We start from the raw sequence: 42,907 nt of genomic DNA on the forward strand, positions 1-42,907 counted from the left end.
CTGGCTCGCCGCGCTCGCGGGCTGGGCGCTGCCGGCCGCGGTGGCCGCGCTCGCGTGGCCGCTGGCCGGTCGCGGCGGCGATGCGCTCGCCGCCGGGCCGGCTGCGGCATCGACCGCGCAGCCGTCGCGTTCGCCGCGTGCATGGCGGCTCGCGCTGTTCTTCGGGATCGCGACGGGCGCGTACACGCTGGTGCTCGCGTGGCTGCCGCCGTACTACATGCGGCTCGGCTGGTCGCCGACGGCGGCCGGCAGCCTGCTCGGCGGCGTGACGCTCGCGGAAGTCGTCGCGGGGCTGACGATCTCGGCGACGATCGACCGCCTGCCCGATCGCCGGCCCGCGCTGCATGCGGCGATCGCGTCGCTGTTCGTCGGGTTGCTGGCGATGCTGGCCGCGCCCGAAGCGCTCGCCTTGCCGGCCGCGCTGCTGCTCGGCGCGGGGATCGGCGCGCTGTTTCCGCTGTCGCTGATCGTCACGGTCGACCATGCGGCGACGCCGGCGGAAGCCGCATCGCTGACGGGGTTCGTGCAGGGTGTCGGCTACCTGATCGCCGGGTTGTTCCCATTCGCGGCCGGCGTCGTGCGCCAGCATCTCGCGGACCTGACGCCTGCGTGGGTGGCGATGGCGTGCCTGTGCGTCGTACTGTTCGCGCTGGCGGCGGGTTTTGCGCCGCGGCTCGCGCGGCAGGTTGCGCGGGCCTAGCGCGGAGGGCCGCGCATCAGCTGCCCGCTTCCCGCTCCGACGGCAACCGTCGATAGGCACGCATCGCCGCAAGCCGCACGCGTCTTCGTCGCGCGGCCGGCACACCCGGATCGCGTGCCGCACGTCGTCGGCCAGTGCGCTGATCAGTTGCTCGCAGATCGGCATGAGGCCTGGGTTGCGAACACGGCTCGACCGTCACCGTGCGCGCGATGTCCGCGATCGCCGATCCGCGTGCACCGCGCCGCATTCCGACCGGTACGCGCGTGATCAACCCACGCTCGCGTACAGCGTCGAATCCGCGAACCCTTCGGCGTCGAGCACGCGCCCGATCAGGATCAGCGCGGTGCGCTCGATCTGCGTGCCCTGCACCTTGCCGACGATGTCGGCCAGCGTGCCGGTCACGCGTTCCTCGTCGGGCCAGCTCGCGCGATAGATCACCGCGACCGGGCAATCGGCGCCGTAATGCGGCAGCACTTCGTCGACGATGCGCGCGAGATGGCGCACGCCGAGATGGATCGCGAGCGTCGCGCGGTGCGCGGCGAGCGAGCCGAGCGTCTCGCCTTCCGGCATCGCCGTCTTGCCCGCGAAGCGCGTGAGGATCACCGTCTGCGCGACGCCGGGCAGCGTCAGCTCGACGCCGAGCGTCGCCGCGCACGCGGCCGTGGCCGTCACGCCCGGCACGATTTCATACGGAATCCCGAGCGTCTTCAGCCGGCGGATCTGCTCGCCGATCGCGCCGTACAGCGACGGATCGCCCGAATGCACGCGCGCGACGTCCTGCCCTTTCGCATGCGCGGCGGCGAGCAGCGCGACGATCGCGTCGAGGTCGAGTTCGGCCGTATTGACGACCTGCTCCGCGCGATGGCCTTCGAGCACAGCCGCCGGCACCAGCGAGCCCGCATACAGGATCACCGGGCAGGTGCGCACGAGGCGCTGGCCCTTCACCGTGATCAGCTCCGGGTCGCCGGGGCCCGCGCCGATGAAATACACCGTCATCGAAAAATCTCCGTCAATTCGTTGGATGATCGGCCGCGCGGCGTCACGCGCGCGCGGCCGGATCGAGCGCGTCGAGCAGCGCGGCGGCCGAGTCGAACGTGCGGTCTGCGTCGGGCAGCGGCGGCCGGCGCAGCATCACGACCGGCAGCCGGCGTTCGCGCGCGACGTCGAGCTTGGCCTCGGTGGCCGCGCCGCCGCTGTTCTTGCTGACGACGACGTCGATCCCCGTCAGCGCGAACAGCGCGCGCTCGCCGTCGAGCGTGAACGGCCCGCGCGCGGCGACGATCTGCGCGCGCGCGTTGCCGGGATGCGCGTCGAGGCAGCGCACGAGCCAGAACTGGTGCGGCGGGATCGCGTCGAGATGCGCGAGCGGCTCGCGGCCGAGCGTGAACAGCGGCCGCTTGAACGGCGCGAGCGCGGCCTCGATGCCGGCCCAGTCGTCGACCATCCGCCAGTCGTCGCCGGGTCGCGGCGCCCAGGGCGCGCGGCGCAGCGCCCACAGCGGCACGCCCGCGTCGCGCGTCGCGGCGGCCGCATTCGCGCTGATTCGTGCGGCATACGGATGTGTCGCGTCGATCACGAGGCCGATGCCGGCGCTGCGCAGATACGCGGCCAATCCGGCAGCGCCGCCGAAACCGCCGACGCGCACGTCGCAGCGCAGGTCGTCGGGCACCTTGCCGAGGCCGGCCAGGCTATACACGTGATGCGGGCCGAGTGCGCGCGCGATTTTCAGCGCATCGCCGGTGCCGCCGAGCAGCAGGAGGCGCGCGCTCATCGCGCCTGCCCGACGAAGCGGCCCTGCCGGTCGATCGCGAACATCTCGACGGCGACCGAAGGCGGCACGATGTCGCGCGCGACGCGCAGCGCCTGCGCGCAGACGAGATCGCCGAGCGGCACGCCGGCGGCCAGCGCGAGCTTCAGCGCTTCCTGGCTCGTGTTCGCGGCACGCATCGCGGCCTGCAGCGCATCGCTCGCGCCGGCCTCGGCCGCCCACTGCGCGAGTAGCGGCAGGTCGATGCTCGAATGGCGGCTATGCAGGTCGAGGTGGCCGGCCGCGAGCTTGCTGAGCTTGCCGAAGCCGCCGCACATCGACAGCCGCGCGACCGGTGCGCGCCGCAGATGCTTGAGCACCGCGCCCGCGAAATCGCCCATCTCGACCAGCGCCATGTCGGGCAGGTGGTAGTGCGCGCGCATCGCGTCCTCGCTCGTATTGCCCGTGCACGCGGCGATATGCTGGATGCCGTTCGCGCGCGCGACGTCGATGCCCTGGTGGATCGACGCGATATAGGCCGAGCACGAGAACGGCCGCACGATGCCGGTCGTGCCGAGGATCGACAGCCCGCCGACGATACCGAGGCGCGGGTTCATCGTCTTCAGCGCGAGCGCCTCGCCGCCTTCGACGCCGATCGTCACGTCGAAGCCGCCCGCGTAGCCATACTCGGCTGCCAGCGCGTCGAGGTGCGTCGTCATCATCCGGCGCGGCACCGGGTTGATCGCCGGTTCGCCGACCGGCAGCGTCAGCCCCGCACGCGTGACCGTGCCGACGCCCGGCCCCGCGTGGAAACGCACGCCGGGCGCCGCCGCGAGCGCGACGCGCGCGAAGATCAGCGCGCCGTGCGTGACATCCGGATCGTCGCCGGCATCCTTGATCGTGCCGGCTTCGGCGCCGTCGGCCGTGATCCGGCAGAACTCGAGCCGCATCATCACGCGCTGCCCCTTGGGCAGCACGATCGCGACCGCATCGTCCGCCTGGCCCGCGAGCAGCAGGCGCGCGGCGGCGAGCGACGTCGCGGTCGCGCAGCTGCCGGTCGTATAGCCGAAACGCAGCGGAGCGTGCTGTTCGGGGGTTTCGTCGCGCATCACGCGTCCATCGGGTTCGTCGGGTTCGACGGTCCGGCCGTGGTGGCCGCGTCGGGCTTGCGCACGTCGTACAGCGTGACCGGCAACGGCTGCCGCCACGTATCGAAGCGGCCGAGCGGCTCCGCGTGCGCGAGCGACACGCGCGTGAGCGTGCCGCCGTGCCCATCGCGCCATGCGGCGAGCGCCATCTCGCCTTGCAGCGTGACCGCGTTCGCGACCAGCCGGCCGCCGGGCTTCAGCGACGACCAGCACGCGTCGAGCACGCCGGGCGCCGTCGCACCGCCGCCGATGAAGATCGCGTCCGGCGCGGCGAGCCCGGCGAGCGCATCGGGCGCGCGCCCCGCCACGAGCTGCAGGCCCGGCACGCCGAGCGCGTCGCGGTTGTGTTCGATGAAGCGCTGCCGCTCCGCATGCGCTTCGATCGCGATCGCCTGGCATGACGGATGCGCGCGCATCCATTCGATGCCGATCGAGCCGCTGCCGGCGCCGACGTCCCACAGCAGCTCGCCGGGCGCGGGCGCGAGGCGCCCGAGCGTCATCGCGCGCAGGTCGCGCTTGGTGAGCTGGCCGTCGTGGCGGTATGCATCGTCGGGCAGGCCGGGCGTGAGCGCGCGGCGCGGCGCGTCGGGGCCGGCCTGGCAGTCGAGCGCGACGAGATTGAGCGCGGCCGTTTCGTCGACGTTCCAGTCCTGCGCGAGGCCGTCGACACGCCGCTCGAGCGGGCCGCCCAGATGTTCGAACACGCTGATGCGCGTCGGCCCGAAGCCGCGCGCGGTAAGTTCGGCCGCGACGGCGGCCGGCGTGCGGCCGTCGGCGCTCAGCACGAACAGGCGCCGGCCCGGCAGCAGGTGGCGCGCGAGCGTCGCGAGCGGACGGCCGACGAGCGATACCGCGCCGATATCCTGCAGCGCCCAGCCGAGGCGCGCGGCCGCGAGCGACAGCGACGACGGCGCGGGCAGCACGCGCCATTCGTCGGGGGAAAGCCGGCGCGCGAGCGTGGCGCCAACGCCGAACAGCATCGGGTCGCCGCTCGCGAGCACGCAAACGGGCGACGGGCGGCGCGCGAGCACGCCCGCGACGTCGAACGGCGACGGCCACGTTTCGCGCGCGGCCGGCAGCCGTGCGGGCAGCATGTCGAGATGCCGCTGCGCGCCGACGACGAGCGTCGCGTCGAGCAGCGCGCGCCGCGCGCTGCGTCCGAGCCCCGCGTAACCGTCGTCGCCGATGCCCACTACCGTCAGCCACGCCGTCATGCACCCTTCCCCATCGTTCGATTCCATCGTGTCGCCGCGCGGCCGTAAAAGGGCCGGCGCAGCCGTCCGCATTGCGAAAGACGGCATGGTACCGTGTTCCATCCCGCGTTTCACCTGCCGGCCCGCCGGCGCCGGGCCGTCCCCCGCTTCGTCCGCCGAGAACGGCTTTCCGGTCGCGAATCGCGGTCGAAATCAGGTATCCTACGGCCGTTCGTTCGCCGGTGCCCCTCGGGGCCGAAGAGGGAACACAGGGCGCGCCGCGCGCCGCTGTGGCTGCCCCCGCAACTGTAGACAGCGAGCCGATCTCCCCCCTCACGCCACTGGTTCGACCGGGAAGGCCGGGAGCCGGCGCCGACCTGTCAGCCAGGAGACCTGCCGGCCAGAAAGTGCGTGCGTGCCAGTCGGCGTCGGGCGGGGTGTACCGATGCGTTGGCCCGCGGCGCGACACTGCCCCGATACCCCATTGAGTTCCGCCCCCGATTCGATTCCTGCGTCGCCCGTCGTGCGCCCGTCGGCCTGCCCGGGGCTCGTGCGCGTCGTCGCGGCCGCCGACGGCGGGCTGTGCCGGATCAAGCTGCCGGGCGGCCGGCTCGATGCGCGCCAGGCGCGCGCGATCGCCGCCGCCGCGCGCGCATACGGCTCCGGCGCGATCGACGCGACCAATCGTGCGAATCTCCAGCTACGCGGCATTCGCGACGGCGCGGCCGACGCGCTGACGCGCGCATTGCTCGACGCGGGGCTCGGCCCGCGCGCCGATGCCACCGCAAAATCGACCGCAGACGCAACCGCCGATGCGGTCGCGCTCGCCGCGAGCGACGACGTCCGCAACGTGATGCTCGGCCCGCTCGCCGGGCATGACCCCGCCGCGCTCGTCGACAGCCGCGCGCTCGTCGCTCCGCTGCTCGACATGCTGGCGAGCGAACCGCGCCGCGGCGAGCTGTCGCCGAAATTCTCGATCCAGCTCGACGGCGGCGAATCGGTCGCGGCGCTCGATCATCCGCACGACATCTGGCTCGCCGCATGGCGTCGCGGCGACGGCGCGGTGCGCATCGCAGCCGGGCTGGCCGGCTGCCCGCCGGTCGCATTCGATGACGCGCCTGCTTCGGTCGATGTGTCGCCCGACCAGAGCGTCGCGCTCGTCCGCGCGCTGCTGCTCGCGTTCCTCGATCTCGCGCCAGCCCACGTCACGCGGATGCGTGCGCTGCTCGCGACGTGCGGCGAACGCGCGTTGCTCGAACGCGCGCGGCACTACCTGCCCTTCCCGCTCGCGGCCGATCCCGCGCTCGCCGGCTGGCGGCGCATGCGTTCCGATTCCGCACTGCGTTTCGGCGCGCGTCCGTCGCTTGACGCGGCGCGCTGCAGCGTCGGCGCGCAATTCGTGCTCGGGCGGCTCGACGCGACGCAGCTGGAACGGCTCGCCGCACTGGCCGAAGCGGACGGCGACGGCACGCTGTCGATGACGCCGTGGCAAGGCGTGTTCATCCACGGCGTGTCGCACGCACGCGCACCGGCCACGCTCGATGCGCTCGCGGCGCTCGGCCTCGTCTGCGCATCGTCCGACCCGCTCGCGACGCTCGTCGCGTGCACCGGCAACGCGGGCTGCGCGAAAGCGCACGCCGACACGAAACGCGACGCGCTCGCGCTCGCCGCACGCATCGGCCATCCGGTCGACGTGCACCTGACCGGCTGCGAGCGCCACTGCGCGCTGCCGCATCCCGCTGCGCACACGCTGGTCGCGGTCGCGCCCGCGCACTACGACCTTTACCGGCGCGACGCCGCCACGGGCCTCGGCGCCCCGCTCGCGCGCCATCTGACGATTGACCAGGCCGCGGCCCGACTGACGGGCGCACGGCATAGCCAGGACACCACCACCGATGCTTGACTACATTCGCGACGGACAGGAAATCTACCGCCAGTCGTTCGCGACGATCCGCGCCGAGGCCGACCTGTCGCAGGTTCCGCACGATCTCGAGAAACTCGCGGTGCGCGTGATCCACGCGTGCGGGATGGTCGACGTCGTCTACGACCTGCGCTTCTCGGCCGGCGCCGGCACCGCGGGCCGCACGGCGCTCGCGGCCGGCGCGCCGATCCTGTGCGACGCGAAGATGGTCGCCGAAGGCATCACGCGCGCGCGGCTGCCGGCCGGCAACCCCGTGATCTGCACGCTCGGCGAGCCGGAGGTGCCCGACCTCGCGCGGCACCTGGGCAACACGCGCTCGGCCGCGGCGCTCGAACTGTGGCGCCCGCATCTGGCGGGCAGCGTCGTCGTGATCGGCAACGCACCGACCGCGCTGTTCCACCTGCTCGACATGATCGACGCCGGCGCGCCGCGCCCCGCGCTGATCCTCGGGTTCCCGGTCGGTTTCATCGGCGCGGCCGAATCGAAGGCGATGCTCGACGCCGACAGCCGCGGCGTGCCGTACGTCGCGCTGCTCGGCCGGCGCGGCGGCAGCGCGATGGCGGCCGCCGCGGTCAACGCGCTCGCGACGGAGGTCGAATGACGACCGCGCGCGGACGCCTGTTCGGGGTCGGTGTCGGCCCCGGCGACCCCGAACTGATGACGATCAAGGCGCTGCGCGTGCTGCAGGCGGCGCCCGTGGTCGCGTATTTCGTCGCGAAGGGCAAGAAAGGCAATGCGTACGGCATCGTCGAAGCGCACCTGCTCGACACGCAGACGCAGCTGCCGCTCGTCTATCCGGTGACGACCGAAGCGCTGCCGCCGCCGCTCTGCTACGAGACGGTGATCGCCGACTTCTACGATACGGCCGCCGAAATCGTCGCGGCGCACCTCGACGCGGGCCGCGACGTTGCGGTGATCTGCGAAGGCGATCCGTTCTTCTACGGCTCGTACATGTACCTGCACGACCGCCTCGCGCCGCGCTACGACACCGAGGTCATCCCGGGCGTGTGCGCGATGCTCGGCGGCACGGCCGTGCTCGGCCAGCCGCTCGTCTATCGCAACCAGAGCCTGTCGGTGCTGTCGGGCGTGCTGCCCGAACACGAGCTGCGCGCGCGGCTCGCGCAGGCCGACGCGGCCGTCGTGATGAAGCTCGGCCGCAATTTCGACAAGGTGCGGCGTGTGCTCGACGAACTGGGGCTCGCGAAGCGCGCGCTGTATGTCGAACGCGCGACGATGGCGAGCCAGCGCATCGTGCCGCTCGACGAAGTCGACCCGATGGCGTCGCCGTATTTCTCGCTGCTCGTCGTGCCGGGGGAAAAATGGCAAGGATGACGACTCCGCCCGCGATCGTGATTCTCGGCACCGGCGCGCTCGACACCGCGCGGCGCATCCAGGCGCGCTACCCGGACGCCCGCGTACACGGGCTCGCGGCGCGCGTCGATGCCGACGAGCCGTTCGACGAACTCGGCGCACACCTGCGCGAACTCTATGCGCGCGGCCTGCCGATCGTCGCGCTGTGCTCAGCCGGCATCGTGATTCGCTGCCTCGCGCCCGCGCTGGCCGACAAGGGCATCGAGCCGCCGGTGCTCGCGGTCGCGGAGGACGGCTCGGCCGTCGTGCCGCTGCTCGGCGGGCTGACGGGCGTCAACGTGATCGCGCGCGAACTGGCCGAATGGCTCGGCGTCGCGCCGTCGATCACGACGAGCGGCGAGCTGCGCTTCGGCGCATGCGTGCTCAATCCGCCCGAAGGTTATGCGCTCGCCGATGTCGCGCAGGGCAAGCGTTTCGTGTCCGACCTGCTCGCGGGCGCGTCGACGCGCATCGACGGCGCGGCGCCGTGGCTCGACGATGTCGCGCTGCCGCGCGACGACGCGGCCGCGCATGCGATCCGCGTGACGCCCGATGCATGGCGCGGCACGCAACACGAACTCGTGATCCATCCGCGCAGCGTGGTGATCGGCATCGATGCGCAAGCCATGCACGCGGATGAAGCGCTCGCCGCGCGCATCGAAGCCGCGCTCGACGCACAAGGCCTCGCGCGATTGGCGCTCGCGGCCATCGTCGCGCCGGCGTCGGAGATCGGCGACGCCGCACTGGAGGAAGCAGCGCAAACGCTCGGCGTACCGCTGCGCTTCGTCGATGTCGACAGCGAAGCGCAAACCGACGCGGCCACGCTGCTCGGCCGCGCATTGCGTGTCGCGCATACGCTGCGCGCAGCGTCGAACGGCCTCGCGTGCGCGGTCGCGTCGCATCCGGTCGATCCCGCCACGCTCGGCCGTGCGCGCGGCCGCCTGACGGTGCTCGGCCTCGGCCCGGGCGGCGCCGCGTGGCTCACGCCGGCCGCGCGCGCCGCGCTCGCGCAAGCGACCGACATCCTCGGCTACACGACCTACGTGAACATGGCCGGCCCGTTCCGCGCGGACCAGCGCGTGCACGGCACCGACAATCGCGAGGAAATGCAGCGCGCGCGCCACGCCTTCGAACTCGCGGCCGAAGGCCGGCGCGTCGCGGTCGTGTCGTCGGGCGACCCCGGCGTGTTCGCGATGGCCGCGGCCGTGCTCGAAGCGCTCGACGAATCTCGCGACCCGCAATGGGCCACGGTCGACCTGCGCGTGGAACCCGGCATATCGGCGTCGCTCGCGACCGCCGCACAGGCCGGCGCGCCGCTCGGCCATGACTTCTGCGCGATCTCGCTGTCGGACAACCTGAAGCCGTGGGACGTGATCGAGACGCGCCTGCGGCATGCGGCGCAAGCCGATCTCGTGATGGCGTTCTACAACCCGATTTCGCGTGCGCGGCCGTGGCAGCTCGACCGTGCGCTCGATGTCGTGCGCGCGCATCGCGCGGCCGATACGGTGGTCGTGCTCGGGCGCGACATCGGCCGGCCGGGCGCGACGCTCGCGACGACGACGCTCGGCGCGCTGCGCAGCGACCAGGTCGACATGCGCACGATGGTGATCGTCGGCTCGTCGACCACACGGCGTTTCGCGATCGACGGCGGACGCGAGTGGGTCTATACGCCGCGCTGGTATCGCTGAATGCGGTCAGCCAGCGCGTGAACCTCGCGCCGCGCGCGCCGGCATGCCCGGCGCCGGACGGCAATCCGTTCGCGGGCCGTGCGGGCGTCGATGTGGCGGAACTCGCGGACGAAACCTTCGTGACCTTTCCGCCCGGTTACGGTTCGGCACTGACCGCAGCGCTGGACGACCGATGCGCGCAAGCCGGATTCGCACCGCGGATCACGACGCTCGTGTCGCTGGTCGCCGCAGAACGCGGCATCGCGATCGTGCCGGGTTTCACCGCGACGCTGCAGCGCCCCGGCGTCGTCCATGTACCGCACGCCGGTGCGCGTTCGGTCGAGCAGATCGTGTCGTGGAGCGAGTCGTGTGGGTCGGCATGCGTCGAACGCTTCGTCGCGCTGGCCCGCTCGCCGGCGCAGCCTGTAACGGCGTAACGCTACGTGAGCGATGTAAGCGACGCGCATCGGGCTTTATGCGATTGCCACGATCGATCGGGAAAATCGTCCGCGCGATGCATTGCAGAACGGTGTCGAATCGGCAAGATCGTTACGTATCGGAAATCAAATAACAAAAAGAACTCCTGACGATTCACTATTCGGCGCGAATCCTCCAAGATGGGCACGCCGCCGGCCGGGCATGCCCGGTCGTCCGTCCGGCGGCGATACGCGGGCCAGCGTATCCCTCTTCCACTTGGAGAACAGAATGAACAACAACGTGTTGCAGCGTTTCATTCCGCGTGCGCTTGCCGCGGGCTGTCTGCTCGCCGCCGCGAGCGTGTCCCAGGGCGCCGGCGTCTACGCGCCGTTTGTCGACGTGACGCTCTATCCGACGCCGCTCGTCGACCAGATCGGCGTCCGGCAAGGCATCCAGCAGTTCACGCTCGCGTTCGTGGTCGCGGGCAGCGGCTGCGCGCCGTCGTGGGGCGGCGTGCAGCCGATCGGCAACGGCGCGAGCGGCGGCCTGCTCACCGCGCTGTCGACGTCGATCGCGAGCTACCGCGCGAAAGGCGGCGAAGTCGCCGTGTCGTTCGGTGGCGCGAACGGCACGCCGCTGATGCAGGCCTGCTCGACGGTCCCCGCGCTGAAGACCGCCTACCAGACGGTGATCGACACGTATGGCCTCACGCATGTCGACTTCGACATCGAAGGCGCATCGCAGCAGGACACGGCCGCGGTCGCGCGCAACTTCCAGGCCGTTGCGCAACTGCAAGCCGACTATGCGGCGAAGGGCAAGCCGCTGCACGTCACGCTGACGCTGCCGACGATGCCGACCGGGCTCACGCAGGACGGCGTGAACGTCGTCAACGCGGCGATCGCGAACAAGTCGACGTTCGACGCGGTGAACCTGATGACGATGGACTACGGCCCCGCGAACATCGACATGGGCGCGGCCGCGATCAGCGCCGCGCAGGCGCTGTATTCGCAGCTCGACACTGCGTTCAAGTCCGCCGGCCAGCCGAAGACCGGTGCGCAACTGTGGCAGATGGTGGGTGTCACGCCGATGATCGGCGTGAACGACGTACAGGGCGAGACCTTCACGCTCGCGAACGCGCAAAGCGTGCTGAACGCGGCGGTCAACAACGGCTACGGGTTCTTCGGCAACTGGTCGGTTGGCCGCGACCAGCCGTGCCCGAACAACGGCGCGTATGCGTCGCCGACCTGCTCGGGCGTCGCGCAACAGCCGTACGCATTCGCGGCAATCTTCAAGGCACTCGACGGCAAGTGGGGCACGGGCGTCACGCAGGACCCGAACTACGGCGGCGGCTCGGGCGGCGGCACGCCTCAGCCGGGCGCGCCCTGGGCGGCCGGCCAGGTCTATACGGCCGGCGCGACGGTCACCTACCAGGGCACCACGTATCAGGCGCAATGGTGGACGCAGGGCGACGTGCCCGGCCAGGCGGCGGTGTGGAAGCCGGTCGGCGGGGGCTCGCCGGTATGGTCGGCCACAACCGCCTACCAGGGCGGCACGTGCGTGATGTACCAGGGCGCGAAGTACTGCGCGAAATGGTGGACCCAGGGCGACAACCCGAGTGCCGGCGGCGTGTGGGTGAAGTCATGATGGCGCAACGCGCCGGCGCATGATGCGCGGCGAGCCGTTTCCGGCGCGGCAGGATCGAATGCCGGAACGGCTCGTCATGCTTCGCCTTCGGCCTACGGCCGAAGGCTCGTGAAAGGCCGAGCACTAACACTCGGCACTGTCCAAGAAATCCAGGCGGTGCATGAAAAACACCGCAAAGCCTGGATCGGTGCCCGACTTTTGCGGTGTAGTCCAGACGCCGGCCCGCTACTGGCCCTCGCGTGCCGCTACCCTACCCGCGCGCGTTTTCGGCCAGCAGCCGCGCCTTCGCGTCGACGAGCAGCGCCGCATGCGTGTCGCGATGCTGGCGGATCCGCTCGGTCGGCCCGACGACCGACAGCCCGTACCAGTCGCCGTCCAGCGTCAGCGCGACCGCGATCGCCGACAGCTCGGGCGCGCTTTCGCCGAAGTTCTCGGCCCAGCCGAGTTCGCGAAACCGCGCGGTTTGCGCGACGAGCGCCGACAGGTCCGCCACCGTCGCGTCGGTGAAGCGCTCGAACGGCAACTGCGCGCCGAGCGCCTGCTGCGCATCGCCGGCGAGTTCCGCGAAGATCGCCTTGCCGATCGAGTTCGCGTGCAGCGGGCGCAGCTCGCCCGGCTGGCGCGTATAACGGATCGCCTGCTCCGATTCGACGACGTCGAGGTACGTGACCGACAGGCCCTGGATCTTGCCGAGCACGGCGGTCTCGCGGCTCGCGTCGCGCAGCGCGACGAGATGCGGATGCACGATGTCGACGACGGGATCGGTCGCGTCGATCGCGGCGGCGATCGTCTGCAGGCGCCGCGTCGGGTAGTAGCCGCCGCGCTTGCGCACTTCGTACAGGTAGCCGCGGCTCACGAGCGTGCGCGCCATCGCGAGGCAGCTCGACGCCGGCACATTGAGCAGGCGCGCGAGTTCGGTCAGCGGCAGCGGCCGCCGTTCGGCGGCGAACAGCTCGAACAGGTCGAGCGTGCGGGCAACGAGTTTGACGTCCATGACGAGCGCTTGATTCGGAACGGGAAACCGCGCGCCGGGCGGGCCGCCGCGCGTCAGTAAGACTTCGGCAGCCCGAGCACCTTCTCCGCGATGTAGCACAGGATCAGTTGCGGACTCACGGGCGCGAGCCTCGGAATCATACACTCGCGCAGGTAGCGCTCGACATGGTATTCCTTCGCGTACCCCATCCCGCCGTGCGTCGCGATCGCCGTCTGGCAGGCCTGGAACGCGGCTTCCGCGCCGAGGTATTTCGCCGCGTTCGCCTCCGCGCCGCACGACTGCCCCGCGTCGTAGCGCGTCGCGGCCTTCATCACCATCAGCCACGCGGCCTCGAGCTGCATCCACGCCAGCGCGAGCGGATGCTGGATCGACTGGTTCTGCCCGATCGGCCGGCCGAACACGACGCGCTCGCACGCATACTGCGTCGCGCGGCGCAGCGCGGCCTGCCCGAGCCCGATCGCCTCCGCGGCGATCAGGATCCGTTCGGGATTCAGCCCGTGCAGCAGATAGCGGAAACCGTCGCCTTCGTTGCCGATCAGGTCGTCGCGCGACACGCGCAGGTTGTCGATGAACAGCATGTTCGAATCGACGGCCTTGCGGCCCATCTTCTCGATCTCGCGCACCTCGACGCGCGAGCGGTCGAGATCGGTATAGAACAGGCTCAGCCCGTCGGTCGGCTTCGCGACCTGGTCGAGCGGCGTCGTGCGCGCGATGATCAGCATCTTGTTCGCGACCTGCGCGGTCGAGATCCAGATCTTGCGCCCGCTCAGCACGTAGTGATCGCCGTCGCGGCGCGCCTGCGTAGTCAGGTGCGTGGTGTCGAGGCCCGCGTCGGGTTCCGTCACCGCGAAGCACGCCTTGTCGCGCCCGGCGATCAGCGGCGGCAGGAAGCGCGCCTTCTGCGCGTCGTTGCCGAACACCTGCACCGGGTTCAGCCCGAAGATGTTCATGTGGACGGCCGACGCACCGGACAGGCCGGCGCCCGACGCGCTGATCGTGCGCATCATCAGCGCGGCCTCGGTCATCCCGAGCCCGGCGCCGCCGTGGGCCGGGTCCATCGCGATGCCGAGCCAGCCGGCCTCGGCGAGCGCCGCGTGGAAATCGGCCGGAAACCCGCCCGCGCGATCGCGTTCGAGCCAGTAGTCGTCGCCGAAGCGCGCGCAGATTTTTTCGATCGCGCTTTCGATCGCGCGCTGGTCGTCGGTCAGGTCGAACTGCATGGATTGCTCTCCAGGGAAACGCGAACGGCCGCGCCGTCCGCGAGAAAACGCCGGGCCGCCGCAGGATTTCGGTCCAGAAGGAAGTCCCCTCGGGGGGCCTGGCGCGAAACGACAGGTCCGGGCGCGCTCATAACGGAAACACGCCCGTCGCGACCGCGGCGAAGACCATCAGCACGGTGGCGGCGAACAGGAACGGAATCGTGAATTTCTGGTGCTCGGCAAGCTCGACGCCGGTCAGGCCGACGATCAGGAACGTTGCGGGCGTAAGCGGGCTCACCGGAAAGCCCGTCGTCATCTGGCCGAGCAGCGCGGCCTGCGCCATCTGGATCGGCGGCACGCCGAGCAGCTTGCCGCTTTCCGCGAGCACCGGCAGCACGCCGAAGTAGAACGAATCGGGGTCGAACAACAGGCTGAGCGGCATCGACAGCAGCCCGAGCACGAACGGCATGTGGCGCGCATGCTCGACCGGCACGTGCGCGACGACGACTTCCGCCAACGCCTTCAGCATCCCGGTGCCGGACATGATGCCGGTGAACGCGCCGGCCGCGAGCAGCACGCTCGCCATCATCAGCGCGGCCTTCGCATGCGCGTCGATCCGCTCGCGCTGGGCCTGCACGTCCGGGTAGTTGATCACGAGCGCGGCGACCGTGCCGAGCATGAACATCACCATCGGGTCGACGATGCCCGACACCAGCGTGCCGAGCACGACGAGCGTCAGCGCGAGGTTGATGCGGAAACGGCCCGGCCGGCGCAGCGCGCGTTCGGCGTCGGTCAGCTCGCGCGGTGCGATCGCAAGCGACGCCGCGCCGGCGCGATCGAGCCCGAGCCGTTTCGCCTCGCGCGCACCGAGTACGTACGCGGTGCCGAACACGAACGCGAGCCCGACGATCTGCACCGGAATCATCGGCATGAAGATCGCCGAGCCGGGAATGTGCAGCGCCGCCGACGCGCGCAGCATCGGCCCGACCCACGGCAGGAAGTTGACGCCGGCCGCCATCGACGCGACACACGCGAGGATGCGGCGATCCATCCCGAGCCGCGTATAGAGCGGCATCATCGCGGGCAGCGTGACGAGAAACGTGACGGCGCCCGAGCCGTCGAGATGGATCAGCAGCGCGAGCAGCGCGGAGCCCATCACGATGCGCGGCGGATGGCAGCCGATCACGCGCAGCACGCCCGCGATGATCGGGTCGAGCATCCCCGCATCGGTGAGGATTCCGAAAAATAGAATCGCAAAAACGAACATCCCGGCGATCGGGCCGATGTTCTGTACGCCGTGCACGATGAACTTGCCGGTCGTCAGCCCAAAACCGGCCGCGAGCGACGCGGCCACCGGCACGACGATCAGCGCCACGAGCGGCGACAGCCGCTTCGTGATGATCAGGCCGAACAGCGCGACGATGGCGATCGCGCCGATCCATGCGAGCATGATGCGTCTCCTCTTCAGCCGGTGCGTCCGTGCGCGGGCCGGCGTGGTGTCCGAACGGGGTATGCGACCCGCACGGCCGTGCGCCGCCGTCGGGGGTGCGGCACGGCCGGCGGCCGCGATGCCGGTCAGTCCCGGCGGGTGCCGTTATCGTTATCGGCTTCGGCGAAGACCTGCGCCGCGTGTTCGTTCAGCGCGGGCGGCGGCCGCCGGTACGTGGCCGGCGTGCGGCCGAGCTTGATCGGCGACGCGATGCCGCGATGGCGGCCCAGCTCGACCTTCATCTCCCGGTGCGCGACATGCGGATGGTCGAGCGCCGCATCGAGCCCGAGCACGGGCGCGCACGGCACGCCGCGGCGCATCAGTTGCTCGGCGAGCACCGCGCCGTCGTGTCCGGCCAACGCCGTTTCGAGCAGCGCGCGCAGTGCGGCACGGTTCGCGCTGCGCGCGCGGTTATCCGTGAAACGCGGATCGCAGGGCCAGTCGCGCGTGCCGAGCACGTCGCACAGCGCCGCGAACTGCCCGTTGTTGCCGACCGCGAGAAAGATGTCGACGGTGGCCGTCGGAAAGCTGTCGTACGGCGTGATGTTCGGATGCGCATTGCCGGTGCGCACGGGCGCGTTGCCCGAATGGAAGAAGTTCGGCGTATGCGGATGCAGGATCGACAGTGCGCAGTCGAACAGCGTCGATTCGACGAACTGGCCGCGGCCGCTCGCGTCGCGCTCGCGCAGCGCCATCAGCACGCCGAGCGCCGCGTTCAGCCCGGTGACGAGATCGACGATCGGCACACCGACGCGCAGCGGCGCGCCGCCTGCTTCGCCATTGACGCTCATCAGCCCCGCAAGCGCCTGCACGGCCGCGTCGTAGCCGGGCAGCCCGCCGAGCGGGCCGTCCGCGCCGAAGCCCGATACGCGGCAATAGACGAGGCGCGGAAACCGCGCATGCAGCGCGTCGAAACCGAGCCCCCAGCGCTCCATCGTGCCGATCTTGAAGTTCTCGACGACTGCATCGGCATGTTCAAGCAAGCCGAGCAGCCGCTCGCGGTCGTCCGGCTGCGTCAGGTCGAGCGCGACGCCGAGCTTGTTGCGGTTCACGCCGAGGAAATACGACGCGGTGTCGCCGTCGAACGGCGGGCCCCACGTGCGCGTCTCGTCGCCGGACGGCGGTTCGACCTTGATCACTTCCGCGCCGTGGTCGGCGAGGATCTGCGTCGCGTACGGGCCGCCCAGCACCCGTGACAGATCGACGATGCGCAATCCCGCCAGCGCGCCCTGCTGCTCCCGTTCCGCCATGCGTCCCGCTCCTGGTTCCGGTTGATCGGACTGCCGGTTCCGGCGGCCGGCGCCTGCGGCGCGACTTTCCGGATTCGGCGAATAATTCTTGTATGTGAATTTATATTCACACTCAAGAATTATGTTGTCAAGCCCGGATGCACCCGGCGCGAGGCGCGGATAACGTCGCCGGGCGCGACTGGAGACGACACCGAACCCGGCCGGTTGCGGCACCACCCCGCCCTTCGTTAAGCTGGCGGGCAACCTTCATCTCGAAAAAAGCAAGGCGGAATATTCATGAAACGGATCCTGCTGGCGGCCTTCATGCTGGCATCGACGCTGGGCGTCGGACACGCGCAAACCCGGACTTTCCATTTCGGCGAAGGACAGACGCAGACGCAGATGCCGGCCGAGGCACCGCAGGCCGCCGCGCCGACCGCACGGCCAGCGCCCGCGCGCCGGCACGTGACGGTGCCGCCCCATCACCGGCGCGCCGTTCACCAGCGCCGCCATTCGCGCCACGCGAAGCCGACGCGCAGCGGGACCTACACGCACGCATGACACGGCCCACGCGGCGCGGCGCCATGCACGGAACTGTCACGAACGGCCGGTAAGATCGCTGCGGCTGCCTGCATGCCGTCGCGGCCCGCGGCCGGACCACGAACCGCCGACGCGCATTTTCTCCACGATTCAGCACCTGTTTTGCCGAACATGAGTACCGGGCCGGACATTCTCGCCGTCATCAAGGAACGAGCCACGATCGTGTGCCGCCAGCGCAGCAGCGTGCTGCTGGTCGCCCGCACCGCGTCGCGCTGGTCGCTGCCGGGCGGCACGATCCGGCGCGGCGAGACGCCGCTCGAGGCCGCGCAGCGGGAGCTCGCCGAGGAAACGCGGCTGGAGGGGCTGGTGCTCGACTACGCGGTGCAGTTCGGCGGGCTGGCGAAACTGCATCACGTGTTCGTGGCCGACGTGCCGGCGCACCTGACCCCGCGCGCGAGCAACGAGATCGCCCGCTGCAAGTGGTTCACCGTCGACCGGCTCGACACGCTCCGTGCGAGCGTGCCGACGCGCAAGATCATCGAGCTGCTGCGCCTCGACTGCTTTTCGGCGATCGCGGACGGCCCGCAGCGCTGATATCGATGCCGCCTGCGCCGGTCACGTTCGCAGGAACGGGCCGGCCTTGCGTTCAAGCAGCGCGACGAGTTCGGGCTGCATGAACGCGTAGCGGTCGGGAATATCGAGGCAGACGATTTTCTTGCGCTTTGGCCGGGTGCCGAACTGCGCCGACAGCCTCGCCTTGTGCGCGCGCTCCATCACGAAGACGATGTCGGCCCATTCGAGCTGCTCGGCGGACAGGCGCGTGTCCGCATCCGGCGCGAGGCCCGCTGAGTCGGTCTCGACACCCGGCCACGCGGCGAATACCGCTTCGGCCGTCGGGCTGCGCAGCCGGTTGCGGCTGCAGATGAACAGTGCCCGCGTCATGTCGCTTCGCGGCTTGCTTGCCCGCTCGCCACTTAACCGTGCGGAATCGTGCCGGGCCGCACGTACGCGAGCATGTGCGCCACGTAGTCGGCCTTGCCGAGCTCGACGCCGTGATGGCGCAGGATCGAGTACGCGGCGATCGCGTGGAAGTAGAACTGCGGCAGCGCCCAGTCGCGCGCGTATTGTTCGCCCGTCAGGTCGAACGCGATGCCGTTCGGCAGTTCGAGCGCGATCGGCAGCGCGGCGCCGCCATCGAGCGCATCCGGCGCGAGTTCGCCGAGAAACGCGAGCGTGCCCGCGATGATCGCCTGCGCGTCGCTCAGCGAGCCGGGCTGCGCATCCGCATTCCATCCGGCTTCGCGCAATGCCAGCAGCGCGGCCGGCAGCGGCTCGCCGCGCAGCCGGTAGACCGGCTCCATCGCCTGGAAGCACGAGAAGCGCACCTGTGCGGCGAGCGGATACATGTCGGCCGCCAGCTTCAGCGTCATCGCCGCATCGGGCTCGCCGCCCGCGGCCTGCCCGTGCGCGACAGCCTTGTCGAGCCACGCGGACTGCGCGCGCAGCATCTGGGTGAAAGTCGGAACGAGAAGTTGGGTCGGTGACACGCGTGCGCTCCTGTGTAAGGGTTCGCGCCACGATATCAGCGCCGGCGAAAACCTGCATCCGGCCCTGAGCGAAGCACACGTTCCGATGCGGATTCTGCGCATTGCCGTGTGGCGCGTGCGAGCGCTTCCGTATGTGGAACGATCGATTACGACTGGCCGCCGAAACGCGGCCTTACGACTTGCCGTATCGCGCCAGGAACCGGTCGAGCTGCGATGCAAACGTCTTGCCGTCGCGCGCGCTGAATGGCGCCGGCCCGCCCGTGTCGATGCCCGCGCTGCGCAACTGCTCCATCATCGCGCGCGTCGACAGGCGCTCCTCGATATTCTCGCGGCTGAACCAGTTGCCGCGCGGGTCGAGCGCGTGCGCGCCCTTGTCGAGCACGGCGGCGGCCAGCGGGATGTCGGCGGTGATCACGAGGTCGCCGGCCTCGGCCAGCTCGACGATGCGTGCGTCAGCCACGTCGAAGCCGGCCGGTACCTGCACGGCCTTGATGAACGGCGACGGCGGCGTGCGCAGAAACTGGTTCGCGACCAGCGTTACGCGGATTTCGGCACGACGCGCGGCGCGAAACAGCATGTCCTTGATGACGGCGGGACACGCGTCGGCATCGACCAATACTTGCATGGCAGGTTTTCCAATGGGGTGAAGCAGAAGCGGCGATCATATCGCACCGCCGGCCCTGGCCTTGCGGCCGTCACTCGGCCCGCGAGATCAGCTAGATCAGCTAGATCAGCTAGGTCCGTGAGGCCCGCTCAGCCCGCGAGGTCCGTACAAAGCGCATCGGCCGTCACCCACTGCGCGCCCCACCCAGCAGCGAGCCGCACGCCCTGCCCGATCCGCACGGCCGCGTCGTCGAAGTCGACGAACACGACATGATCGGCCGCCGCGGGTTTCGCCGGCGCTTCGCGCGTGCGGCCGTCGGACAGCACCCACAGCCAGCGCTGCTTGCCGGGCTCGCGCCGCGCTTCGCGCGCGAGCAGGTTCGCGGCGGCCGCGATGCCGTCCGCGAGCGGCGTGCCGCCGCCGCCGTCGACCGGTTCGAGCCAGCGCGCGTTCCACCAGCGCGGCACGGCCGGCCCGAAGCGCCGCGCGGCGCCATTGCCGCCGAAGCAGACCAGCGCGGTTTCGACGCGCTCGCGCGCCGCGCGATCGAAATACGCGACGATCAGCCCCTTCGCCAGCGCGAGCCGGTCGTGCGACAGCATCGACGCCGAACAGTCGAGCACGAAGCAATGCAGCGCGTGCGGCGTGCCGGCCCGCTGCCGGAAGCGCAGATGGCCGTGGTGCAGCGAATCGCCGCGTTTCGCGGCGAGCGTCGCCGGCCACGCAACGGAAGTGCCGGCGCGCGCCGTGCCCGGCACGCGCGCGGCTGCGCCTGATTGCCATCGAGGACCGCGAACGGCGTTCGCGGCGGCGCCGGCTCGATGGCTCAGCGTTTTTTTAGCGGCAGCGGCACGACGCTTTTCACGTCGCGCAGCCCGGCGGGTTCGGGCGGCAGGTAGCCCCAGTCGCCCTGCGATGCGGCGATGTCGTTCTTCGTCGTTCCCGGTTGGTCTTCCGGCCGCTGGCGCGCATCCGGCGGCGAGCGGTCGTCACGTTCGTCACGTTGGCGGTCCGGCTGCGACGCGCCGGAAGACGGCGGCGTACCCGCATGGCGCCGGTGCCGCAGCACCGCTTCGGCCACGCGCTCCACATGCGACACCGTCACCGCATCGGCCCGTTCCAGCGCGGCGAGTGCGCGCGCGGCGCGCAGCATCACGAGATCGGCGCGCAGCCCGTCGACGGCCGCGTCGATGCACAGCGCGCTGACGCGCGCATGCACCGCGTCGTCGAAATCGAGCATCGCCAGCCGCGCTCGCGCCGCATGAATCCGGTCGCCGAGTTCGCGCTGCGCGGCTGCATGACGGACGCGGAACGCATCCGGATCGAGATCGAATGCAAGCCTCGCCTTCACGATCCGCTCGCGCTGCGCGGCATCGAAGCAGTTCTCAAGCTCGACCATCAGCCCGAAGCGGTCGAGCAACTGCGGACGCAGCTCGCCTTCCTCGGGATTCATCGTGCCGACCAGCACGAAGCGGGCATCGTGCGCGTGCGATACGCCATCGCGCTCGACGATGTTCACGCCGCTCGCGGCGACGTCGAGCAGCGTATCGACGAGCCCGTCGGCAAGCAGGTTCACTTCGTCGACATACAGCACGCCGAGATGCGCGCGCGCCAGCAGGCCCGGCCGGAAGCGCACGCCGTTTTCGGCCAGCGCATGCGCGAGATCGAGCGTGCCGGTCACCTGTTCGTCGCTCGCCGACAGCGGCAGCGTGACGAACTGCCCTTCGGGCAGCAGCTCCGCGAGGCCGCGCGCGGCGGTCGATTTCGCGGTGCCGCGCGGCCCGCTCACCAGCACGCCGCCGAGCGACGGATCGATCGCGGCGAGCAGCAGCGCCTGCTGCAATGCGTCCTGCGCGACGAGCGCCGCAAACGGAAAGACCGCGCGCGCGCGGTGCAGCGTCGGATCGGTCATCGCCGTCCTCCTTCCTGGAGTTGTTCGCTTTCGAGCCAGACCGCTTCGATCCGCTCGCGATAGTCGCCCGGCTGCTGCCACAGGCCACGCTGCATCGCCTCGACGAAGCGTTCGCAGATGCCGTGCAGCGCCTTCGGGTTGTGCCGTTCGAGGAACGCGCGCGTGTCGTCGTCGAACAGGTACGCGTCGGCGACGAGCGCGTACTGGTGGTCGGACAGCACGCGCGCGGTCGCGTCATAGCCGTACAGGTAGTCGACGGTCGCCGCCATCTCGGCCGCGCCCTTGTAGCCGTGGCGCTTCACGCCGTCGAGCCATTTCGGGTTGACGACGCGCGAGCGGATCACGCGCGCGATCTCCTCGCGCAGCGTGCGCATCTTCGGCGCGACCGGGTTCGCATGGTCGCCGTGGTAGATACTCGGCTGCTGCCCGGACAGGTGCCGCACGGCCGCCGTCATCCCGCCCTGGAACTGGTAGTAGTCGTTCGAATCGAGGATGTCGTGCTCGCGGCTGTCCTGGTTCTGCACGACGACGTCGATCGTCGCCAGCCGCTCGCCGAACACGTCGGCCGCGGCGTCGCCCGCGCTGTTCTGCGCATACGCATGCCCGCCCCACTGGCGGTAGGCATCGGCGAGATCGGCGTCGGTCTGCCAGCGGCGCTGGTCGATCAGGTCCTGCAGGCCCGCGCCATAGCTGCCCGGCCGCGCGCCGAACACGCGCCAGCCGGCGCGGCGCCGCGCTTCGTCGGGCGCCACGCCCTGCGCGATCCATTTCGCGCGTTCGCGCTCGATGCGCGCGCGGACCGGGTTCAGCTCTTCGGGTTCGTCGAGTTCGGCGACGGCCTGCACGGCCGCGTCGAACAGGTGCATCAGGTTCGGGAACGCGTCGCGGAAGAAGCCCGATACGCGCAGCGTCACGTCGATGCGCGGCCGGTCGAAGATCTCGATCGGCAGAATCTCGAAATCGGTCACGCGATGGCTGCCGTGCGCCCATTTCGGCCGCACGCCGAGCAGCGCGAACGCCTGTGCGATGTCGTCGCCGCCCGTGCGCATCGTCGCCGTGCCCCATACGGACAAGCCGATCGCGCGCGGATAGTCGCCGTGATCCTGCAGATGGCGCTCGATCAGTTGCTGCGCGGATTTCAGGCCGAGCGACCACGCGGCCTGCGTCGGCACCGCGCGCGTGTCGACCGAGTAGAAGTTGCGCCCGGTCGGCAGCACGTCGGGGCGGCCGCGCGACGGCGAGCCGCTCGGCCCCGGCGGCACGAAGCGGCCGTCGAGCCCGCGCATCAGCTGGCGCATTTCCTCGCCGCCGCATGCATCGAGCGCGGGCATCAGCGTCGAACGGACGCGTTCGATCACCGCGAGCGTATGCGGCCATTCGCCCGGCGGCGTCGCATCGGTGCCGGGGTTGCCGCCTGCGGCTGCACACAGCCCGTCGAGCCATTGCTGCGCGAGCCGTTCGAGCCGCTCGCGCGTATCGCCCGCATGGCGCCACGGCGATGCATCGAGCGCCTGCAGGATCGCCGGTCGCGGGCCGGCCCACGGTGCGGCCCAGTCGGCCGACAGCGGATCGAAATCGTCGCCGAGCATCAGGTCGCGCGCGAGCGCGCCGATCAGCCCCGCGCGCGCGCCCTTGCCGTCGCCGACCGGAAAGCGCGCGAGCGCGAGCAGCGTGTCGCGCCGCTGGCGATCGGCCGGCGACAAGCCGAACACATGCAGCCCGTCGCGAATCTGCGCTTCCTTCAATTCGCACAGCCATGCGTCGACGCGCGTCAGCAGCGCATCCTCGTCGCCCGCGCCGCGCGGCGGCGATACGCTCAGTTCGTCGTGCAGCCGGTGTTCGGCGATCGTCGCGAGGATCGTCTTCCTCAGCAGCTTCGCGCGCCGCGCATCGACCATCAACGCTTCGTAGTATTCGTCGACCTGCCGCTCGAGATCCTGCAGCGGGCCGTAGTTTTCCGCGCGCGTGAGCGGCGGCATCAGGTGATCGACGATCACCGCCTGCGCGCGGCGCTTCGCCTGGCTGCCCTCGCCCGGATCGTTGACGATGAACGGATACAGGTGCGGCAGCGGCCCGAGCGTCAGGTCGGGCCAGCATGCGTCGGACAGCGCGACGCTCTTGCCCGGCAGCCATTCGAGGTTGCCGTGCTTGCCGAGATGGATGACCGCGTCGATGCGATACGCATCGCGCAGCCAGAAATAGAACGCGAGATACGCATGCGGCGGCACGAGATCCGCGTCGTGGTAGCTCGCGTAGTCGTTCTCTCCGCGCGAGCGCGACGGCTGGATGCCGACGAACACGTTGCCCGCGCGCCAGCCCGCGATCGTGAAACGCCCGTGGCGCAGCGTCGGGTCGGCTTCGGGCGGACCCCAGCGTTCGTTCAGCGCGTCGCGCACGGCCGCCGGCAGCCGCGCGAAATGCGCGACGTAGTCGGCCAGCGCGAAACTCTGGAACGCCGGGCGCAACGCATGCACAGCCGCGTCATTGGTCACGCCTTCGGTGAGCCGCGCGATCAGCGCGTCGCCGTCGGGCGGCAGGTCGGCCACCGCGTAGCCCGCATCGCGCAGCGCCGCGAGCACGCGCAGCGCGGACGCCGGCGTGTCGAGCCCGACGCCGTTGCCGATCCGCCCTTCGCTTTGCGGATAGTTCGCGAGGATCAGCGCGATGCGCTTGCTCGCGTTGTCGAGCGTGCGCAGCCGGCACCAGCCGCGCGCGAGCGCCGCGACGAACGCGATCCGTTCGGCGTCCGGCTGGTAGCGCACGACGTCGACCTCGGTGTGCGGACAGCGATACGCGAGCCCCTTGAAACTGACCGCGCGCGTGACGATGCGCCCGTCGACCTCGGGCAATGCGATATGCATCGCGATGTCGCGCGCATGCAGGCCCTGGTTGTCGGCCACCCACGCGTCGCGATTGCCGCCGGACAGGATCACCTGCAGCACCGGCGCGTCGCCCGCGAGCACGTCCGGCTCGGCGGCATCGATCGCGCCGGCCGCGAACGCGGTCGTGTTCAGCACGAGCGCGACGCCGTGCGTGTCGCAGAGCTGCGTGATGACCTCGCGGCTCACCGCGTCCTTCAGCGACGTCACCGCGATCGGCAGCGGATTCAGCCCTTCCTGGACGAGCGCGTCGGCCAGCGCGTCGAACACGGCCGTGTTCGCGGCTTGCCAGTGCGCGCGATAGAACAGGATCGCGACGACCGGCGCGCCGGGCGTCCAGCGCGGCCGCCAGTCGTCGACGCTCGCGCGGTCGCGCGCCGGGTGATACAGCGCGGCGGCCGGCAGCGGGCGCGGCAGCTCGGGTTCGTCGCCGAAGCCGAGCGTATGGAATGCGATGCTGCGCAGCAGCGCTTCGGCGTTGTGCACGCCGCCTTCGCGCAGGTAGCGCCACCACAGCCGGCACAGGTCGGGCGCGACCGTGCTTTTCGCGACGAGGTTCGGGTCTTCCTGCAGGTCGCCCGAGAACATCGCGAGCTGCTGGGCGCGCTTCGACGCGAGCGACACGGCCTGCTCGATCCCGTACGGCCAGTACGCTTCGCCGCCGAGATGATCGATCACGACCGTCTTCGCGTGGCGCAGCACGTCGTCGACATAGAAATCGACGGACGCCGGCTGCCGCAGGAACGTCACGTTCGCGAGCCGCACGCTCGGGAAGCCGGCCGGCAAGTGCGGCACGACGCTCGCGAGCAGCGACAGCGTCGTGTCGGCCGAGCTCAGGATCACGATGTCGGCCGGTTGCTGGTCGATCCGGACGACGCCCTGCGTATCGTCGACGAACCCGCCCGGCGTGGTGCGCAGCAGATGCATCGCGCGTTACGCCTGTTGCGGTTCGGCCGCGCACGCGGCGTCGAACGCGCGTTGCAGTTCGGCCGCGTCGAGATCCTCGCCGATCAGCACGAAGCGGCTCGCGCGCGTTTCGCCGTCCTGCCAGCGACGGTCGAAGTAGCTGTCGAAGCGGCGGCCGACGCCCTGGATCACGAGCCGCATCGGCGCGCCGGGCAGCGCGGCGAAGCCCTTCGCGCGGTAGATCGTGTGCGCTTCGACGACATGCTGCAGCGCGGCGATCGTCGCTTCGCGCGTGCCTGCGTCGCCCGACACGACCACCGAGTCGAAATCGTCGTGATGGTGATCGTGATCGCCGTCGTCGGCCGAGCCGTGATGATCGTGGCGCAGGTGGATCGTTTCTTCCGACGCCGATTCGAGGCCGAGCAGCATCGCGAGGTCGAGCTCGCCGCGCGTCGCGCGCACGATCTTCACCAGCGGCGGGATCTCGTCGCGGATCGCGGTTTCGATCTGCGCGAACTGCGCGTCGCCGACGAGATCGGCCTTGTTCACGATCACGAGATCGGCGGACGACAACTGGTCGGCGAACAGCTCGTGCAGCGGCGATTCGTGGTCGAGGTTCGGGTCGGCGCGGCGCTGCGCGTCGACGGCCTGCGGGTTTTCCGCGAACTGGCCGCTCGCGGCGGCCGGCCCGTCGACGACGGTCACGACCGCGTCCACCGTGAAGCTGTTGCGGATCGTCGGCCAGTTGAACGCCTGCACGAGCGGCTTCGGCAGCGCGAGCCCCGACGTCTCGATCAGCACGTGGTCGATGTCCGCGCGGCGCTCGACGAGCGCTTCCATCACCGGATAGAACTCTTCCTGCACGGTGCAGCACAGGCAGCCGTTCGCGAGCTCGTAAAGCTGGCCCGACGCTTCGTCCTGCGCGTCGTCGCAGCCGATGCCGCAGCCCTTGAGGATTTCGCCGTCGATGCCGAGTTCGCCGAATTCGTTGACGATCACCGCGATGCGGCGGCCTTCGGCGTGCTGCAGGATGTGGCGCATCAGCGTCGTCTTGCCGCTGCCGAGAAAGCCCGTGACGATCGTGACGGGCAGCTTGCGTAGGGTCATGGAATATCCAGGGTCGTAAGGGAGGTCAGGTCGAGATCGTCACGTCGATCTCGTCGTAGCGCTTTAACCGGTAGATCAGGGCCGACACGAGCCAGCATGCGAGGAACAGGCCGATCACGACGTAGCCGAGCATGCCGAAGTGCGACGCCACCATCGACGCGAAGCCCCACACCGGGCCCTGCAGCGACAGCTTGTCCGCGAGCAGCGCGAGCACCTCGATGCCGCCGATCAACGCGGCGACCAGCACCGACACGAAGGTGATCGTCATGTTGTAGTAGATTTTGCGGATCGGCCGCACGTACGCCCAGCGATACGCGCCCATCATCAGGATGCCGTCGGTCGTGTCGACCAGCGTCATGCCGGCGGTGAACAGCATCGGCAGCGCCATCACCGACCAGAACGACAGGCCGCCCTGCACCTGCGCCGCCGAGATGCCGAACAGTGCGATCTCGGTCGCCGTATCGAAGCCGAAGCCGAACAGGAACCCGACCGGATACAGGTGCCAGCTGCGCGACACGAGCCGGAACAGCGGACGGAACAGGCGCGCGAGCACGCCGCGCTGATTCAGCAGCAGGTCGAGATCGGCGTCGACGATCGGCTCGCCGCGCCGTGCGGCGCGAAACGTCCGGTAGACGGAAATCAGGATCAGCAGGTTCGCGATCGCGAGCACCAGCAGGAAGAACGCCGACACGCTCGTGCTGATCACGCCGCCCCACGCTTTCATGCTCTCGAAGCGCGCGAGCGACGCGGCCGTGAGCGCGACCACGACCGACATCACGATCACGACCGTCGAATGGCCGAGCGAGAAGAACAGGCCCGCGCCGAGCGGGCTGCGGCCCTCCTGCATCAGCTTGCGCGTGACGTTGTCGATGGCCGCGATGTGGTCGGCGTCGACCGCATGGCGCAGCCCGAACACGTATGCGAGCAGCGCGGTGCCGAGCAGCACGGGCTGGCCGTGGAAGGCGACGAACGCCCAGATCCACGCACCGGCGTTGAAGGCGATCAGCAGCGCATAGATCGCGACGATCTTGCCGCGCAGCCCGGACGGGCTATCGTTGAACAGGCGAAACAGAGAATCGAGCATGGTGCTCCTTTGCGAACGGTCGACATGAAGAATGCCAACACGGCCGTCGCTGCTCGCCCCGTGCGGTCCGGCCCTTCATCGGGCCGGATCGTGCGCACTCGCGCAGGCGGTCGGACGACGGGAATCGGGAAACGCTCGGGTGTCGGGCATGCTGCGGCCGTGGACGATGCGCCGCCTCCCCGCGGCGCTGAACCCCAACGTTTAGGCCGGTATCCGGGCTGACGAACACGCCGCTTCGCCTTCCCGGATGCGCAGGGCATCCAGTGGCGGTCGTCCGCATGCGCGCGGCATGCGGCGAAGCGGCGCTGCATCGCGGCGGGCACGATGCGTTCGCTTACCGTTGCGGGGGCAGCACAGGTTGGCCCGACTGCGACGCAGGCAGGCTCCCTGTTTCCCGTTTAACTGCGTGCGCCGGAGGGCGCGCGCGAGCACCAAAACGCGTGCGAGTGTAGGCGTCGGGGGCGGGAGCGTCAAGGCGGCGCGGCCCGCCGAACGGCGGCTTGCATGGCTGCCGCGCCATGCCGGAGGCCGCTTCCGGCATCGGCGAAGCGGGTTCGCGCGGGCGGATCGCTGTGCTATCGTAGCGCCGCGTTCGGTGCTCGCATGCGCATTCCGCGCATGCAGTTAAACGGGAAACAGGAGGCGGACGTCCGCCCGGCCTGTGCTGTCCCCGCAACGGTACGCCGCCCGCGCGACGCGCTTCCCCGCGCTCGCGCCCATGCCGCCCACGATGCCACTGCCCTTCAGCCGGGCGGGAAGGCCGCGGCCTGGCAAGCGGCCAGCCCGGATACCGGCCGACGCAAGGGGTGAGCCCGACGCTCGCCGAACGCCCGATCCGCGGGGGACGGATGGGGTGCGCATTCCACCCGCGTTCGCGCGGGCTTCGCCCGATCCGCCATGCCTTGCCTGTCCGCCGGCCGCCGATGTGCCGCCCGCCTTCCCCTTTCCACTGTTTCGACACGGTGCGCGCCGTGCCGCGCGCGATGAGCCGCGCCTGGCTCATCGGCGCCGGCCCCGGCGACGCCGACCTGCTGACGCTCAAGGCCGTGCGCGCGATCGGCGCGGCGGACGTGCTGCTCGTCGACGATCTCGTGAACCCCGACGTGCTGCGCCATGCGCGCGCCGACGCGCACATCGAGCATGTCGGCAAGCGCGGCGGCCATGCGTCGACGCCGCAGGAAGCAATCGTCGCCGCGATGCTCGCGCACCTGCGCGCCGGCCGCAGCGTCGCGCGGCTCAAGGGCGGCGATCCGTTCGTGTTCGGCCGCGGCGGCGAGGAACTGGCCGCGCTCGGTGCGGCCGGTTTTCCGGTCGAGGTCGTGAACGGCATCACCGCGGGCATCGCCGCGCCGGCCGCGCTCGGCATTCCGGTCACGCAGCGCGGCGACGCGCAGGGCGTGATCTTCGTCACGGGCCACGGCGCGGGCGCCGACGAGCCCGACTGGCGCGCGCTGGCGGCCACGCGCATGACGATCGTGATCTACATGGGCATCCGCCGGCTCGAAACGATTGCTGCGGCGCTGCGCGACGGCGGCCTGCCCGGCGATACGCCGTGCGCGGCGATCGAGAACGCGACACGCCCCGAACAGCGGCACGTGCTCGCGACGCTCGACACCGTTGTCGAACGCGTCGGCGCGACCGGCATCGGTTCGCCCGCGATCGTCGTGATCGGCCGCGTCGCGGCACTTGCCGACGATCCCGCGGTGCGTGCGGCGCTCGGCGGCGGCGCATGATGCGGGTCGCGCTCGGCGTCGGGTTCCGCGCGGGCGTGACGGCCGCGCAACTCGATGCCGCGATCCGCGCGGCGCTGGCGCTCTACCCCGCCGCCGAACCGGCGCTCGTCGCAACGCTCGCCGACAAGGCGCGTGCCCGCGCGCTGCGCACGCTGTGCGCGCGACGCGGCTGGCCGCTCGTCGCGTTCGACGCGGCGCAACTCTCGAGCCGTCCCGAACTGGCCGCGAGCGGCCCGTCGGACGCCGCGCTCGCGCGCTTCGGCGTCGCGGGCGTGGCCGAACCGTGCGCGCAACTCGCGGCGCCGCACGGCCGGCTGCTGGGCCCCAAATCCATCCGGGACGGCGTGACGGTCGCATTCGCCGGCCCGCTCTGAACCCTTTGTTTCGCTTTCGACAGGACGATTCCCGATGAAGACCGATTCCGAATCCCATCAGCGGATGGCCGAACGCCGCCGTGCCGGCCACGAGAAGAAGCAGGCCGCCGCCACCCATGAAAAAGGCCTGCTGATCGTCCACACCGGCAACGGCAAGGGCAAGAGCACGGCCGCGTTCGGCATGGCCGTGCGCGTGCTCGGCCACGGCATGCGGCTCGGCGTCGTGCAGTTCATCAAGGGGGCGCTGCACACGTCCGAGCGCGACTTCCTCGGCGCGGTCGCGGAATGCGACTTCGTGACGATGGGCGACGGCTATACGTGGAACACGCAGAACCGCGACGCCGACATCGCGACCGCGCGCAAGGGCTGGGATGAGGCGCGCCGGATGATCGAAAGCGGCGACTACCGGATGGTGATCCTCGACGAGCTGAACACCGTGCTGAAGTACGAATACCTGCCGCTCGACGAAGTGCTCGCGACACTCGTCGCGCGTCCGGAGTCGGTGCATGTCGTCGTCACCGGGCGGCACGCGCCCGATGCGCTGATCGACGCGGCCGATCTCGTCACCGAAATGCGGCTCGTCAAGCATCCGTACAAGGAGCAAGGCGTGAAGGCGCAGCGCGGCGTGGAGTTCTGAGCGTGCCGGCCTGTCCCGCGCTGTTCGTCAGCGCGCCCGCGTCCGGCCAGGGCAAGACGTCGGTGACGGCCGGCCTCGCGCGGCTGCACCACCGGCTCGGCCGCCGCGTGCGCGTATTCAAGACCGGGCCCGATTTTCTCGATCCGATGCTGCTCGAACGCGCGAGCGGCGCGAGCGTGCATGCGCTCGACCTCGGGATGGTCGGCGAGGCCGGCTGCCGCGCGCTGCTGGCCGAGGCCGCGCGCGACGCGGACCTGATCCTGATCGAGGGCGTGATGGGGCTGTTCGACGGCACGCCGAGCAGTGCCGACCTCGCGGCCGCGTTCGGCGTGCCGGTCGTCGCGGTGATTTCCGCGAAGGCGATGGCGCAGACCTTCGCGGCAATCGCGTTCGGGCTCGCGCGGTTCCGGCCGGGGCTGCCGTTTCACGGCGTGCTGGCGAACCGTGTCGGCTCGGTCCGGCATGCGGAATTGCTGCAACAGGCGCTGCCTGCCGACCTACGCTGGCTCGGCCACGTGCCGGCCGATGCGGGTATCGCGCTGCCGGAGCGGCATCTCGGCCTGCACCAGCCGGCCGACATCGACGACCTCGATGCGCGGCTCGAACGCGCGGCCGACGCGCTCGCGCAGACGGCGCTCGCCGAATTGCCGCCTGCCGTCGCGTTCGCGGAACCGGACTGCGCGGTGCCGCTGCCGCGTGCGCTCGCCGGCAAGCGGATCGCGGTTGCGCGCGATGCGGCGTTCTCGTTCATCTATCCGGCGAATCTCGCGCTGCTCGATGCGCTCGGTGCACAGTTGCGGTTCTTCTCGCCGCTCGCCGACGAACCGGTGCCGGACGATTGCGACGCACTATTCCTGCCGGGTGGTTATCCGGAACTGCATGCGGCGACGCTCACGGCGAATGCAGAAACCGCGCGGACGATTCGTGCGCATGCGGCCGCGGATCGGCCGATCGTCGCGGAATGCGGCGGGATGGTGTATCTGTGCGAATCGCTGACCGACGTGGACGGCGCAACGACGCCAATGCTGGGCCTGTTGCCGGGCCAGGCGACGATGCAGCGCCGGTTCGCGGCGCTCGGCATGCAGCGGCTCGATACGCGCACCGGGCCGATGCGCGGGCATACGTTTCATTATTCGCGGCTCGCGACGCCGCTGGAACCGGTCGCGAACTCGGTGCGCTCCGACGGCGCGCCGGGCAGCGGCGAAGCCGTCTATCGCAGCGGCGCGATCGTCGCGACGTACATGCACATGTACTGGCCGTCGAATCCGGAGATGACGGCAGCGCTGTTCGACGGCACGGCGTTCTGACGGAAAAACGGTGAAGCGCCGCGACACCGCAAGGTCAGGGTTTTTCGCGGCCCGGCGCTTCCGAACGCGAAGTCCGGATCACGGTGCCGTCGGGCGAGAAATGCGCGTTGAACATCGCATCGCCCGATACACCGCCCTCGGCCCAGTGCCAGCTCCACACCTCTTCATGGCTCAACGCGTATTGCGCGACCTCGGTCGGCTTGCCGAGCAGTTGCCGCACGTCGTCCTTCGACATCCCGGGCACGACCTTCGCGATGTTCGCCGCCGTCAGCGCCTGCGTGATCGACACGAGCCGGCCGTCGGGCCCGAAATCGAGCATGTAGGTGCTCGTGCCGTACGGGCCGCGCGGATACTCGAACCGTTGCGAACCGTCGTCACCCTGCCTGACCATCTCGGGCTTGCCGGCCTGACGGAGCACGTCCTCGGTCGTCGAGACGCCCGGCTGCAGCTTGCCGAACGCCATCGGATCGGGCTTGATCGCGTTCACCGCATCGGCCACCTTCTGGTCGTCGCACCCGGCCGCCAGAACGCCGACCGCGCAGGCCGCCAGCACGGTCAGAAGCTGTTTTCGCATTTCGTCCACACCTGTATTCATCGAGCCGATCCGGCGTCGCGCGCAGCGTAGCACGCGACTTGTCCCGTCGATGTCAAGGAGCGTCAAATCAACGTGTGCGGTCCGCGCGCGTCCGATTTCGCGGACGCGCAGCGCACACCGGGAGGCGGCAGAAACGCCGCCGAGCCTCTGCTTTAAACCAGGAACGCCTCGGCCAGCTTCACCCAGTACGACGCGCCGGTCGGTAGCGCAGCGTCGTTGAAGTCGTAGCCCGGGTTGTGCACCATGCAGCCGCCCTCCCCGTCGCCGTTGCCGTTGCCGATGATCAGGTAGCAGCCCGGCCGCTTCTCGAGCAGGAACGCGAAATCCTCGCTGCCGGTAAGCGGCACCATCCCGTCGATCAGGTTCGCATCGCCCACCCACTCGCGCGCGACGTTGCGCGCGAACGCGGTCATCTCCGCATCGTTGACGAGCACCGGGTAGCGGCGCTGGTAGTCGATCGTCGCGGTCGCGCCGAACACGGCCGCCTGCGCATGCACGACTTCCTTGATGCGCGTCTCGAGCAGGTCGCGCACCTCCGGTTTCAGCGCGCGCACCGACAGGCGCATCTGCGCGCGGTCGGGAATCACGTTCGGCGCCTCGCCCGCGTGGATCGCGCCGACCGTGACGATCGCCATGTCGAGCGGCGACACGTTGCGCGACACGATCGTCTGCAGTGCCAGCACGATCTGCGCACAGACGACGACGGGATCGATCGCCTTGTGCGGCACCGCGCCGTGGCCGCCGCGGCCCTGCACGTCGATGGTCACGGTATCCGACGACGCCATGAACGGCCCCGGCAGGAAACCGAACTTGCCCGTCGGGAAGCCCGGCATGTTGTGCATCGCGAAGATCGCGTCGCACGGGAACTGCTCGAACAAGCCTTCGTCGAGCATCTTCTTCGCGCCGCCGAGCCCTTCCTCGGCCGGCTGGAAAATCAGGTTCAGCGTGCCCGAGAAGCGGCGCTCGCGGGCGAGATGCTTCGCGGCGGCGAGCAGCATCGCCGTGTGGCCGTCGTGGCCGCATGCGTGCATCTTGCCGGCGATCGTGCTCTGGTACGGCAGGCCCGTCGCCTCGTGGATCGGCAGCGCGTCCATGTCGGCGCGCAGGCCGAGGCGCTGCATGCCGTCGCCGACCTTCAACTGCGCGACGACGCCCGTGCCGCCGAGCCCACGATGCACCGTGTAGCCCCACGACTGCAGTTGCTCCGCGACGAGGTCGCTCGTCGCGAATTCCTCGAAGCCCAGTTCGGGGTGAGCATGGATGCGGTGCCGGATCTCGATCATTTCGTCGGCGAGGCCTGCGGGAATCACGCTGTGCGTCACGGTGTCGTCTCCTGTGTGCGGTGGGGAATGTGCAGGCAAGGATAGACGGTTCGCCGACAACCGGGCAGGCGGAAAGTCGTTACGGTAGCAACCGATGGTTGCCGTATCGGGCACGGCGCGCAATAAGCGCAAGCCGGCTATCCGGACGACTGCCGCGCATGATCCGGACACGTGAAACTGTGCGCTCCGCATCGATTTTCCGGGTATGAGGCTCTAGTGGTGGCTGCTCCGACATCTGAAATACTTCCTACGCATCAAGGACTTGCGGATATCCGTTCACTTTTTTGACGTTTGTACATTTTTTGTGTACGCTGACAAAGAAGTGAACAAGCGATCGCCTCTGATGCCCGAGAACGCCACCCTCCCGATGTCGGAACAGCATGTGCTCGACGAAGCCTGCGCCGCGTTCGAACGCGCGACCCGGCGCTTCAGCGCGCGGCCCGTGCGGGTGCCGGCCGAGTACACCGCGCGTGCCGATGCGATGATCTGCTTCGACATTGCCGGAAAGGCATTCGAAATGCCGGCTGCCGTGAGCCTGCGCGCCGAATCGCTGCCGGGCGCAGTCGCGCAATTGCACCGCCGCGGCGGCGCTACCGCGAAGCCCGGCGAACGGCCGCTGATGCTGATCGCGCCGTATCTTTCGGCCGAACTGGCCGCCGGCCTGACCGACCAGGGCATCCCGTTTCTCGACACCGCCGGCAACGCATGCCTGATTCAACCGGAGGCGACCGTGATGATCGCGGGCCGGCCGAAGCCCGCACGCACCCCGCGCCGGCAGGCCTCGCGCGCGACGACACCGAAGGGACTGGCCGTGATGTTCGCACTCGCGACGCAGCCGGGCCTCGTTGCGCAGCCGTATCGGGGGATTGCCGCCGCGTCGGGCGTCGCGCTCGGCACGGTCAATCTCGCGATGGACGATCTGATCGCGCGCGGCCTCGTCGGGCAGCGCCGCAACGGCGAGCGCCTGATTCCCGACTGGCCGCGCTTCGTGCAGGAATGGGTCGCGCTGTACCCGAGCCGCTTGCGCGCGAAACTGTCGAGCCGCCGGTTTGCCGGCCTCGCGCCCGACTGGTGGCGCGGCTTCGATTTCGCGTCGTTCGATGCGCGGCTCGGCGGCGAGCCGGCGGCCGACCTGCTGACGCATGACCTGAAGCCGGCCGCGATCACCGTTTATACGCACGGCGCGGTGTCGCCCCGCCTGCTGCTCCAGGCCCGCCTGCGTCCGGACGAGCGCGGCGACGTCGAAATCCTCGAAGCATTCTGGCCGCGCACGCCTGCGCTCGACTGGCGCGAGCAGGATGTGCCGCTCGTGCCGCCGCTCCTGATCTATGCGGATCTCGTCTCGTCCGGGGACAGCCGCAATCTTGCCGCCGCCGAACGGATCCATGACCGATACCTCGCCCATCCGCCCGCTTGAAGTCGATGCGCGCCGGCCGCTCGAGCCGGCGGCAGTCGCGCTGCTGCAAGCGGTCGGCAGCACCTGCGCGCGTCTCGACGCGGCGTTCGTCGTCGCCGGCGCAACCGCGCGCGACATCCTGATGTGGCATGTACACGGCATCCGGCCGATGCGCGCGACGCGGGACGTCGACGTCGCGGTGTGCGCGGTGAGCTGGCCGTTCCACGAGCAGCTCGTCGATGCGCTCGTCGCGACCGGGCAATTCACGCGCGCGCCGAAGCAGCAGCAAAAACTGCTGTTCGATAGCGGAACGCACGGTTTTCGCACGGAGCTCGATCTCGTGCCGTTCGGGCCGCTCGAAACGCCGCCGGGCGAGATCGTATGGCCGCCGGGCGGCGAATTCGTGCTGAACGTGCTGGGGTTCCAGGAAGCGGTCGACACGGCGCAGCCGGTGTCGATCGACGCGCGCACCATGGTGCCGGTGGCCAGCCTGCCGGCGCTCGCGCTGCTGAAGTTGCTCGCATGGAAGGACCGGCGCGCGCGCCAGAACAGCGACGCGTACGACCTGCTGTTCCTGCTGCGCAATTTTCACGACGCCGGCAATCGCGAGCGCATCTGGGAAGCCGCGCCGGATTTGCTCGAGGCGCATGCGTTCCAGCCGGGCCTCGCCGCCGCCGCGCTGCTCGCGCGGGATGCGAAGCGGATTGCCTCGCCGCACACGCGCGACGCCATCCGCGCGCTGTTGTCCGACGCAGCGACTTACGCGGCGCTCGGCCAGGATCTGCTGGCACGCGCGTTCGCGCAGTTGCCGGGTGAATTCATCGATGATGCCGACCGGTATCTCGACGCGTTCCGCAACGCGTTCCTCGTTGATCCGCCCGCGCCGCACGCGTGACGCGCCGCTGCGAAACAGCAACGTCATCGCGCTTTCGCCGCACTGCGCTCAGGCCGCCCAGTCTTCGAGCGACAACCCGGCGACACGACCGAATTCGCGGCCGTTGTTCGTGACGAGCACCGCGCCGGCCGCGATCGCGTGCCCTGCGATCGACGCGTCGTTCGCGCCGATCGGCGTGCCGCGCGCGGCGAGATCCGCGCGAATCGCGGCCGTTGCGTCGACGGCCGCCGTATCCCACGACAGCACGCCATCCAGCCGCGAAACAAAGGCCGTCACGAGTTCCGCATGCTTCGGCGACGCTTTCCTGCCCACGGCCCCGAACCGCATTTCGGCATAGGTAATCGCCGACACGACGATCCGGTGCTGAGCGTTGACGCACGACTGCAACCGCGACAGCACCACGGGCGGCCGCTCGCGCATGATGAACGAACAGATGTTCGTATCGAGCATGTAGAGCGTGGTCACCGGCCGGACTCCGTCGGCGCGCCGGCGTCGCCGGACAGGTCGAAGCGGCCGGATTCGATGACGGCCGGGCGTTCGGCGAGGAACTCGGCGTCGGCCAGCGGTTCGTTCGCGAACGAGAGCCACGTGGGGCGCACAGGGCGCAGCAGCAGCGTGTCACCCTCGCGGCGAATCTCGAGTTCCGTCACCCCCTCGAACTCCATGTCCTTCGGGATGCGGATTGCCTGGTTACGAGCGTTCTTGAAAATGGAAACGGTGCGCATGAGCCACTCCATGGGAGTACGATGCGCCCATTTTAGACATATGCTGGCATATGTCAATTTGAAGGCATGCGAATCGGAGGTTGCGCCCCACGCTGCCACGGGTGTTTTTGTCATGCTGTCGGCCTGTCGTCGATAAGAAGAGCGATCCATTCTTCACGACGCAGGCCGCGCGGTCCATATCCCGGACGGCCGATGCAGGCGCGATGCCCGGCCGCGCGCAACGTCGCGCCGACGCCGCGCGCCCGCCCCGTCACGGCAACCGGAAAGTGTCGAAGAATGTATCGCGCTCGATCACGGTGAGCGCCGCGCGCTTGTGCGGGAAGTCGAATTCCTTCAGCGTGTAGAACCCGAGCCGGTGCATGTACGCGATGTGCCGCACGTGATCGACGCGCGGCTCGCCGACGAGCCGCTGCGTGCGCGGTTCGTCGACGAACATGTAGTGCAGCACCCCGCTCCACCACGCATGCAGCTTGCCCGCGCTCTGGAAGCGCGAGTCGCCGATCAGCAGGTGCAGCCCGCGATCGTAGTCGTGCGCGTCGTAGAAGGGCGCGAGGCGGTCCTCCTTCGCCCAGTAGAACTCGAAATAACCGAACGGCGTATCGTCGAAATAGCCGATCATCGGATGCATGTGCGGATCGGCGAGCCGCTCGGCGAGATACGCCGCATGCTCGTCGCGCGTGCCGCGCTGGTCCCAGAACTGCGCGACGCGATCGAGGTTCATCCAGCCGCTGAACAGGTCCGCGTGCGCGTCGATATCGACGGTGCGCAGGCTGAACGTCATCCCGACCTGCGGCATGGTGCGCGCATAGATCTCGCCGGCCGGCGACGGCGGCCGCACCGGGTGCCGGTGGCCGTTCGTGATCGCGTAGCGCAGCGGCATCCCGCCCGACGCGGGCGCCCTCAGCCACGGCCGCGGGTTCTGCCAGAACGTGGTGCGCGACACGTTCAGGCGCAGCATGTCGCCGGCGACCTGCGCGCCGTCGATCACGCCCTCGCGCACCGCGCGCGCCACGTACGACGCGACGGCCGCCGCACTGGCGCCGCCGAGCGGCACCGAGATCGTTGCCGCGTCGTGCCGCGTGTCGGTGTTGAACAACGGGACGAACGCCGCGAGCAGACAGTCCGGCGAGTCGTCGGGATGCCATGCGTCGAGTGTGTGCTCGGCGACCTGCGTCGCCTGGCCATGCGCGGCGCCGTCGAGCGCGGCGGCTACCTCGCCTTCGACGGCATCCGCGGCGCCGGCCGGTTTCGTCAGCGTGTCTTCCATCACAGTGCTCCCGCGTCGTGGCGGTCGGCGAGCACGTGAAGCCCCCGTTCGAGCGCCGGAAACAGGCTGCGCTGGAAGTTGTTCCAGCGCAGTTCGAGAATCGTGTCGTCCGGCGCGATCGGCGTGTCGAGCACGTCGCAGATCACCTCGCCGGAATCGATGCCGTTGTCGACGTAGTGGAACGACGCGCCCGTCATCGTCACGGGCTCGACGGACGACGTCGCGCCGCTCGCCCAGTCGACCCGTTCGCCGCGCGCGCCGTGCAGCGCGTCGAGCGTCGCCCACGCGCCGCGCCGCTGGTATGGCGAATCGTCAGCCGTGATGCCTGGGTGGATGTTCGCGATGCGCCGGTGAAAGCGCGCGCCGGGCCGTACGAGTTCGTCGAGGATCACCAGCAGCCCGTCGAGCACGACGACGTCGGCGTCGAGTTCGAGCAGGCGCTCGAGCAGGCGGTGCTCGAACGCCTGTTTGCCTGCCACGCGTTCGCGCGCGTCGCGCGGCAGCCGCCGGTACGTCGACGGAATCGAGCAGAACAGTTCGTCGACCGCCCGGCCCTGCACCGTCAACCCTTCCGGCAGGATCCACGGCCGGCCGGGCGTGCGCGCGAAGCCGTAGTCGGCCACCTTCGCGCGGTCGGCCGGCGAACCGTCGTCGTCGTCGACGATCACGCCCTTGAGCGTGTAGCGCTCGCCGAGCGGCGAGTCGTTCAGGCGCTCGACGAGGAATTCGAGCGGCGCCTTCATGTAGCGCGTGCCACCCTGATAAGCGACCGGCTGGCCGGCGCGATCGGCCGCGCCGTTGCGCAGCGACTGGATGTAGACGAGATTTTTCTTCGGCATGGATGCGTCGTGGAAAAGCGGACGAAGGCGCCGCGGCCGGCCCGCGCCGGCCACGAAGGCCGACCGGCGGGCCGCGGCGCGCAACGTCACCAGTTGTATTTCGCGGTCGCGATCACCGTGCGGTCGGTGCCGAAAACGCAGACGTTCATCGACTGGCAACCGCTGATGTAATGGCGGTTGGCCAGGTTGGTCCCGTTCACGGCAAAGCGCCAGTTGCGCGTGTCGTAATGCACGCCCGCGTCGAACAGCGTGACGCTCGACACCGTCAGCGAGTTGTCGGCCGCACCGGCCGACGCGCTCTGGTAGCGAACGCCGCCGCCGAGGCCGAAGCCCGCGAGCGGCCCGGTGTGCCACGTCCAGTCGGCCCACAGCGACGCCATCTGGCGCGGCCGCGGAATGTCGACCGGCCAGTTGTTCAGCGACACGTCGTTCGCCTGCACGTTCTTCACGTCCTGGTACACGTACGACGCGATCAGCGACAGGTTCCGCGTGACCTTGCCGGTCGCGCTCAGCTCGATCCCGCGCGAACGCACCTCGCCGGTCTGCACCGACTTCGTGCCGGTTTCGTCCTGACTCGGCAGCGCCGGCGTGATCCCGTTGGTCTGGTTGATCTGGTAGATCGCCGCGTTCAGCATCAGGTTCTTGCCGGGCGGCTGCCAGCGCAGGCCGGCCTCGATCTGCTTGCCGCGGGTCGGCTGCGGCAGCCCGCCGCCGAGCAGGTTCACGCCGATCAGCGGATTGAACGACGTCGCGTAGCTGACGTACGGCGACAGCCCGTAGTCGCCCTGGTACGTGAGGCCGACGCGGCCGGTGAACGCCGTCACGTCCGCCTTCGTCGACGTACCGCCCGCGCGGTCGTCCATCCGCATGTTGACCCAGTCCTCGCGGCCGCCAAGCGTAAGCGTCCAGCGGTTCCACTTGATCTGGTCCTGCGCGTACAGGCCGAACGTGTTCAGCGTCGTGTACGTGTTGGTGCGGAACGTCGACGCCGGATCGAACACCGCCGTCGTGACCGGCAGGTATACCGGGTTGTAGATGTTCAGCGGCGGTGCGGCGGCGAGCCATTCGCTGTCGGTCGCGGTCTGGCGGTTGTACTGGAAGCCGAGCAGCAGTGTGTGCTGGAGCGGGCCCGTCGCGAAGCGGCCTTCCACGTTGTTGTCGATGTCGAAGCGGCTGTAGTTCATCTGGAACACGCCGGCCCAGCGCGACACGTCGGTCGTGCTGCCGTCGACGAAGCCGTTGCCGAACACCGAGCCGTTGTCGAGCGACAGGTGCATCAGGCGCACGTTCTGCCGGAACTTCCACGCCGGGGTCAGGTTCTGCTCGAACTGGTAACCGACCGACCACTGCTTCTTGCGGTAATAGTTGAAGTTCCCGTCGCCTTCATAGACGTCCTTGTTGATCTGCCCGTTCGGGTTCGGCAGCACCGTGCCCTGCGCGGGCAGGAAGTTCGACGAGATGTCGCCCCAGTCCTGCAGGTACGTCGCGGACAGCGTCAGCGACGTATCCGCGTTCGGGCGCCAGCGGAACGACGGCGCGAGCGCGACGCGCTGGTCGTTGTTCGGGCCGGTCAGCGCATTGCCGTCGCGCGCGACGCCGACGAACCGGTACGCGTACTTGCCGTCGGCATCGAGCTTGTCGCCGACGTCGATCATGAACTGCTTGCGCGCGTAGTTGCCGATCTGCACCCCGGCTTCGCGCACGCGCTCGCCGTCGGCGAGCTTGGTCTGCACGTCGATGATCGCGCCGGGGTCGCCCGCGCCGTACAGCACCGAGGTCGGCCCGCGCAGCACGGTGATGCTGTCGATCATGTACGGATCGACGCGCCAGCTCGCGAGGTTGATCGTGTTCGGCACCTGCAGCCCGTTCACGTAGGCGGTCGGCGTGAAGCCGCGCAGCGCCGCGTACCAGTCGGAACGGTTGTCCGAACCGTACGACGAGAAGCCCGGCACATAGCGCAGCGCCGCGTTCACGTCGGTCGCGCCGGTCATCTCGATCTGCTGCGCGGTGACGACGTTGACCGTCTGCGGGATCTCGTTGAGCGGCGTGTCGGTCTTCGTGCCGGTCCTGCTGCGCTTCGCGACGAGCCCGACCGTGCCGTCGCCTTCCGAGGCCGCGTTGACGGTGATCGCCGGCAGCGTGCCATTCGGCGAACCGTTCGGCGTGCCATTCGCCGCACCGTTCTGCTCACTGCTGGCCGACGCTGCGGCGCCTGCGTTCACGGCCGGCGCCGTCTGGGCCCATGCCTGCCCCGCCGCCGCACCGAACGCCACGCTCGCCGCGGCTGCGATCGCACGCAAACGCGTGCCTGTTGCCCACTCCATCTTTCTCTGCTCCACTTTTTTCATGCGGTCTCCGACCGCGCCTTTGTCAAAGAGCGAAAGCCATCCGGCCCGCGCTCACCCCGTTTTCCTGTCGTTTTTCGTGCGGCGCCCGTGCCGCGCCATCGTCATGGGCGGGTGCGATCCCGTCTTCGAGCGACGCGCAGATTTCGTCCGCGCGGCGCGCCAGTACCGACAGCAGCGTGTCGGACAATCCGTGGCTGTCTTCGCAGCAGCCTTGCAGGTAGATGCGCGGCGCGAAGTGCTCGGGTGTCGCGAGCAGGTAGTCGCGCGTCACGTCGCCGCGCGTGAGCGCATCGCCCAGGTGCGGCGCGAGCCCTTCGAGCAGCGCCGAATGCGTGTCGCGGCGATAGCCGGTCGCGAGCACGAGCGCGTCGAAGCGTTCGACGCGCGTGGCGCCGCTCATCCGGTCGCGCAGCGTCAGCTCGATGCGGTCGTCGGCGGTGCGCACCGCGGCCTCGATCGCGCTGTTCGCGAGCAGCGCATGACGCGGCGCGCCGTCGATGCGCTGCAGGTACAGCATTTCGTAGATCTGCTCGATCAGCGGCCGGTCGACCACCGCGTAGTTGGTGTCGCGATAGCGCTCGAGCAGCGCGCGGCGCGCGTCGTGCGGCTGCGCATAAACGACGTCGGTGAACTCGGGGCTGAAGATCTCGTTGACGAACGGGCTGTCGTCGGCCGGCTTCAGCGCGCCAGCGCGCATCACGAGGCTCGCGTCGACGTGCGGGAAGCGGCGCGCGAGATCGATGAACACCTCGGCCGCGCTCTGCCCGGCGCCGATCACCGCGACGCGGCGGCGCTCGCCGTCCGGCGATGCGACGAGCCGGTCGATATCGGTCAGATAGGATGACGAATGGATCACGCGGTCGCGGCCGAGCGCGGCGAACGCATCCGGGATCGCGGGCGTGCCGCCGACGCCGACCGACAGCGCGCGCGTGACACGCTGGCGCTCGTGGCCCGCGGCATCGCGCGACAGCACGCGCAGCGCGTCGATCCGCGCACCGTCGCCGCGCACCGGCTCGATCGCCAGCACGGTCTCGCTGTAATGGACGCGATCGTCGAACGCATCGGCGACCCAGCTCAGGTAGTCGTGGAATTCGACGCGGGTCGGATAGAAGTTCTTCAGGTTGACGAATTCGTTCAGCCGGCCGCGTTCGAACAGGTAGTTGATGAACGTGTAGCGGCTTTTCGGATCGCGCATCGTGACGAGATCCTTCAGAAACGAGATCTGCATCCGGCAATCGTCGAGCAGCATCCCGCGATGCCAGCCGAATTCCGGCTGGCGCTCGACGAAGCAATGGGCGAACGTGCGCGCACCGCTGCGCTCCGCGAGGCGAATGGCCAGCGCCAGATTCGACGGCCCGAAGCCGACGCCGATCAGGTCGAATACGGTTTCTCTCTGCATGTCTCAGCTCCCTTGTCGGTGATTCCGGCCCGTCAGACGTGACGGCCGGAGAAGAACGTCTCGCGCAGCGTGCGCATCCACAGCGGCTGCGCGTCGGCCAGCGCGAGACGGCGCTGCCGCGCGAAGCCATGCCGCGCGAGATGGTCGGCAACCCGCGCGTGGCCGGCCGGAACGGCACAGCCGACCGCTTCGGTACGCGGGTCGTCGAGAAACAGGTAATGAACGACGGACGGCAGCCAGCCCGCGACGCAATGCGGGCCGCGCCAGCGCGATTCGCCGACCAGCATCCGCAGCCCGCGGTCGTAGTCGCACGCCGCGACGTGCGGCGCGAGCGCGTCTTCCTTCAGCCAGACCGCCTCGAAGTACGCGAACGGCTCGCCGTCGAAGCAGCCGACCAGCGGCGTCACGTGCGGATCGGCGTCGGGTGCGGCACCTTGCGTACCGTCCGCGCCGGGCTGCGCGCCCGGCCAGCCGTCGCGCACGCGCGGCTCGTCGAACCAGCGCGCGAGCCGCCCGGCGTCCTCCGCCGGCTGCCAGCCGCGCAGCGTGAAGCGCACGCCGAGCGCCGGCAGGTCGCGCGCATAGACTTCTCCGCGCGGCGCCGGCGGCCGGCGCGGATGACGCCGGCCGTCGGTAAGCATCGGCAGCGTCGCGCACCGCAGATGCGTGCCGACGAGCCACAGATCGGCCTGCTGCGCCCAGCCGTCGCGCATGCAGCGGCCGCCGTCGGCGAGCACGCCGCTCGCGCGCAGCGCATCGAGCGCGACCGCCGGCCACGCGGCCGGGTCGAGCC

General features: G+C 70.0%; 40 protein-coding genes and 3 riboswitches. Of the genes, 15 read left to right on the forward strand and 25 right to left on the reverse strand.

Features of this window, described 5'->3' with window-relative positions:
- Positions 1-700: MFS transporter (locus OEJ37_RS33220; RefSeq protein WP_263349227.1), on the forward strand; the 700-nt coding region annotated here is incomplete at its 5' end.
- A 267-nt stretch (positions 701-967) separates the two neighbouring features.
- On the opposite strand, the gene cobM is transcribed toward OEJ37_RS33220, so the two are convergent.
- The 4 genes from cobM to cbiE are packed head-to-tail and all read right to left on the reverse strand — an operon-like array spanning position 968 to position 4,809.
- Positions 968-1,696 carry a precorrin-4 C(11)-methyltransferase gene (gene cobM, locus OEJ37_RS33225; RefSeq protein WP_263349229.1) on the reverse strand — a complete coding sequence of 243 codons (729 nt, stop codon included), beginning with the start codon at positions 1,694-1,696 and terminating at the stop codon, positions 968-970.
- 43 nt (positions 1,697-1,739) lie between these two features.
- Positions 1,740-2,471, reverse strand: coding sequence for a cobalt-precorrin-6A reductase (locus tag OEJ37_RS33230; protein WP_263349231.1), 732 nt, complete (start codon positions 2,469-2,471; stop codon positions 1,740-1,742).
- On the reverse strand, positions 2,468-3,556 hold the full coding sequence (locus OEJ37_RS33235; RefSeq protein ID WP_175944497.1) for a cobalt-precorrin-5B (C(1))-methyltransferase: 1,089 nt from the start codon (positions 3,554-3,556) through the stop codon (positions 2,468-2,470). Before OEJ37_RS33235 ends, OEJ37_RS33230 begins: the two co-directional genes overlap by 4 nt.
- Positions 3,556-4,809 (reverse strand): precorrin-6y C5,15-methyltransferase (decarboxylating) subunit CbiE, encoded by a 1,254-nt coding sequence (gene cbiE / locus OEJ37_RS33240; protein ID WP_174418787.1) that lies wholly within the window; start codon positions 4,807-4,809, stop codon positions 3,556-3,558. The genes OEJ37_RS33235 and cbiE overlap by 1 nt, the downstream gene beginning before the upstream one ends.
- Positions 4,810-5,011: 202 nt before the next feature.
- Positions 5,012-5,204: riboswitch (cobalamin riboswitch) on the forward strand.
- Between the two features lie 107 nt (positions 5,205-5,311).
- Between cbiE and cobG the strand changes: the two genes are divergently transcribed.
- From cobG to OEJ37_RS33270, 6 genes are all read left to right on the forward strand, one after another.
- Entirely contained in the window at positions 5,312-6,691 is a 1,380-nt protein-coding gene (cobG, locus tag OEJ37_RS33245; RefSeq protein ID WP_263349270.1) for a precorrin-3B synthase, read from the forward strand.
- Complete coding sequence (locus tag OEJ37_RS33250) at positions 6,684-7,310, forward strand: precorrin-8X methylmutase (RefSeq protein WP_175920469.1); 627 nt, start codon at positions 6,684-6,686, stop codon at positions 7,308-7,310. Before cobG ends, OEJ37_RS33250 begins: the two co-directional genes overlap by 8 nt.
- Complete coding sequence (locus OEJ37_RS33255) at positions 7,307-8,041, forward strand: precorrin-2 C(20)-methyltransferase (RefSeq protein ID WP_034184173.1); 735 nt, start codon at positions 7,307-7,309, stop codon at positions 8,039-8,041. Before OEJ37_RS33250 ends, OEJ37_RS33255 begins: the two co-directional genes overlap by 4 nt.
- On the forward strand, positions 8,038-9,747 hold the full coding sequence (gene cobJ / locus OEJ37_RS33260; RefSeq protein ID WP_263349236.1) for a precorrin-3B C(17)-methyltransferase: 1,710 nt from the start codon (positions 8,038-8,040) through the stop codon (positions 9,745-9,747). The genes OEJ37_RS33255 and cobJ overlap by 4 nt, the downstream gene beginning before the upstream one ends.
- A complete protein-coding gene (locus OEJ37_RS33265) occupies positions 9,717-10,163 on the forward strand; it encodes a LysR family substrate-binding domain-containing protein (RefSeq protein WP_411859306.1) in 447 nt (148 codons plus the stop codon). Before cobJ ends, OEJ37_RS33265 begins: the two co-directional genes overlap by 31 nt.
- 268 nt (positions 10,164-10,431) lie before the next feature.
- Complete coding sequence (locus OEJ37_RS33270; protein ID WP_175920467.1) at positions 10,432-11,787, forward strand: chitinase; 1,356 nt, start codon at positions 10,432-10,434, stop codon at positions 11,785-11,787.
- A gap of 250 nt (positions 11,788-12,037) precedes the next feature.
- Here OEJ37_RS33270 and OEJ37_RS33275 read toward each other — a convergent pair whose 3' ends face one another.
- The 4 genes from OEJ37_RS33275 to OEJ37_RS33290 form a co-directional block, all read right to left on the reverse strand.
- On the reverse strand, positions 12,038-12,781 hold the full coding sequence (locus tag OEJ37_RS33275; protein WP_175920466.1) for an IclR family transcriptional regulator: 744 nt from the start codon (positions 12,779-12,781) through the stop codon (positions 12,038-12,040).
- 53 nt (positions 12,782-12,834) lie between these two features.
- Positions 12,835-14,001, reverse strand: a complete 1,167-nt coding sequence (locus OEJ37_RS33280; protein WP_152864030.1) for an acyl-CoA dehydrogenase family protein — start codon at positions 13,999-14,001, stop codon at positions 12,835-12,837.
- Between the two features lie 127 nt (positions 14,002-14,128).
- Complete coding sequence (locus tag OEJ37_RS33285; RefSeq protein WP_174418713.1) at positions 14,129-15,430, reverse strand: CitMHS family transporter; 1,302 nt, start codon at positions 15,428-15,430, stop codon at positions 14,129-14,131.
- Positions 15,431-15,555: 125 nt separating this feature from the next.
- Positions 15,556-16,719 carry a CaiB/BaiF CoA transferase family protein gene (locus tag OEJ37_RS33290; protein WP_175920464.1) on the reverse strand — a complete coding sequence of 388 codons (1,164 nt, stop codon included), beginning with the start codon at positions 16,717-16,719 and terminating at the stop codon, positions 15,556-15,558.
- Positions 16,720-16,995: 276 nt separating this feature from the next.
- Between OEJ37_RS33290 and OEJ37_RS33295 the strand changes: the two genes are divergently transcribed.
- Complete coding sequence (locus OEJ37_RS33295; protein ID WP_175920463.1) at positions 16,996-17,259, forward strand: hypothetical protein; 264 nt, start codon at positions 16,996-16,998, stop codon at positions 17,257-17,259.
- A gap of 150 nt (positions 17,260-17,409) precedes the next feature.
- Complete coding sequence (locus OEJ37_RS33300) at positions 17,410-17,832, forward strand: NUDIX hydrolase (protein ID WP_175920462.1); 423 nt, start codon at positions 17,410-17,412, stop codon at positions 17,830-17,832.
- A gap of 21 nt (positions 17,833-17,853) precedes the next feature.
- Here OEJ37_RS33300 and OEJ37_RS33305 read toward each other — a convergent pair whose 3' ends face one another.
- From OEJ37_RS33305 to OEJ37_RS33340, 8 genes are all read right to left on the reverse strand, one after another.
- Positions 17,854-18,180 carry a low molecular weight protein tyrosine phosphatase family protein gene (locus tag OEJ37_RS33305; protein ID WP_175920461.1) on the reverse strand — a complete coding sequence of 109 codons (327 nt, stop codon included), beginning with the start codon at positions 18,178-18,180 and terminating at the stop codon, positions 17,854-17,856.
- 32 nt (positions 18,181-18,212) lie between these two features.
- Positions 18,213-18,785: a DUF1993 family protein gene (locus tag OEJ37_RS33310; RefSeq protein ID WP_175920460.1), complete on the reverse strand. Its 573-nt coding sequence runs from the start codon at positions 18,783-18,785 to the stop codon at positions 18,213-18,215.
- A gap of 172 nt (positions 18,786-18,957) precedes the next feature.
- The gene (locus OEJ37_RS33315) at positions 18,958-19,410 is read right to left on the reverse strand and encodes a YaiI/YqxD family protein (protein WP_174418719.1); all 453 of its coding nucleotides are present in this window, start codon (positions 19,408-19,410) and stop codon (positions 18,958-18,960) included.
- Between the two features lie 128 nt (positions 19,411-19,538).
- The gene (locus OEJ37_RS33320) at positions 19,539-20,147 is read right to left on the reverse strand and encodes a vWA domain-containing protein (protein ID WP_175920459.1); all 609 of its coding nucleotides are present in this window, start codon (positions 20,145-20,147) and stop codon (positions 19,539-19,541) included.
- Positions 20,148-20,215: 68 nt separating this feature from the next.
- Complete coding sequence (locus tag OEJ37_RS33325) at positions 20,216-21,301, reverse strand: ATP-binding protein (RefSeq protein ID WP_175920458.1); 1,086 nt, start codon at positions 21,299-21,301, stop codon at positions 20,216-20,218.
- Entirely contained in the window at positions 21,298-25,107 is a 3,810-nt protein-coding gene (gene cobN / locus OEJ37_RS33330) for a cobaltochelatase subunit CobN (RefSeq protein ID WP_263349242.1), read from the reverse strand. Before cobN ends, OEJ37_RS33325 begins: the two co-directional genes overlap by 4 nt.
- A gap of 6 nt (positions 25,108-25,113) precedes the next feature.
- Entirely contained in the window at positions 25,114-26,193 is a 1,080-nt protein-coding gene (gene cobW / locus OEJ37_RS33335) for a cobalamin biosynthesis protein CobW (protein ID WP_263349244.1), read from the reverse strand.
- Between the two features lie 25 nt (positions 26,194-26,218).
- Positions 26,219-27,277: a HoxN/HupN/NixA family nickel/cobalt transporter gene (locus OEJ37_RS33340; RefSeq protein ID WP_175920455.1), complete on the reverse strand. Its 1,059-nt coding sequence runs from the start codon at positions 27,275-27,277 to the stop codon at positions 26,219-26,221.
- Between the two features lie 186 nt (positions 27,278-27,463).
- Positions 27,464-27,728: riboswitch (cobalamin riboswitch) on the reverse strand.
- Positions 27,729-27,853: 125 nt separating this feature from the next.
- Positions 27,854-28,091: riboswitch (cobalamin riboswitch) on the forward strand.
- Positions 28,092-28,200: 109 nt separating this feature from the next.
- Here OEJ37_RS33340 and cobA point away from each other — a divergent pair.
- Genes cobA through OEJ37_RS33360 form a run of 4 tightly spaced genes read left to right on the forward strand, consistent with a single transcriptional unit; the run spans position 28,201 to position 31,328 of the window.
- Positions 28,201-29,010 carry a uroporphyrinogen-III C-methyltransferase gene (gene cobA, locus OEJ37_RS33345; RefSeq protein ID WP_175920454.1) on the forward strand — a complete coding sequence of 270 codons (810 nt, stop codon included), beginning with the start codon at positions 28,201-28,203 and terminating at the stop codon, positions 29,008-29,010.
- A complete protein-coding gene (locus tag OEJ37_RS33350; protein ID WP_263349248.1) occupies positions 29,007-29,384 on the forward strand; it encodes a cobalamin biosynthesis protein in 378 nt (125 codons plus the stop codon). Before cobA ends, OEJ37_RS33350 begins: the two co-directional genes overlap by 4 nt.
- Positions 29,385-29,418: 34 nt before the next feature.
- Positions 29,419-30,021: a cob(I)yrinic acid a,c-diamide adenosyltransferase gene (gene cobO / locus OEJ37_RS33355; protein WP_034184156.1), complete on the forward strand. Its 603-nt coding sequence runs from the start codon at positions 29,419-29,421 to the stop codon at positions 30,019-30,021.
- A gap of 2 nt (positions 30,022-30,023) precedes the next feature.
- Positions 30,024-31,328, forward strand: a complete 1,305-nt coding sequence (locus OEJ37_RS33360; RefSeq protein ID WP_263349251.1) for a cobyrinate a,c-diamide synthase — start codon at positions 30,024-30,026, stop codon at positions 31,326-31,328.
- 34 nt (positions 31,329-31,362) lie between these two features.
- On the opposite strand, the gene bamE is transcribed toward OEJ37_RS33360, so the two are convergent.
- Together bamE and OEJ37_RS33370 are read right to left on the reverse strand one after the other, a co-directional pair.
- On the reverse strand, positions 31,363-31,902 hold the full coding sequence (bamE, locus tag OEJ37_RS33365; protein WP_174418728.1) for an outer membrane protein assembly factor BamE: 540 nt from the start codon (positions 31,900-31,902) through the stop codon (positions 31,363-31,365).
- A 173-nt stretch (positions 31,903-32,075) separates the two neighbouring features.
- Entirely contained in the window at positions 32,076-33,245 is a 1,170-nt protein-coding gene (locus OEJ37_RS33370) for a M20 aminoacylase family protein (protein ID WP_263349253.1), read from the reverse strand.
- A gap of 343 nt (positions 33,246-33,588) precedes the next feature.
- On the opposite strand from OEJ37_RS33370, the gene OEJ37_RS33375 reads away from it, so the two are divergent.
- Together OEJ37_RS33375 and OEJ37_RS33380 are read left to right on the forward strand one after the other, a co-directional pair.
- A complete protein-coding gene (locus OEJ37_RS33375) occupies positions 33,589-34,662 on the forward strand; it encodes a type IV toxin-antitoxin system AbiEi family antitoxin (protein ID WP_263349256.1) in 1,074 nt (357 codons plus the stop codon).
- Entirely contained in the window at positions 34,631-35,536 is a 906-nt protein-coding gene (locus tag OEJ37_RS33380; protein ID WP_174418731.1) for a nucleotidyl transferase AbiEii/AbiGii toxin family protein, read from the forward strand. Before OEJ37_RS33375 ends, OEJ37_RS33380 begins: the two co-directional genes overlap by 32 nt.
- 48 nt (positions 35,537-35,584) lie before the next feature.
- On the opposite strand, the gene OEJ37_RS33385 is transcribed toward OEJ37_RS33380, so the two are convergent.
- The 7 genes from OEJ37_RS33385 to OEJ37_RS33415 form a co-directional block, all read right to left on the reverse strand.
- A complete protein-coding gene (locus OEJ37_RS33385) occupies positions 35,585-36,001 on the reverse strand; it encodes a PIN domain-containing protein (RefSeq protein ID WP_027787436.1) in 417 nt (138 codons plus the stop codon).
- On the reverse strand, positions 35,998-36,261 hold the full coding sequence (vapB, locus tag OEJ37_RS33390) for a type II toxin-antitoxin system VapB family antitoxin (RefSeq protein WP_174418732.1): 264 nt from the start codon (positions 36,259-36,261) through the stop codon (positions 35,998-36,000). The genes OEJ37_RS33385 and vapB overlap by 4 nt, the downstream gene beginning before the upstream one ends.
- Before the next feature lie 250 nt (positions 36,262-36,511).
- Positions 36,512-37,528 carry a GNAT family N-acetyltransferase gene (locus OEJ37_RS33395; protein ID WP_263349263.1) on the reverse strand — a complete coding sequence of 339 codons (1,017 nt, stop codon included), beginning with the start codon at positions 37,526-37,528 and terminating at the stop codon, positions 36,512-36,514.
- Positions 37,528-38,367: a formyltransferase family protein gene (locus OEJ37_RS33400; RefSeq protein WP_263349265.1), complete on the reverse strand. Its 840-nt coding sequence runs from the start codon at positions 38,365-38,367 to the stop codon at positions 37,528-37,530. The genes OEJ37_RS33395 and OEJ37_RS33400 overlap by 1 nt, the downstream gene beginning before the upstream one ends.
- 86 nt (positions 38,368-38,453) lie before the next feature.
- On the reverse strand, positions 38,454-40,715 hold the full coding sequence (locus OEJ37_RS33405) for a TonB-dependent siderophore receptor (RefSeq protein WP_263349266.1): 2,262 nt from the start codon (positions 40,713-40,715) through the stop codon (positions 38,454-38,456).
- A gap of 22 nt (positions 40,716-40,737) precedes the next feature.
- Complete coding sequence (locus OEJ37_RS33410) at positions 40,738-42,114, reverse strand: lysine N(6)-hydroxylase/L-ornithine N(5)-oxygenase family protein (protein ID WP_263349268.1); 1,377 nt, start codon at positions 42,112-42,114, stop codon at positions 40,738-40,740.
- Positions 42,115-42,146: 32 nt separating this feature from the next.
- Positions 42,147-42,907: GNAT family N-acetyltransferase (locus OEJ37_RS33415; RefSeq protein WP_263349269.1), on the reverse strand; the 761-nt coding region annotated here is incomplete at its 5' end.

The sequence above is a fragment of the Burkholderia sp. BKH01 genome (assembly GCF_025685725.1).
In the GTDB taxonomy this organism is placed as follows: Bacteria; Pseudomonadota; Gammaproteobacteria; order Burkholderiales; family Burkholderiaceae; genus Burkholderia; species Burkholderia pyrrocinia_C.

Coding starts and splice junctions, on each gene's coding strand:
- OEJ37_RS33315 (WP_174418719.1), bottom strand. CDS start 19,410: ATGCAAGTATTGGTCGATGCCGACGCGTGTCCCGCCGTCATCAAGGAC.
- OEJ37_RS33340 (WP_175920455.1), bottom strand. CDS start 27,277: ATGCTCGATTCTCTGTTTCGCCTGTTCAACGATAGCCCGTCCGGGCTG.
- OEJ37_RS33250 (WP_175920469.1), top strand. CDS start 6,684: ATGCTTGACTACATTCGCGACGGACAGGAAATCTACCGCCAGTCGTTC.
- cobN (WP_263349242.1), bottom strand. CDS start 25,107: ATGCATCTGCTGCGCACCACGCCGGGCGGGTTCGTCGACGATACGCAG.
- cobA (WP_175920454.1), top strand. CDS start 28,201: ATGTGCCGCCCGCCTTCCCCTTTCCACTGTTTCGACACGGTGCGCGCC.
- OEJ37_RS33300 (WP_175920462.1), top strand. CDS start 17,410: ATGAGTACCGGGCCGGACATTCTCGCCGTCATCAAGGAACGAGCCACG.
- vapB (WP_174418732.1), bottom strand. CDS start 36,261: ATGCGCACCGTTTCCATTTTCAAGAACGCTCGTAACCAGGCAATCCGC.
- OEJ37_RS33280 (WP_152864030.1), bottom strand. CDS start 14,001: ATGCAGTTCGACCTGACCGACGACCAGCGCGCGATCGAAAGCGCGATC.
- cobW (WP_263349244.1), bottom strand. CDS start 26,193: ATGACCCTACGCAAGCTGCCCGTCACGATCGTCACGGGCTTTCTCGGC.
- OEJ37_RS33400 (WP_263349265.1), bottom strand. CDS start 38,367: ATGCCGAAGAAAAATCTCGTCTACATCCAGTCGCTGCGCAACGGCGCG.
- cobJ (WP_263349236.1), top strand. CDS start 8,038: ATGACGACTCCGCCCGCGATCGTGATTCTCGGCACCGGCGCGCTCGAC.
- OEJ37_RS33375 (WP_263349256.1), top strand. CDS start 33,589: ATGCCCGAGAACGCCACCCTCCCGATGTCGGAACAGCATGTGCTCGAC.
- OEJ37_RS33295 (WP_175920463.1), top strand. CDS start 16,996: ATGAAACGGATCCTGCTGGCGGCCTTCATGCTGGCATCGACGCTGGGC.
- bamE (WP_174418728.1), bottom strand. CDS start 31,902: ATGCGAAAACAGCTTCTGACCGTGCTGGCGGCCTGCGCGGTCGGCGTT.
- OEJ37_RS33230 (WP_263349231.1), bottom strand. CDS start 2,471: ATGAGCGCGCGCCTCCTGCTGCTCGGCGGCACCGGCGATGCGCTGAAA.
- OEJ37_RS33255 (WP_034184173.1), top strand. CDS start 7,307: ATGACGACCGCGCGCGGACGCCTGTTCGGGGTCGGTGTCGGCCCCGGC.
- cobO (WP_034184156.1), top strand. CDS start 29,419: ATGAAGACCGATTCCGAATCCCATCAGCGGATGGCCGAACGCCGCCGT.
- OEJ37_RS33405 (WP_263349266.1), bottom strand. CDS start 40,715: ATGAAAAAAGTGGAGCAGAGAAAGATGGAGTGGGCAACAGGCACGCGT.
- cbiE (WP_174418787.1), bottom strand. CDS start 4,809: ATGACGGCGTGGCTGACGGTAGTGGGCATCGGCGACGACGGTTACGCG.
- OEJ37_RS33395 (WP_263349263.1), bottom strand. CDS start 37,528: ATGGAAGACACGCTGACGAAACCGGCCGGCGCCGCGGATGCCGTCGAA.
- OEJ37_RS33290 (WP_175920464.1), bottom strand. CDS start 16,719: ATGGCGGAACGGGAGCAGCAGGGCGCGCTGGCGGGATTGCGCATCGTC.
- cobM (WP_263349229.1), bottom strand. CDS start 1,696: ATGACGGTGTATTTCATCGGCGCGGGCCCCGGCGACCCGGAGCTGATC.
- OEJ37_RS33270 (WP_175920467.1), top strand. CDS start 10,432: ATGAACAACAACGTGTTGCAGCGTTTCATTCCGCGTGCGCTTGCCGCG.
- OEJ37_RS33305 (WP_175920461.1), bottom strand. CDS start 18,180: ATGACGCGGGCACTGTTCATCTGCAGCCGCAACCGGCTGCGCAGCCCG.
- OEJ37_RS33325 (WP_175920458.1), bottom strand. CDS start 21,301: ATGACCGATCCGACGCTGCACCGCGCGCGCGCGGTCTTTCCGTTTGCG.
- OEJ37_RS33285 (WP_174418713.1), bottom strand. CDS start 15,430: ATGCTCGCATGGATCGGCGCGATCGCCATCGTCGCGCTGTTCGGCCTG.
- OEJ37_RS33235 (WP_175944497.1), bottom strand. CDS start 3,556: ATGCGCGACGAAACCCCCGAACAGCACGCTCCGCTGCGTTTCGGCTAT.
- OEJ37_RS33410 (WP_263349268.1), bottom strand. CDS start 42,114: ATGCAGAGAGAAACCGTATTCGACCTGATCGGCGTCGGCTTCGGGCCG.
- OEJ37_RS33275 (WP_175920466.1), bottom strand. CDS start 12,781: ATGGACGTCAAACTCGTTGCCCGCACGCTCGACCTGTTCGAGCTGTTC.
- OEJ37_RS33350 (WP_263349248.1), top strand. CDS start 29,007: ATGATGCGGGTCGCGCTCGGCGTCGGGTTCCGCGCGGGCGTGACGGCC.
- OEJ37_RS33380 (WP_174418731.1), top strand. CDS start 34,631: ATGACCGATACCTCGCCCATCCGCCCGCTTGAAGTCGATGCGCGCCGG.